The sequence below is a fragment of the Hydrogenophaga pseudoflava genome, assembly GCF_031020795.1.
GTDB classification, from domain to species: domain Bacteria; phylum Pseudomonadota; class Gammaproteobacteria; order Burkholderiales; family Burkholderiaceae_C; genus Hydrogenophaga; species Hydrogenophaga pseudoflava_A.
The window spans coordinates 55,146-108,748 of the sequence record NZ_JAVHJP010000002.1 but is presented as its reverse complement, the minus strand read 5'-3'; the positions used below and the strand labels follow the sequence as shown (position 1 = coordinate 108,748).

Below are 53,603 nucleotides of genomic sequence, written 5' to 3'. Positions count from 1 at the left end.
TCGATCAGGCGCTCGGTGCGGTCGATCAGTTCGGCGTCGGCCCCCTGCTGCACCAGCAGCTTCGCGATCTGGCGCAGGGTGTCGCTCATGTCGCTGATGCCGTAGAACGAACCCTCGAAGTACGGGATGCCGTAGCGCTGCTGCATCTTGGTCGCGATGTTGATCATCGACTTGCTGCAGACCATCATGTTGACCCTGGCGCGGTGCGCCGAGGCGATCTCGTTGTACTTGCCGTCGCCGCTGATGCACGAGAGGATGCGGATGCCCAGCGCATCCAGCAGCGGCTTGACCTGCCACAGCTCACCGACCAGGTTGTACTCGCCGATGATGTTGATGTCGTAGGGCGTGGTGAACTCGGGCTCGACGGTGCCGATGACGTGGTCGAGGATGGCCTCGGCACCCAGCTTGTTGCCCAGGTTCTTGGGGCCGGCAAAGCCCGGCGCGTTGACCGGAATCACCGGCTTGCCGAACTTCTCCGCCGCGCGCTTGCACACCGCCTCGATGTCGTCGCCGGTCAGCGCGGTCACGCAGGTCTGGTAGACGAAGACCGCCGGCGGGTCGTACTTCTCGATGATTTCGCGGATCGACTTGAACAGGCGCTTCTCGCCGCCGTAGATCACGTCGAGTTCGTTGATGTCGGTGGTGAAGCCGGTTCGGTAGATCTGCGAGTGCGAGGACGCGCTGTGGCGGTTGTCCCAGCTGTTGCCTTCGCAGGCAATGGGCCCGTGCACCAGGTGGGCCACGTCGGCCACCGGCTGCAGCGCGATCTTGGCGCCGTCAAACGCACACCCGCCGGCCGCCGCGCCGGGCGAGAGCTGCTTGGTGCAGCCCTTCTTGCGCTCCTTCTCGCTCTTGCCCTGGTTGATGTCGCACCCGGGCTCCTCGAACACTTCAGCGATCTTGGCCTTCAGCGATACCGACATGGCGAGCTCCTGTCAACGTGGGTTGGGAAGCTCTTTGCAGGTTTGATGCCAGGCAATTGGGTGGTGCTTTTGGCCGATTGGCGCTGGTTCTGTGAAGGGTTTGAAGCAATACCGACGGGTGGTTTGCGACAGAAGCTGTCAGACGTCCGTCGGCAACGGCTTGCCCTCGCGGTGCAGTTCGATCCAGCGCTGGAGTTCGGCCACGTGTCCGGCCTCTTCGTCAGCGAACTCTTTGGCCAGCGCACGCAGCTCGGGGTCGATGGTGTTCTCCATGATCCCGGTGTAGTAGTCCAGGCCGCCCTGCTCCGCCTCCAGCGCCACTTGCAGCGCCTGCTCGCGCCCGAGCATCGGGTCGGCCGCCCAGATCGCGGCCGCCTCGGGGCTCTCGATGTCCGGCCAGGTGCAATCCTCGGGCCGCAGCGGCGGCAGATCGCGGTAGCCGGCGCGCTCGCGCGCATCCGCCAGGTGCAGCTTCGAATAATCCGCCAGTTGCCGAAACAGGCGACCCACCTCGCGGTTGCCCTGTGTGAGCATCGCGTCGGCCAGCTGACCGAAACGCAGCGCCGCCTCCTGTTCGAGGCGGATGGCGTGGACAAGAAATTCTTCGACGGAGTCCATGGTGTGCTTTCTTCAGTAATCGATCCCGAACCAGGCCGGCTCGCGCTTGCGCAAATCGGCCACCAGTTCCAGCGTCGCCGGCACCAGCGCCCGCACGCCGTACCAGACCGCCTCGCGACGCGGCTGGCCATCCGTTTCCAGCAGGTGGTGCAACTGCCCCCAGCCCTGCCAGTCGATGCGGTGCAGCCGGGCATGCAGTTCCGGCGCCAGGTGCGCCAGGGTCTGCGACATCACCAGCAGCTGCGCTTCGACCGCGTGCAGTGTGGCCTCGCTGGAAAACAGCTCATCCTCCGTCTGCATCTCGGCCAGCAGCGAGCGGATCTTCTCTCCCGCCATCCGCACGATGTCGCACTGCATGCGGTGCAGCATGGGCGTTCCTTTTAGAGGTTGTCGGCCAGCACTTCCAGCGACAGCAGTTGCTGGTGCAACGCATGCCGTGCGCGCCAGCGGCCGGGCGCACACAACCAGGTGTCGGCGCCCTCGGTGGCCAGCACCGCCTCCTCGTCGCTCCAGTACACACGGCACTCTCCCGGCCGGGCCGTCAGCGCGGCCAACAACGCCGCGCGCTCATCCACAGGGTCCGGACTCAGCACGCCACGGCCCAGCAGGTGGTCGGCACGGTAGAGCGTGGTGTCCCAGCCGTACTGGTCACCCAGCGCGCAGACCGAGGGAAACGCGTCGCGGGCTGCGGCGTCCACCCGCTCATGGCCCAACGCCTCCAGCAGCGCGCGCGGCGTCACCTCGTCATGAATCTCCCAGGCCTCCAGCGGGTCGCGTGCCGCGACCTTGCGGGCCAGGTCGGCCAGGTGGTAGGCGAACCAGGCGATGGGTTCGCCCGAAGGCGGGCACTCGATCACATAAATCATGGCCGCGCGCTCATTCAACGCCCTCGGCCACGGCCTTGGCCCACATCGCCCGGCGCAGGCGCTGCGCAATCGCCACCGGGCTGGTGTCGATGGTGCGCTGCCCGGCCGTCATCGCGCCCTGCGCAATCGCGGCTTCCTCGTGCGTCAGCGGCAGGCGCCCGGCCATGTGCGTGGCCCCCGGCACCGCCGCCAGGATGGCCTGCCGGTTCGGATGCTCGGTCACCGGCACGAGCGTGTCGGCCTCCTTCAGCCCCGCCAGACAGACCCAGCCATCGATCACCTCGACCAGACGGCCGTCCTGCGTGTGTTTCACCAGAGTTGCACCCATCAAGACCTCCGAAAACTGGGACACCTCGAAAAAAGCGGGAGCCAGCTCCAGGGCAGCCGTGGAACTGGCTCTGCCAGGCCACTGGCTGCGTCCCCCCTCCGGGGGGAAGCCGCGCAGCGGCGCAGGGGGGAGTCCTCTACCGAATAATGTCGTACGAGTAGTCGGTCTTCCCGGGCACGATCGTGTTCGCGTCCAGGGTCTCGAAGAACTCGTCCAGCAGGTTCACCAGGACGCGCATGCCGCCCTCGTAGCCCCAGGTGGGGAAGCGGTGGTAGTGGTGGCGGTCGAAGATCGGGAACACCATGCGCACCAGCGGTGTGCCGGTGTCGCGCTCCAGGTACTTGCCGTAGGTGTTGCCGATCAGGAAGTCCACCGGCTCGGTGAACAGCAGGCTGCGCATGTGCCACAGGTCGCGCTTGGGATAGACCTTGCAGCCGGCGCCGTAGGGCGAGCTGTCGAACAGCTTCTGCACCTTCTCGGCCCAGACGTCGTTGCCATTGGTGGCCAGCACGTGGGCCGGTTCGGCGCCGAGTTCCAGCAGGAACTGGGCGTAGCCGATCATCTGGTCCGGGTCGCCGTACAGGGCGTAGCGCTTGCCGTGCAGGTGGGCCTGGCTGTCGGCCATGGCGTCGACCAGCAGGCCACGCTCCAGCTCCAGCTCGGCCGGGATCGGCTTGCCCGTCAGGCGGCTGATGGCCATCAGGAACTCGTCGGTGCCGGCCACGCCCACCGGGGCATTGAGCACGACCACTTCCTGGCCCTTCTCGGCGAGGTACTTGCTGGTCTTCTCGCAGCAGAACTCCTGGAACACGATGGTGGCCTTGGCGTGCAGGCCGGCGATCACCTCTTCCTTGGTGGTGCCGCCTTCGTACATGCGGAACTCGCCGTCGGTCGGGGTGCTCCACGAACCCGAGGGGTCGCACAGCACGTTCACCTTGACGCCGAACAGGCCGAAGATGCGGCGCATCTCCTTCATGTTGCCGACGACGAAACCGTCGAAACCGGCGATGAAGTTGATGCTGTCGTCGGGCACGCGCTCCCGCTTCTCGGTGGTACCGGCCTTGCCGTCCCAGAAGTGCTGCAGCACGCCCAGCAGTGCGTTGTCGTAGCCGGTGATGTGGCTTCCGACGAAGGCCGGGGTGTGGGCGAAGGGCACGTCGAACTCGGCCGGGACCGAGCCCTTTTCCTTGGACGTCTTGATGAAGGCGTTCAGGTCGTCACCGATCACCTCGGCCATGCAGGTGGTGGACACCGCGATCATGTCGGGCTTGTACAGGTTGTAGGCGTTGGCCAGGCCGTCGACCATGTTGTTCAGGCCACCGAACACGGCCGCGTCTTCCGTCATGGACGAGGACACGCAGGACGTCGGTTCCTTGAAGTGGCGGGAGAAGTGCGAGCGGTAGTAGGCCACGCAGCCCTGCGAACCGTGCACGAAGCTCAGGGTCTTGTGGAAGCCGTTGGCGACGTAGACGGCGCCCAGCGGCTGGCAGGCTTTGGCCGGGTTCACGGTCAGCGAATCGCGGGCAAAGTTCTTCTGCTTGTAGTCCTCGGTCTTGGTCCATTCGATGACCTGACCGATCTTCTCGTCGCTGTGGTTGTATTCGAACTGTTCCTTCTTGTTCTTGAACAGTTCCTGGTACTCGGGCTCACGGAACAGCAGTTCGTGGTCGAGGATCTTGTCGGCGGATTGGGGCATGACGCTCTCCTAAACAAATGGTGTTGCGTGGGATCAGGCGGCTTTTTTCCAGGGCGCCTTGGTCAGGCCCCAGATGGGCGAGCTGATCGCCATGTCCATGTCACGGGCGAAGATGGCGAAGCCGTCGTAGCCGTGGTAGGGGCCGGAGTAGTCCCAGCTGTGCATCTGGCGGAAGGGCACGCCCATCTTCTGGAACACGTACTTTTCCTTGATGCCGGAGCCGATCAGGTCGGGCTTGATCTTGTCGACGAAGTGCTCGAACTCGTAGCCGGTCACGTCGTCGTAGATCAGCGTGCTGTCCTTGATGTAGTGCGTGGTGCGCTGGTAGTCGTCGTTGTGGCCGAACTCGTAGCCGGTGCCGACCACTTCCATGCCCAGGTCCTCGTAGGCGCCGATCACGTGGCGCGGACGCAGACCGCCCACGTACAGCATGACCTTCTTGCCCTGCAGGCGCGGCTTGTACTTGTCGATGACGGCCTGCATCAGCGGCTTGTACTTGGCGATCACTTCTTCGGCCTTGGCCTTGATGGCGTCGTCGAAGTGGCTGGCGATCTCGCGCAGGCTCTTCTCGATCTGGGTCGGGCCGAAGAAGTTGTACTCGCACCATGGGATGCCGTACTTCTCTTCCATGTGCCGGCTGATGTAGTTCATCGAGCGGTAGCAGTGCAGCACGTTGAGCTTGGCCTTGGGGGTGTTTTCCAGCTCGGCGATGGTGCCGTCGCCGGACCACTGGGCGATCACGCGCAGGCCCATCTCTTCGAGCAGGATGCGGCTGGACCATGCGTCGCCACCGATGTTGTAGTCACCGATGATGGCCACGTCGTACGGGGTGGAGACAAAGTCGGGTCGCTTGTTCGGGTCGGTCTTGTCGAACACCCAGTCGCGGATGGCGTCGTTGGCCAGGTGGTGGCCCAGCGACTGGCTGACGCCGCGGAAACCTTCGCAGCGCACGGGCACGATGGTCTTGCCTTCGTACTCCTTGCTCTTCTTCTTGGACACGGCTTCGATGTCGTCGCCGATCAGGCCGATCGGGCACTCCGACTGGATCGAGATGCCCTTGTTCAGCGGGAAAAGTTCCTGGATCTCGTCGATGATCTTGTCGAGCTTCTTGTCGCCGCCGAAGACGATGTCCTTCTCCTGGAAGTCGGAGGTGAACTGCATCGTCACGAAGGTGTCCACACCGGTCATGCCGATGTAGTAATTGCGGCGCGCGGCCCAGCTGTACTGGCCGCATCCCACGGGGCCGTGGGAAATGTGGATCATGTCCTTGATGGGGCCCCACACCACGCCCTTGGAGCCCGCGTAGGCGCAGCCGCGGATCGTCATCACGCCGGGCAGCGACTTGATGTTGGACTTCACGCCGCAGTCGGGCTTGCCCTCTTCGAACGTGTTCAGGTGCTTGGCGCGGCGCTTGGCCATCTTTTCGGGATAGGCCTTGAGCACTTCATCGATCAGGGCCTTGTTGGCGGCCTTGCGCTCTTCAACGGTGGCGGTCATGGGGAACTCCAGTGGATGGTGGGGAGACTCGGGTGTCCCGCACCCCGGTGCGCGAGGGCGCACCGGAGGCGGTCCTCGGAACGGTCAGGCGGCCAGTTCGGCGGCGGTCTTGCCGACCTGCGACTCGTCGATGGTCTTCATGATCCCGTGCTCCATCAGCAGGTCTTCCAGCTGGTCCATGGTGATGGGGGTGGGGATGGTGCCGTTGCCGGCGTTGCCGTGGACCTTCTGGGCCAGGGTGCGGTACTCCTGGGCCTGCTTGGACTCGGGCGCGTACTCCAGCACGGTCATGCGGCGCAGCTCGGCGTGCTGCACGATGTTGTCGCGCGGAACGAAGTGGATGAGCTTGCTGCCCAGCATCTTGGCCAGAGACTCGGCCAGTTCGAGTTCCTTGTCGGTCTGTCGCTCGTTGCACACCAGGCCGCCCAGGCGCACGCCGCCGCTGTTGGCGTACTTCAGGATGCCCTTGGAGATGTTGTTGGCCGCGTACATGGCCATCATCTCGCCCGACATCACGATGTAGATCTCCTGCGCCTTGTTCTCGCGGATGGGCATGGCGAAGCCGCCGCACACCACGTCGCCCAGCACGTCGTAGGACACGTAGTCCACGCCGTCATACGCGCCGTTCTCTTCCAGGAAGTTGATCGAGGTGATCACGCCGCGGCCGGCGCAGCCGACGCCCGGCTCCGGACCGCCGGACTCGACGCAGCGGATGTCGCGGTAGCCGATCTTCATCACGTCTTCCAGCTCGAGGTCCTCCACCGAACCGGCTTCGGCGGCCAGCGAGAGGATGGTGTCCTGGGCCTTGGCGTGCAGGATCAGGCGGGTCGAGTCGGCCTTGGGGTCGCAGCCGACGATGAGGATCTTCTGGCCCATCTCGGCCAGGGCCGCGAGGGTGTTCTGGGAAGTGGTCGATTTGCCGATGCCACCTTTGCCGTAGAAGGCGATTTGACGAAGGGAAGCCATGTCAGTTCTCCAAGAAAGGAAGGGTTGAAACCAAGGTTGCGATACACCGCGACCAGGTCAGCCTGACGTGCCTATAGGTCTTCTTATCTGGATCACGCATCGGCCGGACTTGTGTCCGCGCAGCCACTCCTTTGCACCTTCCGTGCCATGCCGTTCCGGCCCCTGCCTCACCCAACGCAAGTGCTTGTTTTTCAGAGAGAAAACCCTCTTTTCGCAGGCACTTTCGCAGTGCCGTCCGGCTTTGTTCCGAATGCGACAAAGGCCGCCCGGCGCGTCGCAAAGGGCACGCCTGCGAAGGCCAGTGGCGAGGGGTTTGTGTCGGGTTTGAAGCGCCTTCGCGCGCGCGTCATGCGCGCGTGGGCATGCAGGGGGCTGGTACGTTCATTGCAGACAGGGCCGGTGAGCTTTCTTTCCCAACCCACCAGGAACCGCCATGACCACCCTCACCGCCCCCGTCGCGATCGAAGACACCGCCTTTGCCCGTCTCCAGACCGAAGGCCGCCTGCTCAACCCGGTGCTCAAGGCGCCCACCCATGTGGACGGCCGCTTCGGCTTCCGCGGTGAGCTGGCGCTGCGCTTCGCCGCCAAGATGGCCGACGAAGCCCGCCCGCCCGAACTCACCTGCGACCAGGTCATGGCCGTGGCCCGCGCCGGCGAGAAGCACCTGCCCTTCTTCTGCGGCTGGCTGCTGTCCTTCGAATCGCTCAAGGACGTGGCAGAGACGCTGGGCGACACGCTGACCGCCGGCGGCAAGTATTTCCTGTTCTGCGACAACTTGGACCTCTCCAAGAAGTACCAGGTGCCGTACAAGGGCGCGATGTTCTACGTGCTGCCCATCCTGGAGAACACGGTCTACAACGAGATGCTCGAACTGCTCTACCTGGAGAAGGGCGACCTCAAGAAGAAGGACACCGCCGGCAAGCTCGACGCCGTGGCCGACGCCGCGCTCCAGTACGACGTCACCTACGACACCATCACCTACGACGAAGGCCTGGCGCTCATGGGCCCGGTGCGCAACGTCAACGAGAACCGGCCGGTCTGAGCGCCTGACCGGCCGCGATGGACGATGAACCGGTCCAGCCCCACCGCTGGTACAGCACCAACCTCGTGGGCGTGCCTGCGCGGGTGCTGGCCAGCACCGCGTTCAACGCGCACCCGGTGCCCCTGTCCATCGCCGGCACGCGCGAGTGCCACCCCGGCCTGTTCGGCCTGCTCGCGCGCTGCCAGGGCCTGAACGACGCGGCGGAGGTGTTCGTGCACTACCTCGACATCGCCTTCGGCCTGCGCAGCCCCGCCGCCCACGAGGCGGCCGACCTGGGGCCGGCCGAACGCCGGCGCTGGCGCAGCAGCTGGCGCAAGCTGCTGCAGGCCTGGGGCATGGACAACGCCAGCCCCGCCGGAGCCGTGCTCAAGGGCTGGGTGGAAAGCCGCTTCGGCCTGGTGCCCACGCACCACCGCCAGCCGCTGCAGCGCTTTCCGTCGCCGGCCTGGGTCACCTACCTCGAAGAGAAGACATTCAGCCGCCTGCACAACAACAACATCCACCAGCAGCTGGACCTGTTGTTCGAGTTCTGCCAGTGGGCGTTGCAGCGCTTCGGCTTGCCTGGCCATGCGGCTGCGGGGGCGCCCCATGTGCGGCTGTGGCGCGGCAGCACGCGCTGCGACGAACAGCTGGTGGCCGGCTCGCTGCGCGGCCGCCACTGCACCGTGCGGCTGAACAACCTGGTCTCGTTCAGCCTCTCGGAAGAAGACGCCGGCTGCTTCGGCGACTGGGTGTTCGAGGTGCAGGTGCCCGCCAGCAAGCTGCTGGTGTTCCCGGGCCTGCTCACCGGCCAGGTGCTGCAGGGCGAACAGGAGGTGCTGGCCCTGGGCGGCGACTACGAAGTGGTGGCGCGTTATGGCTGATCTTCACCCCGCCCGTTTTCACGCCCGCTTCGACAAGGCCCTGGGCGCCTACCTGGGCCTGGCCATCGGCGACGCCCTGGGCGCCACCGTGGAGTTCATGCGCCCGCGCGAGATCCTGCTGCACTACGGCACCCACCGCGACATCGTCGGTGGTGGCTGGCTCAAGCTCGCGCGCGGCCAGGTCACCGACGACACCACCATGAGCCTGGCCCTGGGCGACGCGCTGCTGCAGGGCGGCACCGGCGGCATCACCGCCCTGCGCGACGGCCAGGACGACGCGCTGGTGCAGACCATCGGCCAGGCCTTTGTCGGCTGGTGGCGCGCCGGCCCGGTGGACTGCGGCAACACCTGCCGCCGCGGCATCCTGCGCTTCCTGCACGAAGGCAGCCTCAGCGGCCCGCCCAACGACGGCGACGGTGGCAACGGCGCCGCCATGCGCAACCTGCCCGTGGCCCTGGTCACGCTGGGCGACCGCGCCGCGTTCGAGCGCCTGTCCATCGCGCAGGCCCATGTCACCCACCACCACCCGCTGTCGGACGCCGCCACGCTGGGCCTGGGCCGGCTGCTGCGCGGGCTGATCGCGGGCGACGACCATGCGCGCCTGTGTCAGCGCATCGACCAGTGGGTGGCCGAAGAACCGGCCTTCCGCCACACGCCCTACCGCGGCCGCGCCACCGCTTACGTGGTGGACACGGTGCAGACCGTGCTGCATTTCGTCCGCACGCACGAGGACGTGGAGGACGCCATCATCGCCACCGTCAACCAGGGCGACGACGCCGACACCACCGGTGCCCTGGTGGGCATGCTGGCCGGCGCGCGCTGCGGCGCCAGCCGCCTGCCCTGGCGCTGGGTCAGCCGCCTGCAGCCGGCCACCGTGCGCGCCATCACCGACCAGACCAGTGGCCTGCTGGCCCTCGCCGACCAGCTGTCCGACACCACCGCCGTCCGCACCGGAGCACACGCATGAGCCACCTCGTCTTCTTCGAAAAACCCGGCTGCGGCGGCAACGCCCGCCAGCGCGCCGCACTGGAGGCCGCCGGCCACACGCTGGAGCGGTGCAACCTGCTGACCGCGCACTGGACGCGAGAAGCCCTGCTGGAATTCCTGGCGCCGCTGCCCGTGGCCGACTGGTTCAACCGCGCCGCCCCGCGCATCAAGACCGGCGAGGTCGTGCCCGAAGCGCTGGACGCCGACGCCGCCCTCGCCCTGCTGATCGCCGAACCCCTGCTGATTCGCCGCCCGCTCATGCAGAACACCGCCGACGGCAGCCGCCACGTCGGCTTCGACACCGACGCTGTCAGCGCCTGGGTCGGTCTGACCCCCTCGGCCCAGCGCCCGGCCTCGCTCGAAGGCTGCAGTTCCCCCACCCACGCCTGCCGCACCGGAGACCACCATGCCGCTGTTTGACTACCACTGCAAAGCCTGCAACGCCGACTTCGAGCTGCTGGTGCGCGCCAGCACCGTGCCCACCTGCCCCCACTGCGCCAGCACCGAGCTGGAGAAGTGCGTCTCGCGCATCGCCCCGGCCGGCAAGATCGAAGCCATCCGCATGTCCAACCGCCGCGCGGCCGACGCGGCCGGCCACTTCAACCACTACAGCCCGTCCGAACGCGCGCGGCTGCTCAAGGGCAAGAGCGTCTGACAGCAGGAACCGCATGAGCACCACCGACCACGGCGCCGAAGCCTTCTTCCGCGAACAGCGCGCCGCCTTCACGCACACCCTGGCCACCCAGGGCAGGCTGCTGCAGGCCTGGGACAGCTTCGACGGCAACGTCGCCATCCAGTGCGAAGGCCAGCCCCCGGTGGACTGCGCCAAGGGTTGCGCCAGCTGCTGCACGCTGCGCGTCACCGCCCTGGCGCCCGAAGTGTTTGTGCTGGCCGACTACCTGCGCGCCACCGCCCCCGCCCTGCAACGCCATGGCATCGACCTGATTGCAGCCGTGCGCGACGCCGACGCCGCCACCCGCGGCCTGAATGAGACCGCCCGCGTGGCCGCGCGCCGCCGCTGCGCCTTCGTCGTCCAGGGCGTGTGCCTCATCCACCGCGCGCGGCCCCTGGCCTGCCGGGGCCACGCCTCACACGACCGGCGCGCCTGCGCCGACGCCGCGGCTGGCCGCGTGGAGGAAGTGCCCTTCTCCGGCCCGCACCGCCTGGTGCGCCTGCTGCTGCAGGCCGCCCTGCAAGCCGCGCTGCGCGACCAGGGCAAAGCCTGGGGCGCCTACGAACTCAACCACGCCCTGGTGCTGGCGCTGGACCGGCCCGACGCACAGGCCGTGTGGAAACAAGGGGAAGACCCGCTGGCGGATGCGGCAGCCGATCTGGAGCTGCGCGAGGCCATGGCGGCAGGGTTTGATGAGATGCGGCATTGAGGCCCGGCGCTGCGGCGGGCTACCGTCGGTTCGGCGAGGCTGCCCACACTGCCCGTCGACGGCCGCAATGCAGCGGTTGCAGTCTGTTGAAACCGAAGTGCGAGTGCACGATGTACGACTCATTGCTGTCGTTCCGTTTGGCACCTGGTGAATAAAGACAGAAGCCGCAGTGCTGGGCACTGCGGCTTCTGAGCTGCAAGACGACTTTTGAAGGCTGTCAGGTCACTTGATGAATCGCACCTGCTGGTTGATCCGCTCCAGGATCGGCTTCTTCTTCTCGTTGAAGACCGCCTTGTTTTCCTCGATCAGGTTCTTGCCTTTGGTGTCGATGGAGATGATGAGCGGGCCGAACTCTTTCACGCGGTTGACCCACAGGGTCTCGGGCATGCCCAAGTCGGTCCACTCGGCGGCCTCGATCTTCTCCACCTGCGTGGCGGCCAGCACCGCGCAGCCACCGGGGAAGATGGCGTGCACGGCCTTGTTCTCCAGGCAACCCTGCTGCGTCTCGGGGCCCATGCCGCCCTTGCCCACGATCAGCTTCACGCCGGTCTGTTCGATGAAGGCCTTCTCGAACTTCTCCATGCGCATGCTGGTGGTCGGGCCGATGGAGACCATCTCGTAGTCGCCGTCGTCCTTCTTGCGCACGATGGGGCCAGCGTGGAAGATCGCGCCGCCCTTGAGCTGCACCGGCAGTTCGCGGCCCTGTTCGATGAGGCGGCGGTGAGCCACGTCGCGGCAGGTCACCAGCGTCCCGGTGAGGTAGACCACGTCGCCGATGTTCAGGGCTTCGAGGTCTTCGTCTTTGATGGGGGTCGTCAGAATTTTTTTCACGACTGGAATCCTTTGTGCGAGATGACTTCGTGCGTCAAGTCGGCGTTGATCTTGATGCGGCCACGGCGGTGCGCCCAGCAGCCGGTGGAGACAGCCACGCCGATGGTGGACGGGTGGCGTGCGGACGATTCGATGTTCACGCCCATCACGCTGTTGTTGCCGGTCAGGCCCTGCGGGCCCAGGCCCAGTTCGTTCAGGCCTTCGGTCAGCAGGTCTTCCATGAGGGCGGCCTTCTCGTTGGCATTGCGCGCGTTCACCGGCCGCAGGATGGCCTTTTTGGAAAGGCGGGCCGCTGTCTCCGCCGAGGTGGACACACCCACCCCCACCAGCAGCGGCGGGCAGGCGTTGACGCCGCGCGAGGTGATGACATCAAACACGAACTCGGCCACGCCTTCGTAGCCCTGGCCCGGCATCAGCACGGTGGCCTTGCCAGGCAGCGTGCAGCCGCCGCCGGCCATGTAGACGTCGATGGTCACGCTGTCGCAGTTGGGCACGATCTCCCAGTCCAGCCACGGGATCTTGCTGCCGGTGTTGGTGCCGGTGTTCTTCTCTTCAAAGGTCTCCACCGCGTTGTGGCGCAGCGGGCCCATGCGGGTGGCTCCGGCGGTGGCGCCCTGCAGAATTTCTTCCAGCTCGCCCAGCAGCGGGAAGTTGGCGCCGGCCTGCAGAAAGTACTGGATCACGCCAGTGTCCTGGCAGCTCGGGCGGTCCAGCTTGTCGGCCGCGTCCTGATTGGCGCGCATCGACTCGTAGACCTCTTTGGCCAGGAAGTTGACTTCCTTCTCGCGCAGTTCGCCGAGCTTCTGGCTCACGTCGGTGGGCAGGCGCTTGCCGATGTGCGAGGTGAATTTCGCCAGCAGATCGGTCAGATCGGCGACAGCGGTGGCTTTGTCCACGGTGGGCTCCTTGAGGGTTGCGGGGTTCACTCGATGACGACCTTGGCGGCTTTGACGAGGGTGGAGAACTTGGCGGTCTCCTGCTCGATCTGGCGCGCCATGTCTTCGGGCTTGTCGCCAATCGGCTGGGCGCCGATCTCGTCCATGCGTTTGACGAACTCGGGCGAGTGGATGATCTTGACCATCTCGGCGTTCAGGCGGGTCACCACGTCCTTGGGTGTGGCGGCAGGCGCCAGCACGCCGAACCAGGTGCCGATGTTGAAACCCTTGAGGCCCACTTCTTCCAGCGTGGGCACGTCGGGCAGCGCCGCCGAGCGTTTGCCCGTGGTCACGGCTAGGGCGCGCAGTTTGCCAGCCTTGATGTGCGGCAGCACTGGCGTGATGGTGTCAAAGCTCATGGTGATCTGGCCGCCCAGCAGGTCGGTCGCCATGGGACCGGAGCCTTTGTAAGGGATGTGGGTGAGGTTGATGGCGGTGAGGTTCTCGAACTGCGTTCCGATCAGGTGCTGCGCCGTGCCGTTGCCGTTGGAGCCGAACACGGCCTTGTCGGGCTTGGCCTTGAGGAAGCTCTGCAGCTCGGCCACGTTTTTTACCGGCGTGGCGGCGTTGACCACCAGCACGTTGGGCACCAGGGCGATGGTGGTGATGGGCGCCAGGTCCTTCTGGAAGTTGTAGGGCAGCTTGGGGTAGACGCTGGTGGCGATGGTGTGGTGCACCGCGCCGATCAGCAGGATGTGGCCATCGGCCTTGGCCTTGGTCACGTAGTCGGCACCGATGGTGGCGCCCGCGCCCGGCTTGTTTTCCACGATCACTGGCGTGCCCATCGCCGTGGACAGACGCTCGCCCAGCGCACGGGCCAACACGTCGGTGGTGCCGCCCGGCGGGAACGGTACCACCAGGCTGATCGGCTTGCTGGGGAAGGCTTGCGCGAAAGCGCTGCCGGACGCCACGGTAGTGGCAATGGCCAAACCGAGCAGTGCGCGACGGGGAAGCGAGGGGGTCATGTTTTGTCTCCGGTTGTGGGTGGATGTGTGCTGACGGGACGGACTGTAGATTTCAGACCACCCGAGCAATCACCCAGAAACTGAATCCATAATTAAGTTGAAATCAACAATCAGGAGGCACCATGAGCGAAGGCATACAGGCTGCCGACCTCGGTTTTTTCTCGGTACTGGCCAGCGCCGGCAGCCTGAGCGCCGCCGCGCGCGAGCTGGGCATCACCACGCCGGCGGTCAGCCGGCGCCTGGCACAGATGGAAGCGCGCCTGGGTGTCGGTCTGGTCAACCGAACGACGCGGCGCATGGGCCTAACACCCGAGGGCGAGCTGACCCTGGAGCACGCGCGCCGCATCCTGGGCGAGATCCAGGATCTGGGCGAGCTGCTGGGTGCGTCCAAGTCCAGCCCGCAGGGTCTGCTGCGCATCAACGCCACACTGGGTTTCGGCCGCACCCACATCGCCCCGCTGATCTCACGCTTCGTGCGGCAACACCCCGGCGTGGACGTGCAGTTGCAGCTTTCGGTCAACCCGCCGCCGCTGACCGACGACGCCTTCGATGTCTGTATCCGCTTCGGCGCGCCACCCGATGCGCGCGTGATCGCGCGCTACATCGCGCCCAACCGGCGCCTGCTCTGCGCGTCACCGGCCTACCTGAAGAAACACGGCACCCCGCGCACGCCACATGAGCTGACGCGGCACAACTGCATCGGCATCCGCCAGGGCGAAGAGGCCTACGGCACCTGGCGACTCACCCACGGTCGTGGCAAACAAGCGATCACCGAAGCGGTCAAGACCCGCGGCAGCCTGACCACCAACGACGGCGAGATCGCGGTCAACTGGGCGCTGGACGGCCACGGCATCCTGATGCGAGCTGAATGGGACATTGAGCGCTACCTGAAAAGCGGTCGACTGGTGCAGGTGCTCCCGCAGTGCTTCACGCCCGACGCCGACATCTACGCTGTGTATCCGCAGCGTCACCAGATGGCTGCGCGTGTGCGGGCGTTTGTGGATTCTGTGGCTTTGGCGTTCTCGCCACCAATCGGCCAGGGAACGGCGGACTGAGTGACCGGCTGAAGTATTCGCGAACATCAGAGTACTGAGATGTGCCTCCGGTCCAAGCCTCAAGTGGTCATGCCATAGCGTTGGAAGGCGGATTTGCGCAATAGCTGTCGGAGACGATATGCAAAGTCCGTTGAATTCACTGCACAAAAACTGAGATGCCGCATAGCCGCCCTTGGTGAACTTCGGCTGTCAGCCTAACGCGGTCTCAGTGTCGTTGTAGAAGCACGCGCTCATCAGGACTTTGCTGCCTCGCTGTGCAGCCAGGAGAGAAACGCCTCGACCGTCGGGCGCTTGGCGTGGCGATCGGGGTAGACCGCGAAGTGGGCTTTGACGCAGACAGCCTGATCCATGCCGAACGGCGCCTTGAGCTTCCCATCCTTCAGGTGACCACCCGCGTTCATGGCGCTTTCCAGCGCCACACCCAAACCCTGTGTCGCCGCGTCCAGTGACATCTGCGCCCTGTCAAAGCGCAGCGCGAAGCGGTCGGGCGCGCGCAGCTTCGTGAAGCGGCCGAACCAGTCGGACCACTGCACGATGCTCACGTTGCTCTGGATCAGCGGCACTTCCAGCAGCTGTTCGACCCGCTTGAGCTTGTGCGCCTTGACGAAGGCCGGACTGGCCAGCGGCAGGATGGCTTCTTCAAACAGCGGCTCCACCACCAGGTCGCCCCATTGCGGGATGCCGTAGCGGATATCGATGTCGGACTGGCCGAGCGCGAAGTCGCTGGGTGTGTGGGCGGCCGAGAGGTTGAGCGAAATGTCCGGGTAGGCCTGCGCGAAGCGGTGCAGCCTCGGCATGAGCCAGAGGCTGGCGATGCTGGGCGCGGAGTGCACGTACAGGCTGTTGCGGATGCCCTGCCTGAGGTCGTCGGTGGCGGCGGCGATGGCGTTGAGCGCCGCGCCCACGTGTAACCGGTAGTGCTCGCCCGCAGGGCTCAGGCGCACGCCGTGCGCGCTGCGCTCGAACAGGCGCACGCCCAGATGCGATTCGAGCCGCGAGACCTGGTGGCTGATGGCCGAGGCGGTGAGGTGCAGCTCGACCGCGGCCAGTGCGAAGCTGCGGCGCCGGGCCACCGCTTCGAAGGCCTGCAGGTTGGCAATGGGGGGCAAGGCGGCCATGGGGTGAACCCTGTGGTTAGATGACGTTATGTCATCTTACGCTGACCTTTTATCGCTTGTCATCAGCATGACCGGCTTTGAGAATCCGTTCCCAGCACTGATCAACTCATGGAGACAAGACACATGCTGCTCAAGGACAACGTGGCCATCATCACCGGCGGTGCCGGCGTCAATGGCCTGGGCTTCGCCACCGCCCGCCTCATGGCCGCACAGGGCGCCAAGGTCGCCATCCTCGATCTGGAGCGCGCCGACCCGGCCGGCGCCGCCGCGCAGATCGGCCACGGCGCCATCGGCCTGGTCGCTGATGTGACCGACAAGGCTTCGTGCGACGCTGCCGCGGCCGCCGTGCTCCAGGCCTTCGGCCGAATCGACACGCTGGTCAACAACGCCGGCATCACCCAGCCTGTGAAAACACTGGAGATCACCGGCGCCGACTACGACCGCATCCTCGACGTGAGCCTGCGCGGCACGCTCTACATGTCGCAGGCCGTGCTGCCCGCCATGCGCCAGCAGCAAAGCGGCTCCATCGTCTGCATCTCGTCGGTATCGGCGCAGCGCGGCGGCGGCATCCTGGGTGGGCCGCACTACTCGGCCGCCAAGGCCGGCGTGCTCGGTCTGGCCCGCGCCATGGCGCGCGAGTTCGGCCCGGAGAGCATCCGCGTCAACTGCATCACACCCGGCCTGATCGGTACCGACATCATTAAAGGCAAACTCACCGAAGAGAAGAAGGCCGAGATCGCCGAGACCATCCCGCTGGCCCGCCTGGGCCGTGCCGACGACATCGCCGGCGCCTGCGTGTTCCTGGCCAGCCCTCTGTCCACCTACTGCACCGGCATCACGCTCGACGTGAACGGCGGCATGTTGATTCATTGATTGCTTCCGCTCCCTCACACATACCCACAACCACTGGAGACAACACCATGCAACGCAACACCTTCACCCGCACCCTGCTCGCCGCCTGCGCCCTGGCCGCAGCCCTGCCCCTGGCCGCGCAGGCCCAGGCTACCAAACTCACGCTGGGCCACGGCGCCGCGCCGGGCAACCCGCGCCACGAAGCGGCCGTCAAATTCGCAGAGGTGGTGAAGGCCAAGTCGGCCGGTCGCATCGAGGTGCAGGTGGCGCCCTCGGCCCAGCTGGGCGACGACGCCGCCATGGTCACGGCTGTGCGCACCGGCGCGCTGGACATGACCGCCAACTCGCAGGGCGCCGTGTCGGTGGCCGTGCCCGAGTACGCGGCCTACGGCATGCCCTTCATGTTCTCCACGCCGGCGCAGGCCTTCAAGCTGCTCGACGGCCCGCTGGGCCAGGAGCTGGCGCAGAAATCGGCCGACAAGGGCATGGTGGTGCTGGGCTACTGGGACAACGGCATCCGCCACATGACCAACAGCAAGCGCCCCATCGGCAAAGTCGAGGACATGAAGGGCCTGAAGATGCGCACCCCGCCCGACGCGGTGCTGGTGGACATCATGCAGGCGCTGGGTGCCGAGGCGCAGCAGATCAAGTTCGCCGAGCTGTACGTCGCGTTGCAGCAGGGCGTGGTGGACGGTCAGGAGAACCCGCTGGTCAATATCCACGCCAGCAAGATCTACGAGGTGCAGAAGCACCTGGCGCTGACCAGCCACATGTTCCAGATGACACCCTTCCTGATGAGCAAGCGCACCTGGGACCGCCTGTCCGACGCCGACAGGAAGGCCGTGCAGGACGCCGCCGCCGAGGCCACCGCGCTGCAGCGCAAGCTCTCGGCCGACGCCGACGCCAAGCTGCTGGACGACCTCAAGGCCAAGGGCGTGCAGGTGACGACGGTGGACAAGGCCGCCTTCGCCAAGGCCACCGCTGCGGTGGACGACAAGTGGCTGGCCACGCCCATTGGCCCGTACCTCAAGAAGGTGATCGCCGCCGCGCGCTGAGCACCCCACCGATCGCCCAAAGGAGCTTTCCCATGAACCTGATCGAGCGCGCCGTGGTCGGCCTGTGCCGGCTGATGCTGTGGATCAGCACGGCCGTCATCTTCGTGATCCTGGTGGGCAACACCGTGCTGCGCTATGGCACCGGCAGCAGCCTGCAGTGGGCCAACGAGGTGCCCGAGCTGCTGTTCCCCTGGCTGGTCATGTCGGGCGTGGTGCTGGCCGCGGCGCACGGCGCCCACATCACCACCAGCTTCCTGATGGACGCGGTGCCAGCGGCGCTGCGCCGCTGGACCGCCATCGGCACCTGGCTGGTGGTCGCGGCGCTCTACGCCACGCTGTCCTGGTCCACCTTCCAGATGCTGGAGATCGTGCACGACGAGAAATCGCCCATCCTGCAAGTGCCCGGTTCGTTCACCTACGGCTGCGTCATGGCCGGGCTGCTGATGCTGGGCCTGCTGGCCATCAAGTCGGCCTGGAACGCCTGGACCACACCACCGGTGGAGCACGACCCGGACGCCGAGCCGGCCGTGCCGGAAGCGCACTGGTAAGCCCCACAGCCCACGCCAAGGAACCCGCCATGAGCGCCCTCATCCTGTTCGTCTTTCTCGGGGCGGCCGTGCTGGCCGTGCCCATCGCACACGCACTGCTGGTGGCCGCCATGGCCGCCGCAGCGACCTCCGACCGCGTGCCGCTCGATCTGCTGGTGCAGCAGATGGTGGCGCAGGTGCAGAGCTTCCCGCTGATCGCCATTCCCTTCTTCATGCTCACCGGCTCGCTGATGATGGGCGGGCGCCTGGGCGCAGCGCTGGTCGGCGTGCTGAGCACGCTGATCGGCCGCTTCCACGGCGGCCCGGCGCAGGTGGGCGTGCTCTCGTCCACGCTGTTCGGCGGTGTCTCGGGCTCGGCGGTTGCCGACGCCTCGGCCATCGGCTCGCTGCTGATCCCCTGGCACAAGCGCCTGGGCTACCCGCCGGCCTTCTCGGCCGCCACGCTGGCCGCCGCAGCGACCATCGACATCCTGATCCCGCCCTCGATCCCGATGATCCTGTTCGCACTGACGGCCAACGCCTCCATCGCGGCGCTGTTCGTCGCCGGCATCCTGCCGGGCATCCTGATGTGCGGCGGCTTCATGTTCATGTGCTGGTTCGTGGGCAAGCGCCGCAACTTCCCGCGCGACACCACGCCCATCGACTGGAATGCCTTCCGCACCCACCTGATGTACGCCTCACCCGCGCTGCTGCTGCCGGTGCTGATCGTGCTGTTCCTGCGCTTTGGCATCGCCACGCCGACCGAGGTGGCCGTGCTGTCAACGCTCTACGCCGGGGTCGTGTCGGTGGTGGTTTACCGCGACCTGTCGTTCAAGCGCCTGAACGACGCCGTGGTCTCTGCCGGCCTGGCCACGGGTGTGGTGCTGCTGGTGATCATGGCGTCCGCCGCCATCGGCTGGCTGCTCACCTACGACCAGATGCCCAGCGGCGTGGCCAACTGGATCACCCAGAACGTGAGCCAGGACTGGATCGTGATCCTGATCATGAACCTGCTCATGCTGTTCATCGGCATGTTCATCGACCTGCCCGCCGCCGTGCTGCTGCTGACCCCGGTGTTCCTGCCGCTGGCACAGAGCATCGGCATGGACCCGGTGCAGCTGGGCATCATGATGGTGGTGAACCTGGCCGTCGGCCTCTACACCCCGCCGGTGGGCACCACGCTGTTCATCACCAGCGCACTGGCCAAGGTCAAGGTCGGCCAGACGGTGCGCGAACTCGGCCCGTTCTACCTCGTGGCCTTCCTGGTCCTGGCACTGGTGTCCTACGTGCCGGCGTCCATCCTCCGCTGACCGCTTCTTCTTCCCCCCGCTTCCACACAGGAGATTTCCATGACTTCCGCCGCAGACAAACTGCCGGCGCTGGCCCGGTGCGCCCATCGCATCCGCCGCTACGCCGTCCGCATGGGTGAGGTTCAGGGCCAGGGCTACATCGGCCAGGCCCTGGGCTGGGCCGACGTGCTGGCCGTGGCCTACGGCCACGCGCTCAACCTGCAACCGCAGAACCCCGAATGGGAAGGCCGCGACCGCTTCCTGCTCTCGCACGGCCACTACGCCATCGCCCACTATGCGGCGCTGATCGAGGCCGGCGTGATTCCGCAGGAAGAGCTGGAAACCTACGGCAGCGACGACAGCCGCCTGCCCATGAGCGGCATGGCCACCTACACGCCGGGCATGGAAATCTCCGGCGGTTCGCTGGGCCAGGGCCTTGTCATCGGCGTGGGCATGGCGCTGGGCCTCAAGCAGAAGAAGAACCCGGCCTTCGTCTACAACTCCATGAGCGACGGTGAACTCGACGAGGGCTCGACCTGGGAAGCCGCCATGTCGGCCGCGCACCACCAGCTCGACAACCTGATCTGCCTGGTGGACATCAACAACCAGCAGGCCGACGGCCCCAGCTCCAAGGTGCTGGGCTTCGAGCCGCTGGCCGACAAATGGGCCGCGTTCGGCTGGCACGTGCAGCGCATCGACGGCAACGACCTGGCCGCCGTGCTCGCCGCTTTCGACACCGCGCGCCACCTCAAAGAAGCCAAGCCGCGCGTGATCCTGTTCAACACGCTGATGGGCAAGGGCGTGCCCTTCCTCGAAACGCGCGATAAGAACCACTTCATCCGCGTCGACCCGCCCGAGTGGCAGCAGGCCCTCGCCATCCTCGACCAGAACGCCCCCTAAGGAGCCGCCGCATGAACACCGTCGCTGAAAAGAAACCGCGCCTGACCACCTCCGCCATGATCGCGTCCATCGCGGGCAAGGGGCAGCGCGTCAAGGCCGCTCCCTTCGGCAAGGCCCTGGTGGAACTGGCCGCGAACCGCCCCGAGATCGTGGGCATGACCGCGGACCTGGCCAAATACACCGACCTGCACCTGTTCGCGCAGGCCTACCCCGAGCGCTTCTACCAGATGGGCATGGCCGAGCAGCTGCTCATGGGCGCGGCCGGCGGCATGGCCAAGGAAGGCCTGATCCCGTTCGCCACTACCTACGCCGTGTTCGGCACGCGCCGCGCCTACGACTTCATCCACCAGGTGATCGCCGAGGAAAACCTGAACGTGAAGATGTGCCTGGCCCTGCCCGGCCTGACCACCGGTTACGGCCCCAGCCACCAGGCCACCGAAGACATCGCCATGATGCGCGGCATCCCCGGCCTGACCATCATCGACCCCTGCGACGCGCTCGACATCGAACAGGCCGTGCCGCAGATGGCCGCGCACAACGGCCCGGTCTACATGCGCCTGCTGCGCGGCAACGTGCCGCTGGTGCTGGACGAATACGACTACTCGTTCGAGCTGGGCAAGGCCAAGCGCCTGGTGGACGGCGACGAGGTGCTCATCGTCTCCAGCGGCTTCATGACCATGCGCGCGCTGGAAGTGGCCAAGGCGCTGCAGGCCGACAACATCGGCGTGGCGGTGCTGCACTGCCCGACCATCAAGCCGCTGGACGAAGCCACGATCCTGGCCGAGGTGCAGCGCAAACCACGCCTGGTGGTGGTGGCCGAGAACCACTCGGTGGTCGGCGGCCTCGGCGAAGCCGTGGCCAGCAGCCTGCTGCAGAACGGCGTGGCGCCTGCGCGCTTCCGGCTGGCGGGCCTGCCCGACGCTTACCTGGACGCTGGCGCGCTGCCCACGCTGCACGACCGATACGGCATCAGCACCGAGGTGCTGAGCCAGCGCGTCAAGACCTGGCTGGGTTGAACGCCGTAGAGCGGTTTGCAGGGCTTCCGTCGAATGTCCGCTCACGACGGAAGCTGTCCGCCAGGTCAGCGCATTGAATGGCTTGTGGCAGCCTGAAGCCGTTATCGCCTGTGGGCGCTGCCAGGCGTGCCCACGCTGACTGCGACGAAGCGGCTGTTGGGCACCGCGACCGGTGCTGGCCCGAATGCAAAAGAACCTTGTGCCACGGGCGTCAGGCCCGTTGAGGCTTCACACGGCGGAATGAACGTGCGAATGCGCACAGACCCGCTGGTCCCGCGTCTTTACGGTCTGTATGGCGCAGAGCACAAGGCGACGGAGTTCCCGGCGCTCGACTGGCTCTTCGCCAACAGGAGCTCCGATGGCCATCACCGCAACAGTGACAGCTGAGGACAGGCGGCGGCAACAGAAGCCCTCGCCTGAAGCGGCACATGATCCGCTGCACCGGTACCGGTCCAAGCGCAACTTTGCGCTCACGCCGGAGCCCGAAACCGGCGGTCAGTCCACAGCCGATCGGTTGCGTTTCGTCGTTCAGAAGCATTGGGCCAGCAGCCTGCACTACGACTTCCGGCTGGAACTCGACGGCACGATGAAAAGCTGGGCGGTGCCCAAGGGGCCCAGTTTCGATCCGACCGTCAAACGCATGGCGGTGCAGGTGGAGGATCACCCGCTGTCCTACGCGGACTTCGAAGGCACCATCCCGGCCAGACAGTACGGCGCTGGCAAGGTCATCGTGTGGGACGCCGGAACATGGCTTCCTTTGCAGGACCCGCGACAAGGGCTTCAAGACGGCAACCTGAAGTTCGAGCTGCAGGGCCACAAGCTGCACGGCCGCTGGGTGCTGGTGCGCATGAAGGGCAGAGGCGACAAGCAGCCCGCCTGGCTGCTGATCAAGGAGAAGGACGCGCACGCCCGAAGCGCCGCCGACTACAGCGTGGTCGACGAGCTGCCGGCGAGCGTGAAGTCGCTGGGAGCTGCATCGCGCGAAGCAACCGCCGCTCACCCACACCTGCCCGCCGGGGCCGTGCCATCGGCGTTGCCGCCCACTCTCTCTCCCCAGCTGGCCACCCTGGTGGCAGGGCCGCCGAAAGATGCGGCCGAATGGCTCTTTGAGATCAAGTTCGATGGCTACCGCGTGCTGGTGCGCAACGACGCTGCGGGCGCGCGCCTGTTCACCCGCAATGGCCACGACTGGACAGACAGGCTGCGGCCGCTGCAAAGCGCCTTCGAGGGCCTGCAGCTGCCGCCGGGCTGGTACGACGGCGAAATCGTGGTGCCCGACGATGCGGGCATCCCCGACTTCGGCGCGCTGCAGCAGGCGTTTGACACGCAGCGGGTGAACGATGTGGTCCTGTACCTGTTCGATGTGCCTTACGCCGCCGGGCACGACCTGCGCAACGCTCCACTGCAGGCGAGGCGTCTGTTCCTGAAAGGGCTGCTTGCGGCTTCAGGCTCGGACAGCGTCCGCTTCAGCGAGGCGTTTGATGCGGACCCGACGAGTGTGGTCGCCTCCGCGTGCAAGCTGGGCCTGGAGGGCGTGATCGCCAAACGCCTCGGCAGCACCTACCGGTCTTCGCGGTCGGCCGACTGGGTCAAGCTCAAGTGCAGCCAGCGGCAGGAATTCGTGATCGGCGGCTACACCGCCCCGCAGGGCGCGCGCACTGGCTTCGGCGCGCTGCTGCTGGGCGTGAACGATGCGCAGGGGGCGCTGCAGTACGCCGGCGATGTCGGCACGGGCTTCAGCGAAAAGGTCCTGAAAGACCTCAAGAAGAAGCTCGATGCGCGGGCGCGCCGCACCAGCCCGTTCGCAGCCGGCTCGAAGATCGACGGCAGGCCGCAGTGGGTCGCTCCGACCCTGGTCGCCGAGGTGAGCTTCGGGGAATGGACACGCGCCGGCCACATCCGGCACGCCGTTTTTCGGGGCCTGCGGACCGACAAGGAGGCCAGCATGGTCGTGCGAGAGAAAGCCAAGCGCCTGGCGCCCGCCAAGGCGTCGAACACCGTCCCTGCGCGCAAGGCGCCGGCCCTGTCCAATCGTCTGCATGTGACCAATCCGCAGCGGGTGATCGACGCCCGCTCGGGCACCACCAAACTCGATCTGGTTCGTTACCACCGCCTCGTCGGCGCGCTGATGATGAAACACCTGAAGGGCCGGCCGGTGTCGCTGCTGCGCGCGCCGGATGGCGTGAACGGCCAGTTGTTCTTCCAGAAGCACGCGGAGACCGAGAAGCTGCCCGGCATGCGACAGCTGGATCCCGGCCTCGACCCCGACCATCCGCCGATGATCGAGGTGGCCACCCGGCAAGGCCTGCTGTCCGCGGCGCAATGGAACGTGATCGAGTTCCACACGATGAACGCCGGCGCAGCGTCTTTCGAGCACCCGGACCGCATGGTGTTCGACCTCGATCCCGGGGAAGGTGTGGCCTGGCCCCAGGTGCAGGAGGCGGCGCTACTGGTGCATGCGTTCCTGGACCAGCTCGGCCTGGCGTCATTCCTGAAGACCAGCGGCGGCAAGGGACTGCACGTCGTGGTGCCCGTCAAGCGCCTGCACGACTGGGCCACCGTCAAGGGGTTCTCCCAGGCCGTCGTGGCGCACATGGCCGAGACGATTCCGAAACGTTTCGTCGCCCGCAGCGGCCCGAAGAACCGGGTCGGCAAGATCTTCATCGACTACCTGCGCAACGGGCTCGGGGCCACCACGGTGTGCGCCTGGTCGGCGCGGGCGCGGCCGGGGCTGGGCATCTCCGTCCCGGTGGCCTGGGGTGAACTGCCCACGTTGCGCGGGGGCGACCACTGGTCCGTGAAGACGGTGCACGAGCGACTGGACACGGGCAATGAACCCTGGAGCGGATACGCCCGGGCGGCACGCGGCCTCGGCCCTGCGATGTCGGCCCTGGGCTACACACCGCCTGTTGCGTGAGTCGCCCATGAGCCGCCCCTTTCGCCCCCCTACTTTCGGCCCGTTGCCGAACAAGGAGTTCCCATGCCCCGTGTGATCTGGAAAGGCGCCATCACCTTCGGCCTCGTGCATGTGCCCGTGGCCCTCTACCCGGCCTCGCAAGATGTCGGCATCGACTTCGACTGGCTCGACAAGCGGTCGATGGACCCGGTGGGCTACAAGCGCGTGAACAAGCGCACCGGCAAGGACATCCAGGCCGAAAACATCGTCAAGGGCATCAAGCAGGACGACGGCGAATACGTGATCCTGAGCGAAGAGCAGATCAAGGCGGCGTATCCGAAGTCGACGCAGACCATCGAAATCGAGTCCTTCGTCAAAGCGAGCGAGATTCCCTTCACGCTGCTGGAAACGCCCTACTACCTGGAGCCCGTGGGCAAGGGCGAGAAGGTCTACGCCCTGCTGCGAGAAGCGATGTTCGAGGCCGGTGTGATCGGCATCGCGCGGGTGGTGATGCACACCAAGGAGCGCCTGGCGGCGTTGATTCCATCCGGGGCGGCCCTGGTGCTCAACACCATCCGCTGGGCCGGCGAGATCCGCCCCCTGGAGGACCTGAAGCTGCCGGCCGAAGGCAAGACCGCCGCCGGCCTGAAGCCGGCCGAACTGAAGATGGCCGCGCAGCTCATCGCCGACATGACCGGCCCCTGGAAGGCTGACGACTACTCCGACAAGTTCAGCGATGCCATCCTGGCGCTCGTGAGAAAGAAGATCGAAGCCGGCGAAACCACCACGGTGACGACGCTCGAAGAGGCTCCTTCGGAGGCGGGAACGAGCAACGTCGTCGATCTCACCGCCTTGCTCACGAAGAGTCTGGCCAAACGCAAGCCAGGGAGCAGCGATGGGGACGACACCCGCAGCAAGCCGGCCAGCGCGAAGAAGCCCGCAGCCAAGACCTCGACCCGACGGCGGGCATGACGGCGGTCATGGTGCGCCTGGATGGGTCGACAGCCCCCGGCTCCAGGAACATGATAGGCAGCGTCGCTCGCGCACTACAGGAGGTTCATCACATGCCCACGGAAGTCTTTGATGCCATCGTCGTCGGCGCTGGCCAGGCCGGCCCCGCCTTGGCCGCTCGCTGTGCCCGCGAAGGGCTGCGCACCGCCGTGATCGAGCGCCACCTTTTCGGCGGTACATGTGTGAATGTGGGCTGCGTGCCCACCAAGACCCTGGTGGCCAGCGCGCGTGCGGTGCGCCAGGCGCAGCGCGGCGCCGAGTACGGCTTTGACGCGGGTGACATCCGGGTGAACATGGCGCGGGTGAAGGCGCGCAAGGAAGGCGTCGTGCTGCACTCGCGAAAAGCGGTGGAAGCGTGGATGCGAGGTCTGGCCCACACCGAGGTGATCACCGGTGAGGCGCGTTTTGTGGCGCCGGCCACCCTGGAGGTGAACGGCCGCCAACTGAGCGCCCCACGCATCTTCCTCAACGTGGGTGGACGCTCGGTCCGCCCAGACCTGCAAGGCATTGACGATGTGACCACGCTGGACAACGTGTCGGTGATGGAGCTGGGGGCCGTGCCCGAGCACCTGGTCATTGTGGGTGGCAGCTACATCGGCCTGGAGTTCGCGCAGATGATGCGTCGCTTCGGCGCCCAGGTGACGGTGGTGGAGCGCTCCGCGCGTCTGCTGCCGCGCGAAGATGTCGACGTGTCGGACGGCATCCGCGAGATTCTTCAGGCAGAGGGTGTGCACTTCGAGTTGGAGGCCGAGTGCCTGTCGCTGGCACCGACCGCCGGTGGCATCACCGTGGGCGCGCAATGCGCCAGAGAAAGTACGCCGATTGTCGCCAGCCATGTACTGCTGGCCGTGGGCCGCCGACCCAACACCGACGGGCTCGGCCTGGAACACGCCGGTATCCACATGGACGCCAAGGGCTACATCGAGGTGGACGACCAGTGCCGCACAAGCGCAACGGGGGTGTGGGCGGTGGGTGACTGCAACGGCAAAGGTGCCTTCACCCACACAGCCTGGAACGACCACGAAATCGTGGTGGCCAACCTGTTCGACAACGACCCGCGCCGCATCTCGGACCGTATTCCCTGCTACGCGCTCTTCATCGACCCGGCGCTGGGCCGCATGGGTATGTCCGAGACCGAAGCCCGCGCGAGCGGCCGGCGGGTGCTGATGGGCAAGATGCCGATGCAGAAGGTGGGGCGCGCGCGCGAAGCCGGTGAGACCCAGGGTTTCATGAAGGTGCTGGTGGATGCAGACACGCGGCTGCTGCTGGGCGCGGCCATCCTCGGCCTCAATGGTGACGAGGTGGTGCACAGCCTTCTGGACCAGATGGCCGCCGGCCAGCCCTGCGACGTGATGGCCCGCACCGTGCACATCCACCCCACGATATCGGAGCTGCTACCAACGCTGCTTCAGCAGTTGAAGCCACTGGACGAGCACTGAGGGCGCTTCGCAACCTCTGTGCAGACGTCAGAGGGCGGGCAGCACGGTGGCGCTGCAGTCACCGAAGCCGATGGAGCGGAAGCCGTCGCGCGCGCAGCGGCCACGCAGCTGGATGCGATCCCCGTCTTGCAGGAAGCTGCGGGTTTCACCGTTGGCCAGCGTGATCGCCCGCTTCCCGCCTTCGGTCATTTCCAGCAGCGAACCGGCCTGCTCGCGCAGCGGACCGGACAGGGTGCCCGAACCGAACAGGTCACCCGCCGACAGCGCGCAGCCGTTGACCGTGTGGTGCGCCACCAGCTGGGCCGGCGTCCAGAAGGCCGCCTCTGCAGCGTTCGAGCGGCTGATGACTTCGGGCGGAACGCCGGCGTCGCGCATGGCCCGGGTCTGTAGCAGTACGTCCAGATCGATGTCCATGGCGCCGGAACGGCGGTTGGCTTCGGTGTCGAGATAAGGAAGCGGATCGGGATGCCCGGCGGGCCGCCGCAGCGCGGTGCGGAACGGCGCCAGCGCGTCCAGCGTCACCATCCACGCCGAAAGCGTGCTGGCGAAGTTCTTGGACAGGAACGGCCCCAGCGGCTGGTACTCCCAGGCCTGCAGGTCGCGCGCGCTCCAGTCGTTGAACAGGGTCACGCCGAACAGGTGGTCTTCGGCCTCGGCCAGCGGGATGGCGTGGCCCATCGCATTCGGGCGGCCGATCACGAAGCCCAACTCCAGTTCCAGGTCCAGCCGCTGCGACGGGCCCAGCACCGGCGCCGCCGCATCGGCCGCCTTGACCTGCCCCTTGGGCCGGTGAAAGTCGCGCCCGCTGACCTGCAGCGTGGAGGCTCGGCCGTGGTAACCGATGGGCACCCATTCGTAGTTGGGCAGCAGCGGGTTGTCGGGTCGAAACAGCTTGCCCACCGCCGTGGCGTGGTGGATGCCGATGTAGAAGTCGGTGTAGTCGCGGATCTCGCAGGGCAGGCCCGGCTCCACGGCGCTCTGTGCGTGCAGGTGGCGTTCCCAGCGACCGGCCTGCGCGCTGCCGGTGGCCAGCCCGGCGCTGATCTGCGCCCGCAGCTCGCGCCGGGTCTCGGGCTTGAGCCGGATCAGCCGGTTCATGTCGCTGTGGTTGATCAGGCCGGCGCCGCGCAGGTCCAGCACCTGGTCGCCGATGGCGACGCCAATGCGCCACTCCGGGTCGTCTTCCACCCGGAAGCGGCCGAAGGGCAGGTTCTGCACGGGGAAGTCGGTGTCCGGCGCGTTGGCGGACTCGACCCAGCTGGTCAGCGCCGGGTCGTGGGTGTGGTCGATGGAGCTCAAGGCAGGTCCTTCAGTCCAGGGCCTTGAAGGTCTTGTCGTGCATCCAGGCCGCGTGTTTGGGCGCGCGTTTGGTCTTTGCCCATTCGTCGAGCATGGCCCACTTCACTTCGTCCAGGTCCCGGTGCATCTTCGGCGTGCCCACGTCGGCGCACAGCTCCAGCCGGTGACCGTTGGGATCGAAGAAATAGATGCTCTTGAAGATGGTGTGATCGGTCGGGCCCAGCACCTCGATGCCGGCGGCCTGCAGCCGCTCCTTCGTCGCTTCGAGCATGCCCAGGCTGCCGATCTTGAAGGCGATGTGCTGCACCCATTCCGGCGTGTTGCCGTCGCGGCCCATCTCGGGCGAGTTGGGCAACTCGAAGAAGGCCAGCACATTGCCCTGCCCCGCGTCCAGGAACACGTGCATGTACGGGTCGGGCGCCTTGGTGGAGGGCACCTGGTCTTCGGCGATCGCCAGCACGAAGTCCATGTTCAGGTGCTTGACGTACCACTCCACGGTTTCCTTGGCGTCCTTGCAGCGGTAGGCCACATGGTGGATGCGGTCAATTTTCAGTTCGCTCATGTCATGCCTCGGTGCTGTCAACTTGAATGGCGCCGCGTCGGATCTGGTCACGCTCCAGTGACTCGAACAGCGCCTTGAAGTTGCCTTCGCCAAAGCCTTCGTCGGCCTTGCGTTGAATGAACTCGAAGAACACAGGCCCCAGCAGTGTCTCGCTGAAAATCTGCAGCAGCAGGCGCTTCTCGCCGCCTGCGGTGGAGCCGTCCAGCAAGATGCCACGCGCCTGCAGTTCGGGCACCGGCTCGCCGTGTCCCGGCAGGCGCTCGGCCAGCATCTCGTAGTAGATGTGATTGGGTGCGGTGATGAGCGGGATGCCCGCCAGCTGCAGCGCGTCCACGCTGGCCAGCAGGTCGTCGGTCTGCAGCGCGATGTGCTGGATGCCCTCGCCGTTGAACTGCATCAGGAACTCTTCGATCTGGCCGCCGGTCTTGCCCGATTCTTCGTTCAGCGGGATGCGGATCAGGCCGTCGGGTGCGGTCATGGCACGGCTGGTCAGGCCGGTGTACTCGCCCTTGATGTCGAAGTAGCGGATCTCGCGGAAGCCGAAGATCCTTTCGTAGAAGCCGCCCCAGAAGGCCATGCGGCCCTTGTAGACGTTGTGGGTGAGGTGGTCGATCAGCTTGAAACCGTGGCCCACCGGGTGGCGGTCCACGCCCCCGATGAAATCGAAGTCGATGTCGTAGATGCTCTTGCCGTCCTCAAACCGGTCGATCAGGTACAGCGGCGCGCCGCCGATGCCCTTGATCGCCGGCAGGCGCAGCTCCATCGGGCCGGTCGGGATCTCGATGGGCTGCGCTCCCAGCTCCAGCGCGCGGGCATAGGCCTGGTGCGCGTCCCTCACGCGGAAGGCCAGGCCGCAGGCGCTGGGGCCGTGCTCGGCCGCGAAGTAGCCGGCCAGGCTGCGCGGCTCGCGGTTGACGATGAAGTTGATGCCGCCCTGGCGGTAGAGCACCACGTCTTTCGAGCGGTGTTTGGCCACCAGGGTGAAGCCCATCTTCTCGAACAAGGGTTCGAGCACGTGGGCCTGCGGCGCGGCGAATTCGACGAACTCGAAGCCGCACAGGCCCATGGGGTTGTCAAAGAGGTCGGGCATGGTCAATCCAGCTTGATGTTGGCCTTGGCCACCAGACGCGCATAGCGGTCCTGTTCAGACCTCAGGAACCTGGCCGCTGCCTCCGGTGTCGTCGGGTTGATGACGTTGTCCTGCTTGGCCATGGCGACTTTGACCTCGGGGTCGTTGAACGCGGCGACCACGGCCTTGTGCAGGCGCTCCACCTGCGCAGCGGGAAGGCCCTTGGGGCCCACCATGGCGAACCAGCCGGCCACGTCCACGTCCGGGAAGCCTTGTTCGGCGATGGTGGGCACGTCGGGCAGCGATGGCACGCGCTGCTTGCCCATGACACCAATGGCCTTCATGCGACCCGAAGCCAGGTGCCCCTGGGCCGCGGCCACGGCGGCCACGCCGAACTCGACCTGGCCGGCAATGATGTCGGTCATCATCGGACCCATGCCCTTGTAGGGGACGTGCTGCACCTGCACCTCCGCCGCGTCGACGAACATCTCGCCGGCCAGGTGGATGATGGTGCCGTTGCCCGACGAGGCCAGGTTGTAGGCGCCCGGCTTGCTCTTCAGGAAGGCCTGCAGCTCCTTGGCGTTCTTCGCCGGCACCTTGTTGGGGTTGACCACCAGCACGAAGGGCGATCCGCCCACCACGCTGATGGGCGTGATGTCGGCCAGGCTGTCGTAGGGCATGTTCTTGAACATGATCGGGTTGACCGCGTGGTTGTTCGAGATGAAGCCCACGGTGTTGCCATCGGGCGCAGCCTTGACGATGGCCGAGGTGCCGGTGATGCCGCCCGCGCCGGGCAGGTTCTCGATCACCACGGCCTGGCCACCCAGGGCCTTGGACAAGGCGTTCTGCGCGGCGCGCACGATGGTGTCCACCCCGGAGCCGGCGCCCAGCGGCAGGATCACGCGCAGCGGTGCGGTGGATTGCGCCCATGCAGGGGCAGCAGCCAACAGGCACGAGGCCGCCAGGGTGATGAGGGAACGGCGCTTGAAGGAAGGGGTCATGGTGGTCTCCTGGTTTTGATAGAAAAGCGAGGTCAAACGGAAGCGGGGGTGAGGCGGCCCAGCACCTCCTCGGTGTGTTCACCAATGGCCGGTAGCGGGCTGCGCACACCGGGACGACGGCCACCCATCAGCAGCGGCAGCAGCACGGTCTGGGTCTCGCCACCGTCTTCGGTGCCCATGGGCACCAGGCCGCCGCTGGCGATCAGGTGTTCGTCGTGCACCAGCTGGTCCGGGCGAACCACCTTGGCGTAGGGCAGCCCGGCCGCCTGCAACTGGGTGCACAGGGTTTCCAGGTCCAGATGCCGCAGCGTCTCGCCCAGCTTTTTCAGCAGATCGGGACGCACCGCCACGCGCTGCGCATTGGTCGCGAGCGCCGGGTCGCGGGCCAGGTCGGGGCGGCCAATCACCTCGCACAACGAGAGGAATTGCTTGTCACTGACCGCCCCGATGAACAGCTGCTCGCCAGCCGCCACGGTGAAGGTGTCGTACACGCTCCAGGCGGAGATGCGCGAGGGGAACGGCGGTGGCACCTCGCCGGTCATGAGGTACTGCTGCATGTGCTGCGAGGCCAGCAGGGCGCAGTTCTCGAACAGTGCGCTCTGGATTTCCTGGCCTTGTCCGGTTCGCTCGCGCTCGCGCAGCGCAGCCAGCACGCCGATGGCGCCAAACATGCCCCCCATGATGTCGTTCACCGACGTTCCAGCGCGCAGCGGGCGACCCACCGGGCCAGTCATGTAGGTCAGGCCCGCCATGTTCTGCACCACCTCGTCCAGTGCCAGCCGGTTCTCGTAGGGGCCGGGCAGGAAGCCCTTGTGCGAGATATAGATCAGGCGCGGGAACAGCGCGCGCAGCGCCTCGCTGCCCAGACCCAGCTTGTCCATCAGACCCGGGCGGAAGTTCTCCAGCAGCACGTCGCACTGGCCGATGAGTTCCCTGGCCGTGGCCAGGCCCTCTTCGGTGTGGATGTCGAGCACCACGCTCTTCTTGTTGCGGTTGAAGCTGCGGAAGAAACCGATGCCCAGGCCCGGCAGGGTGCGCGTCTTGTCGCCGCCGGGCGGCTCGATCTTGATGACCTCGGCGCCGAGATCGGCCAGGATCATGCCGCAGGTCGGGCCCATGACCATGTGGGTGAATTCGATGACGCGCACACCTTCAAGGGGAAGGCCGGTGGATTCGGTGGACATGGTGGGTATCCGGTTCTTTGGAGGGGAAACAGGTTCAGTGGGCGGCTGACAAAGTCACAGTGGTCTTCGGCAGGCCGGCGCGCCAGAGCGTTCCGTGGGTGGGTTCACCCGGCAGCCAGCCCACCACCTTGGCGCGCAGCGCCAGCAGCCGATCGATATCGATGCCTGTGCTCACGCCGCAGGCCTGCAGCATGAACGCCAGGTCTTCGCTGGCGGCGTTGCCGCTGGCGCCGGGCGCGTGCGGGCAGCCGCCGATGCCGGCGAGCGAAGCGTCGAAGCGGGTCACGCCCACCTCGAGCGCGGCGTAGGCGTTGGCCAGCGCCAGGCCTCGCGTGTCGTGGAAATGGCCGCAGCAGAAGCGGTCGCCGGCGATCTTGAGCGCCTGCTCGAACAGGCGGCTCACCGAGGCCGGGTCGGCATAACCCACCGTGTCGGCCAGGCTCACGCGGTCGGCGCCGGCGTCCAGCAGGGCCTGCATCAGGCGCAGCACCTCGCTGTGTTTCACCTCGCCCTGGATGGTGCAACCGAAGGCCGTGCCTACGCCACCTTCGATCAGCGTCTGGCTGCCCGCCGCGTCGCGTGCGGCACGGATGCGCTTCATCTCGTCCACCACCTCGTCAGGCGTCTTGCGCAGGTTGGCCAGACTGTGCGCGCGGCTGGCCGACAGCGGCAGGATCATCAGGTGCGCGCCACCGTCGATGGCGCGCTCGGCGCCCTTGAGGTTGGGCACCAGCACGCTGGCCTTGAGGCCCGGCAGGGTCCTGGCAAAGGCCAGCACCTCGCCGGTGTCGGCCAGCTGTGGCAGCAGCTTTGGCGGCACGAAGGAGCCGACCTCGATCTCGCGCTGGCCGGCGGCAAAGGCGTCGGCGATCCACTCGCATTTGTGTGCGGTGGACACCAGGGTGGGGATGCTTTGCAGGCCATCACGGAGGCCGACTTCGCGGATCACGGCGTGGCTGGGCAGGTGGACCATGGGCGGGGTTTCCAGTGGGTGAACAGCTTGACGGGTTGGAGTCTATGATTTCCATTTCAAACATCAAGTGAACTTTTGGAAGCCGATAAATTCCATTTAAGAACTTAAGTACAGGGTTTTCCCCATGCGCGACCTCGATCTCAAATCCCTGCGGCTGCTGGTGGCCGTGTGCGACCACGGCAACATGAAAGACGCCGCGGCGCAGGAACACATCGAACCCTCGGCCATCAGCAAGCGCATCGCCCAGCTGGAAGACGCGATCGGCACCCAGGTGCTGGTGCGCGGGCGGCGCGGCGCCGAGCCCACACCGGCCGGCCGCGCCCTGCTGGAACACGCGCGCACCGTGCTCTTCACCATGGACCGCATCGAGGCCGACATGGCCGCCTTCAAGGGCGGCATCAAGGGTCAGGTACGCGTGGTGGCCAGCGCATCGGCCATCGCCGAATCGCTGCTCGACGACCTCACCGCCTTCATGCGCGCGCCCGAACACCAGCACATCAAGGTCGACATCGAGGAGCGCTTCTCAAAGGACATCGTGGGTATGGTGCGGGAGGGGGTGGTCTCGCTCGGGGTGTGCTGGGGCAACATCGACTTCGGCGGCCTGGAGCACCGGCCCTACCGGCGCGACGAACTGACCCTGGCGGTGCCACTGGACCACCCGCTTGCAAAGCACGAAGCCCTGCATTTCGAGGACACGCTGGGCTACGAACACGTGGGACTGCAGCCCTCCACCGCCGTCAACACCATGCTGGGGCGCGCTGCCGCCAAGGCAGGGCGCCACATGAGCTACCGGGTGGTGGTGTCAAACTTCGACGCTGCGTTCCGCGTCGTGGCCGCGGGCCTGGGCATCAGCGTGGTACCGCGACAGGTCAGCGAGATCTACGTCTCGGCAGGGCAGGTTCGCATCATCCGGCTGCTCAATGAATGGGCCCAGCGCGAGTTCGCCATCTGCTACCGAGGCCATGGCGATCTCACACCCGCCGCAGGGCGTCTGCTGGAGTTCCTGGTGGGCAAAGCCAAGACCGATGTGCGAGACACCGCCTGAGCGTGACGTTTATTTCCCAGGGTGATGTTCACAACTCACCGAACATCTGGCCTTGTCCCCTTTCACTCCCCCGCCCCCTCCATCACCCCCACCAATCGCCGCAGCACCACCGTCTCCCGCTGCCCGTGCGCCTGCAGCGCTTCGCGGCAGGCGTGGCGCACGGCCAGGCGCTGGCCGGGTTTCTGCATCAGGGCGTACACGGACTGGGCGGTGGGGTTGGCGCGTTCGCCCAGCGCGGGGTCCAGCCGCACGTCCATGTCCAGTTCGGGCGCCACAGCGCGGGCGATGGCGCGGAAGGACCATGAACCGGCCATGACCGGGTGGTGGCAGTGCTCGCGGGCGATCTGGAACAGGTCGACGATGCGGGCCTGCAGCGCGTCCAGCGCAGGGGCGAGGTCGTCGAACCACTGGGCCAGTTCGCGGATGCGGTTGCGTTCGAAGCCGGCGTTGTAGGCCAGCACGGCGCCTTCGGTGCCCAGCGCGCGCAGCAGGGTTTCGGCGAAGGCCCGGCGCGGGTCGCTGCCCTGGCCATCCGCCAGAAAGTGCTGCTCGGTCCACTGGCCGTCGGCCGCCTCGGTCGCGCAGCTCCACTGGAACGGCAGGGTCTGGTACGGCCGCGTGCCGGACCAGACGGGTACCGCCATGCCGATGGTGTCGATGCGCAGGCAGTGGCGCGGGTGGGGCCAAGCGCGTGCGACGGTCGCCGCCGCAGGCACGAACTGCAGTGGCCCGCCGGCCCCTCCTGCCCGCCGGGCGCGGCGCGGCGGTGCGCAGGCATTGCAGCTGGCAGCGAATTCGCAGCCTTCGCCCTGGTGGCAGTGCGGGCCGGGTGTGGCCGCGGGTTCGGCGCCGCGTTCGCAGTGGCGCATGCTGCCCAGCCACTGCGCCACCGGGCGGGTGCCCAGCACCGGGCGCAGGTCCACTTCGCGAAACAGGCCGGCGTAGCAGCCGTGGCCGGGGTAGACGAAGTCGGTGTCCACCAGCAGCAGGCCGGCACCCTGCACCGCAAAGCCGCAGCGTGCGGCCACGTGGGTCCAGAGGGCGACGGTGTCGATGTCGCTGTCGTCGCCCACGGTGGCGTGGCGCACCTTGTACAGGCGCAGTCCGCCGCCGGGCGCGGCGCCCAGCACGTCGATGCGCACCTGCACCCGGTCTTCGCTGGTGAGGCAGGCCCCGAGGATGGCCCAGCCTTCGGGCAGGTGCTCGTCGCTGTCCAGGCAGTCGAGTGTGTGGCCCATGGCCTGCACCCACTGCGACGGCGTCTGCGGTGGCGCCACGGTGTCGGCGTGCGGGAAGGACGCACGCAGCGCCACATCCGGATCGGGCGGCGGCTGAAGCGCGGTCATGGGCTCGCCGCGCTGCAGGCGGTGGCGCGCGAGCCAGAAGCGGCGTTCGCAACTGCGCCAGCGGCGCAGGTCATCGGGACTGAACAGGGGAGCCAGCAACATTTGGGGACAACACGACAAAGCCGACACAGAACGGGGCCGGCAGAGCGGTGTAGCAACTGGCGTGCACGGTGGACGTCGTCCTCTGCCACTTCGACGACTGCAGCCACGCGCTGCTGTACCCGCGCTGGGAACAGGGCATGTTGTGGCCGCTGACCCGTCACCAGATCTTCCAGGGGGCCTTGGTGCTGGCCCAGAGGCTTTCCAGATAGTTCTTGTCGCGCAGCGTATCCATGTTCTGCCAGAAGCTGTCGTGGCGATGCGCCGCCAGCTTGCCTTCGTGGGCCAGTTGTGTGAGCGGCTCCTGCTCCAGCACACATTCGTCGCCCGGGAAATAGTCGAACACCTCGGGCTCCATGACGAAGAAGCCGCCATTGATCCACGCCCCGTCCCCCTTGGTCTTCTCGCTGAAGTTGTGGATCTTGCTGTCGTCCTCTTTCAGCGCAAAAGCCCCGAAGCGTCCGGGCGGTTGCACCGCGGTCAACGTGGCCACCGCTTTCTGCTCGTGGTGAAAAGCCAGCAGCTTGTTCATGTCCATGTCGCAGACGCCGTCGCCATACGTCAGGCAGAAGGTCTCCCCCTCCACATAGTCCTTGATTCGCTTGATGCGCCCGCCGGTCATGGTCGTTTCGCCGGTATCGACCAGGGTCACCCGCCACGGCTCGGCCTGGGTGTGGTGCACCTCCATCTTGTTGTTCTTGATGTCGAAAGTGAAATCGGCTGTGTGGAGGAAATAGTTGGCGAAATATTCTTTGATCACATAGCCCTTGTAACCGCAGCAGATGATGAAGTCGTTGATTCCGGCCTTGGAATAGATCTTCATGATGTGCCAAAGCATGGGCTTGCCACCGATTTCAATCATCGGTTTGGGCCGGGTGGCGCTTTCTTCGCTGATCCGGGTTCCGTAGCCGCCTGCCAGAATGACTGCTTTCATTTCCTTGCGCCCTTGCCTGGGTTATTCAATTGGTCTGTAAGAACAAAATCTGAGGATTCGTTCAGCCGATTTCAGCGAACGCCCATCTTCCAGAAATCATGAGGGGACAAATCCTTCATCTTCCTGCCTGAAACAAGCACCTTCAGCACCACCCACACCGGCACCACAATGTCGTGAACCATCCTGGCCAACAGGATGGGCACGCAAGCCAGCATGAACAGATACGAATCTGCCCCACGCCGGATATAGGCCAGCGACCGGAAGAACAGGTGTATTTTCCGAATCACATGCCCCAGATAAGTCAATCCGGGGTGGCGAGCGTGCTGCGGCACGTCATGCGCCGGTTTGCTGGTCATGGTCTTGCGCCACAAGGGCTTGTCCAGTGACGCCAGAACGAAATTGCCCTTGGCCGCCAGAAAATACAAGGAAGGAAACGCGACGTTGTAAACCGTGGTGATTTTCGGAAACAGCCACAGCTTGTATGCAATGTCCTTGGCGCGCTGACGCCGGATGAGCGCGTGGTTGCTGCGGTCCAGCAATTGTTTGGTGAGCTTGTAGATTCTCACCAGCGCATATCGGTGCCCGTAATCTTCAATGACCGGTTCGCCTTCGTATTCCTGCGTCTCTTTGTTGAAGAGGCGGTAGGGACAGAATGCCAAGATCGCGTCGGGTTCCGCAAGCAGTTTGTTGACCAGAACCTCGACGAATTCGGGCTCCCAGTGGTCGTCTGCCGCCGCCCACATGAAAAACTCGCCTGTGGCCTGCTCGGCCACATAGGTCCAGTTGCCGGGCAGCCCCAGGTTCTTCTCCTGCCGCACGTACCGGATGCGAGGGTCCCGGGCGCCATATTCCTGGCAGATTCGCGCTGTGGCATCGGTCGACGCGTTGTCGGACAACACCAATTCGATGTTCCGGTAGGTTTGTCCCAGCAGGCAATCCAGCGTGCGCGCCAGGGATTTTTCACCGTTGTATACCGGCACACCAATGCTGACCAATGGGGCATTGTTCATTTTTTGACCAGGCGCAGCCATTCTGGCGAAACGGTTTCAATTGCTGAAATAGGCGTTTTGCTCGGCGCGGAGTTGGTCACTCAATCGGCCTTCGGGCACCGTGACGTCGTCCATGCACAGCACCTGGTCCTTGGGAACGTCGCGTTTGAGGCGGCACCCCTCGGCCAAACCCATCGGAAGCAGACGGCCCTGGTTCACCACCTGCGAGTTTTCGGCCAAACCGTAGGTCATGTAGCCGCCAATGCCATCAATCAATTGGCCGGCTTTCAGGTCGATTTTGGCGGTGGCCACCACATCCACGCAGGGCCCGGCAATGGGCGCAATGGCCGCATCTGCGAACAACACCGCGCGCGCCACCGTATTGGGCACCTCAAAATGGCACAGGTGGTAGGGTGTGTAGAAACAATACAGCGGCCCTTCGCCCAGCTTGTACAGATTGAGATAGTGTTTTTGCTGGGGATGGTCGTGGGTGCCCAATACAAACACACCAGGATTGGGGGCCGCGCCCACCACGTAATCCACGATCCCCGGGCCTTGCAGCAGTTCTTCCAGCGGATACCAGTTGACGGCCTCGGTGATCGGGGTGCCGGCCGCCACCGTGGGCCCGAACATGCCGCGTTGGGCCACCCGCATGCCGGTGGCGTTGGCCACGATGGCCTGCTCGTAGGAAATCTTGGTGCCATCGGCAAACGAGGTCACCATGGCAGGGTTCTGCCCCCACTTTTTTGCAAATCCTTCCTGCGTGGTCGGATTGCGATAGGGATCGTGCAGGCCTTTGATGTTGCCGCAGAGGACGGGCTTCACCCCAATCCCTTTGACGAACCGGTACAGGTTCATGATGACGCCGGGCTGGTCGCCATCGACATTGGTGAGCACCACGCCGGCCTTGTCGGCATATACCTTGAGAATCGGGCCCACCGTGCCGTCCAGCTCGGCATTCATCATCACCACGTGCTTGCCGTGCTGGATGGCCCTGAACACCACCTGGGCGCTGAACTCCACAGCGCCGGTCACCTCGATGATCGCGTCGATGCCCTGCGCCTCGCACAGCAGAAACGCGTCGTCGGTGATCGCGCAGCGGTCATTCGCGATGGCATCTTCGAGCTGCGCCACGGTTTCAACCACCGCCACGTCCTGGACATTGGCTTCGTTGTAGGCGCGCCGGGCTTGTTCCAGGTTCCGGTTGGACACCGCCACGAGTTTCATGCCCGGGGTCGATTGGATGATTTGCAGCGCAACACCGCGCCCCATGAAACCTGCGCCCACCATGGCCACCCGCACCGGGTTGTTGTCGGCCTGGCGCTTCTTCAGCGCGCTGTCAATGATGATCATGATCTTGGAGTTTCAATTCGTAATGCGGCACCCACGCTGGGTGGATCGATATGGCGACAATTCCGCTCAGATCTTCATGTCGGGCCAGCTGGCGTCCTTGTCGGAAATGACCTGGACCTCCTGCGGCCAGATGATTCCCAATGCCGGATCGTTGTATCGGAGGCCACGCTCCGAACCCGGGTGGTACACCTGCGAAACTTGGTAGGTGACTTCACAATCGTCCACCAGGGTGATGAATCCATGCGCGAAATGCTGGGGCACGAACAGCATTCGGTGATTGCTGCTGCTCAACTCCACACCGATCCACTGCCGGTAGGTCGGAGATTCGGGGCGAAGATCGACAATCACGTCGTAGATGGCCCCCTGCGTGCATCTCACCAGCTTGGTTTCGGCATAGGGCGATTCCTGGTAATGCATGCCGCGCAATGTGCCCTGGTGTTTGCTCAGGGACACATTGGTCTGCACCACCTTGCTGATGAGCCCATGACGCTCGAATTCGTCTTGGCAGAAAGACCGGGCAAAGAACCCGCGGGAATCTCCGCGCTTTTCCAGATCAATGATGTAGGCACCCGCCAGTTTGGTTTCGGTGAAGATCATCAAACGCTCCAGAAGAACTTGTCGTCGATCTGGCGGGTGCGGATGAGGTATTCAATCTGCTTGAGGCGGGTGAAGGCGCGGAAGTTGAAGATGTCGGGCGCCATGTCGATGCGTTTGAACACTTCGTAGAGCTGCTCTGCACCAATGCGCGCGTTGCGCTTGCATTGGAAGCCCAGCTGGGTGCTGATCTTGTCGAACGACACCCGGTAGCTGCGGTTGTCCGCGTCGTGCTGGCCGAAGCTGAGCGCGCACCCGGTGAAGGTCTCGGCCACGATTTCGGCGATTTCCTTGACCCGGTAGTTGTCGGAAGTGGCGCCCACGTTGAAGACCTGGTTGTGGACCTTCTCGCGGGGCGCCTCCAGCACGCAGCCGATGGCATCGCAAATGTCCAGCACATGCACCAGCGGGCGCCAGGGCTGCCCGTCGCTGGTCATCTTGATTTCCCTGGTGGTCCACGCCAGTCCGGACAGGTTGTTCAGCACGATGTCGAAGCGCATGCGCGGCGACGGCCCATAGGCGGTGGCGTTGCGCAGGAAGGTCGGGCTGAAATGCTCGGAGGCCAGCGGCGACACATCGCGCTCGACCCTCACCTTGCACTTGGCGTAGGCGGTTTGCGGATCGGTGGCCGATTCTTCGGTCTTGAAATCGTCCCCCCCAATGCCATACACGCTGCAGGACGACGTGTAAACGAAACGGCTCACGCCGACGTTCTTGCATTTCCGGGCCAATTCCACCGAACCCAGGTGATTGATCTCATAGGTGATGTCCTGGTTGAGCTTTCCCAGCGGATCGTTGGACAATTCGGCCAGATGCACCACCGCCTCGAATCCTTCAAGGTCTTTTTCGGTGATATTGCGAATGTCCTTGCTGATCCATTGGGGCGATTGTTTGACGGCATTGAACAGCCAGCCGTCCCGGTAGAAACCGGTATCGATGCCCACCACCTCGTGACCGCGCTCCAGCAGCACCGAACCCAGCAAGCTTCCAATGTAGCCATCAATCCCGGTAACCAGTATTTTCACAATTGCTCAGCCTTTGCAGATGTTCAAGATTTTCGAGATGCAATACAGGCGATTGACGCGATGCACATGATTTCGCCCAACGACCTCAGACCCGGGAGGGGTATTGTTTTAGGGGCGCGCGCAGCACGGCGAAATATTCACCTCGGCCGCGAGGATAGCCGGGCAGGCGTGAACGGCTCAATGCCGGATCGCACGAAGCTTGACCTAGCTCAATTCCGAATTGCAAGGCACGCCCGGTTCAGCGGCATGGTGTGGCGCAATCCACTGCATTTAAGTGGAAATTAAGCCTTATTTAAACCGCACTTAAGTCGACCAGCCCTAGCCGATCAGCGCCACCGCCTTGATCTGCGCCCACAACGCCAGATCCGGCCGCAGGTTCAGCGCGCCGGCGGAGCGCCGCGTCAGGCGCGCCAGCAGCGACGACGAACCGCTGCCCACCCGCAGGCGGCACAGCGCCAGCGCCGGGTGGCTCTCGTCGGCCAGCTCGTCCACCACCACCGGCAGGCTGTTGAGCAGACTGGTGTCGGCCGGTGGGGACAGCGCCAGGCTCACGTCGCGCGCCAGGATGCGGATGCGCACCGGGGTGCCTTTGTCCTGCCCGCCGTCGCGCACCCACAGGCAGCCGCCCGGGAAGGCCACGCGCGCCAGGTGCCACTGCACATCGCGTTCGACCACCACGCCTTCGAGCACCACGCCCGCGTCCTCCCCCAGGCGGATGGGGAGCTGAACGCGCGAGAGCACCTCGGCCAGCGGGCCGGCGGTCACCACGCGGCCAGCATCGAGCGCCACGATGTGGTGGGCCAGCCGCGCCACCTCGTCGGGCGCGTGGCTCACGTAGACCACCGGAATGTCCAGCTCGCGCGTGAGCCGTTCCAGGTAGGGCATCAGCTCGCTCTTGCGCGCCAGGTCCAGCGCGGCCATGGGCTCGTCCATCAGCAGCAGCTGCGGGCCGGTGAGCAGCGCGCGCGCAATGGCGATGCGCTGGCGCTCGCCGCCCGACAGGCCGTCGGTTCGCCGCTGCAGCAGGTGGCCGATGCCCAGCAGTTCGATGGCCCGCTCGCGCGCCACGCGCTGCCCGGCGTCGCCCGCACGGCGGCGGCCATAGTCCAGATTGGCCTGCACGCTCAGGTGCGCAAACAGCGCCGGTTCCTGGAACACATAGCCCAGCGGGCGACGGTGCGTGGGCAGGCTCTGTGCGCCGTCCTGCCAGACGGCGCCATTGACCACGCAGCGCCCGCCCGGCGTGGGGTTGAGGCCGGCGATGCAGCGCAGCAGCGTGGACTTGCCGCAGCCCGAGGGGCCGAACAGCGCGCTCACGCCCTGACCCGGCAGGCTCAGGTCGACATCGAGCGTGAAACCAGGGAAGTCCTGCCGGAAGCGGAGGTCCAGGCTCATGACGAACGGCTCCAGCCCCGGCCGTTGAGCAACAGCAGCACCGCGAACGAAAACACCAGCATGCCACCGGCCAGCCCGTGCGCGTGGGTGTACTCCATGGCTTCCACGTGGTTGTAGATCGCCATCGACAGCACCTGGGTCTGGCCCGGGATGTTGCCGCCGATCATCAGCACCACGCCGAACTCGCCCACGGTGTGCGCAAAGCCCAGCACGGCGGCCGTGACGAAGCCCGGCCGCGCCAGCGGCAGCGCCACGGTGAAGAACGCGTCCCACGGCGAGGCGCGCAAGGTGGCGGCCGCTTCCATGGGCGCGCGGCCGATGGCGGCGAAGGCCTGCTGCAGCGGCTGCACCACGAAGGGCATGGAGTACAGGCACGAGGCCACCACCAGCCCGGCAAAGGTGAAGGGCAGCAGCCCCAGGCCCAGCGCCTGCGTGAGCCGTCCCACCGGCCCGTTCGGCCCCATCAGCACCAGCAGGTAGAAGCCCAGCACCGCGGGCGGCAGCACCAGCGGCAGCGTCACCACCGAGCCGACCAGCCCCTTGAGGCGCGAGTCCGTGCGCGCCAGCCACCAGGCCAGCGGCGTGCCCAGCACCAGCAGCAGCACGGTGGTCAGCCCAGCCAATTGGACCGTGAGCCAGACGGCGGCGAGGTCGGCGGCGCTGGGCATGGCGCGCTCACTTCGCGGTGTCGTAGCCGTAGGACCGGATCAGCGCCTGCGCCTTGGTGCCCTGCAGGTACTTCAGCAGCGCCGCCGGTCCGGCCTTGCCCTGGCCGGGGTTGAGCAGCACCGCGTCCTGGCGGATGGGGGTGTGCAGTTCGGCCGGCACGATCCAGGCCGAGCCGTCGATCCTGCCGTCCTTGAGCACCTGCGACAGCGCCACGAAGCCCAGTGGCGCGTTGCCACTGGCGACGAACTGGTGGGCCTGCGCGAGGGTCTCGCCGGTCACGAGCCTGGGCGTCAACGCGTCGTACACACCCAGCTTCTTCATCACCTCGACCCCGGCCGCGCCGTAGGGCGCGAGCCTGGGATCGGCGATGGCGAGGCGCTCGAAGGCGCCGCCCTTGAGCACCGCGCCCCTGTCGTCCACCAGACCCGGTTTGGCCGACCACAGCACCAGCTTGCCGATGCCGTAGCTGAACGCGCTGCCGGCCACGGCCACGCCCTCCTTCACCAGCTTCGCGGGCGTCTCGTCGTCGGCCGCCAGCAGCACCTCGAACGGCGCGCCGTTCCTGATCTGGGCGTAGAACTTGCCGGTCGATCCGAACGAAGCGACCAGCCTGTGGCCGGTGTCCTTCTCGAACTCGGCCGCGATCTTGTTGAACGGTGCCGTGAAGTTGGCCGCGACAGCCACCGGGATGTCGTCGGCGCGCGCAGCGGTGCTCGCCAGCAGCAGGCCGGCGAACAGCCGCGCAACAAAGGATGGGATGGTCATGGGAACACTCCTGGGATGAAAGGACAACTCAATGGCGCGAAAACAGGTCGCGCAGCCTGCACAGCGCGGTGGTCACGTCAAAGCGCGTGTCGGGCAGCGCCTCACCGGCCAGCACCTTCTGCAGCGCGGCGCGCGGGTCGCTCTCGCCGGTCAGCAGCACCTGCGCGCCCCAGCCCGCCATGTGGCGCAGGAAGCCGTCGCCCGCGCTGCCCGCGATCAGCACCTGCACGCCGTGCAGCGGGTGCGGGCCGTCGTCCTTGAAGTGGTGGGGCAGTTGCTCCTTGGTCAGCGCGATGCGCTGCGGCTCGGGCAGCGGCGCATCGGGACGGCAATCAAACAGCAGCCACTCGCGGGCCTGCCCCGCGTGGCCGCTGACCAGGCTCCAGTCCTGGTGGGTGGCGATGGCGACTTTCATGAGGGATCTCCTTTGGAACTCAGTCGTTGACCATGAGGAACACGCTGGAGGCCTTGAACACGGCCGTCACCGGCTGACCGAGCGCCAGGCGCAGGCGGTCGACGCTGGCGCTCGTGATGACGGCGGTGAGCGTGTGCTGGCCACCGGGCAGGGCCAGCGTCACCTCGGCGTTGACCCGTCCGAGGTGCAGGGCCCGGACCGTGCCACGAAAGCGGTTGCGGGCGGACACGCGGGTACCTTCGTCACCCACCATGAGCACGATGGACGAAGCCTTGACGAAGGCCATCGCCTCCCGGCCCTCGGCCAGGCCCATGGACTGCACGGACTCGTTGGTGACCAGCGCGGTGAGCAACAAGCCGGGGCCGAGCGCCAGGCTCACCTCGCTCTCGACCTCGCCGGGGCTGAGGGCGCCGACCGGCCCGGCGAACTGGTTGCGTGCACTGCTTTTCATGTGGAGCCTTTTGAGAATGGCGCGGTAGGCCGCGATGTCGGGATCACCCGCGCGGTCGAGCTGCAGGCTCAGGCGCGCCATGGCGGCCTGCGACTCCTGCTCCAGTGCGCGGTAGAAGGCGATCAGGCGGCGGCCGAAGTCGGTGAGTTCGCTGCCGCCGCCGTGGCGCCCGCCGGTGGCGCGCAGCACCAGCGGCTCGGGCGCGACGTTGTTCATGTCGTCCACCGCGTCCCACGCGGCCTTGTAGGCCATGGGCACCGCCTTGGCCGCCTGCAGGATGGAGCCATGCAACGCGATCGCTTCGAGCAGTCGGATGCGCTTCTCGCCCAGGAAGCCTCCAGCGGCGGTGTCGATCAGCAGCTTGCCCATGAGGGGCGGTACGACGGCATTCACGGTTGGCCCTTGTATGCATGGCGACACAACGGTCCTCCGGTGTGGGTTTCGTTGTGTGCTTCGCTACACAACGCCGGTGGACGAGGGTGTCTTGATCTGTCTTTGCAAAACGCAGGCCAGCCTGCGCGGACCCGCCGCGTTCAGTCTGGCGACATCACGAACAGCTGGGGCTGGCTCTGCCGGTACACGCGCAGCCACAGCAGCGTGGCGGGCACCACGGAGTGGATGGCGAACCAGATCGCGTCGTCGAGGTCCTCGCCCGCCCCGGCCTGCAGGCGCAGAGAGAGCAGGCGCCAGCCCTCCCAGTCCAGCTCGGGCATGTCTTGCCGCGCGGAGGGCGGCACAGCGATCGCACTGCCCGCCAGCACGCGCAGGTGCCGCAGCAGTTCGGCGCGGGTCAGGCGCGAGCGGCGCAGATCGGCTTCGTCCAGGCCTTCGGCCAGGGTGGCCACGTCCAGCCCAGCCTGCTCGATCAGGTTCAGCAAGGCGCTGGTGGCGATCCGGTGCCCCGCATCCATCACGCCGCCTCCAGCGCCGCGGGCGCGACCACCAGGCGTGCGTTGAGTTCCAGCGCGAACTCGCGCCAGGCGGCCGCCAGGTCGCGGGTGATCGCACGCAACAGCTCCGCGTCGGGCCGGTGGTCCTGCGGAAAGTTCGACAGCGCACACGACGTGCCGTTGTGCGCCAGGGCCTCGTCCAGCAGCGCCTTGTTCCAGCCTTCGAAGGCCTTGAGCAGCACGGGCGTGAGCGCGTGGCGGCCCTGGTCGGTGTGTGCGCTGCCGCACCACGGCGCGAAGGCGTCGAGCCGGGCCAGCGCCTCGCTGTAGGTCTGGTCGGCCACCGCGAGCAGCGCGCGCTGCGTCAGCTGTTGATGCTGCTGGGCCGAGAGCAGGCGCACCAGCTGTTGCCGGTAGCGCTCACCCGCGAGGGCGCGCAGGCGCTGCACCACGGCCGTGAAGCCGGCGATGGCGCTGGCCTGGTCACCGGCGGCATCGGTGGTGGCGTCGATGGTGGTGGGCGCCAGCAGCGCGTGGGCGATGCGTTCGGCCGCGGCCAGCGCGCCTTCCATGTGGCCGGCGCCGTGCGTGGCGGTTTCGGTGCCGCCGAACCACAGGCGCCCGCCCCAGTGGCCGCGCCGCAGCAGCGCATCGGCCTGCGGCCAGGCGGGCGGCTCGGCGCGGTCGGCCTCGCTGCAGGTCCAGCGCTCCAGCGCCCAGTCCTGCAGCACCAGCGTGCCCGATTGCGCGTCAATCCCGTAAAGCTGTGCCAGCTGGCTCTCGATCAGCAGCGGCAGCCCAACCCGGAAGTGTTCGCGCTGCGCCGCGCTCAGTGCCACGAAACCGCCCAAAGCACCCGCGGGCTCACGGCTCTGGTCGAACACCTCGCCCAGCACCGCCTGCGGGTGGCGCACGAAGGCGTTGCCTGAATGGCCGGCGTCGCGCCAGAACGGCGTGGCAAACGCCACCACCGCCTTGGCCTGCGCCGCCATCCAGGTGGGGGTGTCTTTCAGGGCCTCGTCCAGCGCGGCCGGCAAGGGCGGGTCGAAGGCGATGCGCTCCTGCACCAGCCGCGGCGGCAGCGCCAGCACCACGCGGCGCGCGCGCAGCGCCGGGCCGCCGGTGCGCAGCAGCTCGACACTGTCGCCCAGGTCGCGCAGCCCCAACAAGGCCGAGCCGGTGATCACGCAGCCGTCGGGCAAGGCCGCCCGCAGCGCATCGGTCAGGCGCGCACTGCCGCCCCGGATGCGCCGCGCCCCCGCGTGCACACCGCCGGCCTCCTGCCGCCGTTCGGGCGCGCGGTTCGGGTCGGTGAGCCAGAGCGCGTCGCCGGGATCGTGCTGTCCGGAGCTCTCCAGCCCCAGCGCCGCGAGCAGCGCCACCATGTGCGGCTCGGTGTCCGGCCAGAACCAGGATGGGCCAAGGTCCAGCGGCTGGCCGGTGGCGGCGTCGGTCTGCGTCAGCACGCGCCCGCCCACACGCTCGCGCGCTTCGAGCAGGCACACGCGCTGGCCGCGCACCACCAGCCGATGCGCCAGCGCCAGACCACACAGGCCGGCGCCGACGATCACCACGTCCCGCATCAGCGGCACAACCTCGGCCATGGTGTGGTCAAACAAACGTCAAGAGTTCCACCGTGACCGGCTCGTCGCCCAGCACCGCCTGGCAGGCCAGCCGCGACTTGGAGCCCACGCCCACCAGGGTGTCAAGCTTGTCGTTTTCCGGCTTCTGGATGCGCGAGATGGTCTTGCGGCCTTCGGTCACGAAGATGTGGCAGGAACCGCAGCTGGCGTTGCCGCCGCATTTCTGGGCAATGGCCTCGCCCGCGGCGAGCAGGGCTTTCATGATGGTGGTGCCGGCGGCCACGTCGTAGGTCTTGCCGGAGGGGAGCACGGTGAGTGTGGTCATGGTCTTCTCTGTGGTTTCGTGGGACGACAAAAATGGAATGCGCTCAGGCCGGCTCGGCCTGCAGCGCGTCGGTGAGCCGGGCGGCGACCTCGGCCAGCGGCAGAGGAATGCGCGTGATGCCCTGCTCTTCGAGGAAGCGCGCCTCCATGCGCGTGGGTTCGTCGGGCAGCACGGCCCAGTGCGTGTCGCTGGAGCGCTTCATGATCTGGCGCGCGAAGCTGCGGGTGAGCTGGTCGTCGAAGCGGCAGCCCAGGAACAGGAAGCCCCTGCCCTTGCGGCGCTCCTGCACCACGGCGGGGATGGGGGTCTGGATGTCGATCTCCGTCAGCACCTCGACGTAGTCGCTGTCGGAAACGAGGTAGTTGCTGGCCGGGCTGCGGCCGCCGATGGGGCGGTAGAGCAGCGGCGTGGCGCCGGTGGCCGGCGTGTCGGCGATGTGGCCTTCGGCGCCGTAGTCGGCGGTCCACTGGCCGAAGTGTTCGGACTGCGACAGGCCCTGGATCTGGCGCCAGCCGCCCTGCGGCCGTGCGGCCTTCATGGCGGCCAGCATGGTGTCGTCGTACCAGGTGTCGACCCAGAGCGTGGCGCCGCTGGCGGCCAGCGCGCGGTGCAGCGGCGACGGCGCGGGCACGGGCGCATAGGCCTCGTCCATGATCATCACCACCGACTTGCGGTGCTTGAAGTTCTCGATGAACTGCGCCGCCTGCGTGAGCTTCTGGCGGATCTTGTGCGGCACGCTGACCCTGGCGGTCATCAGCGCCACCAGCGCGGCCGGCGTGGCGGGCACGGCCACGTCGTCGCACAGCGACAGCATGCCGGAACCCAGGTAGGGGATGACCCGCCCGGCGTCGAGCTGGCGGGCGATGTCGGCGATCAGGCCATCGATGGCGTCGGACATGGGTGTTCCTTCAGAGGTAAATGGCTGCGCCCGCACCGACATTGGTCGCGGTGTCCTTGAGCGTCTTGACGATGTACTTGACCTGTTCCGCGTCCAGGCCGGTGTGCAGCGGCAGGGCCAGCGCGCGGTCGCCGATGCGGTCGGTGTCGGGCAGCACGCCGCGCTGTCGGCCCGTGGCGCCGGCGGCGTTCATGTAGAAGAACTGCTGGTGCAGCGGGTGGCTGTAGGCCGCGGTCTCGACGCCGCAGGCCTTCATGTCCTCGATCATCTGGGTGCGTGCGCTCGCGCCGAAACGCTTGCCCAGGTGCACGACGTACAGCATCCAGTGCACCTCGTCCACGTCCTCGGCCAGGTACGGCGGCTTCACGCCCTCGAAGCTCTGCATTTCGGCGTGGTACCAGGCCTCGACCCGCTTGCGCTGCAGCAGGCGTTCGTCCAGGTCGGACAGCTGCGCCAGGCCCAGTGCGGCGGTCAGCTCACTCATGCCCGCCTGCAGCGGCACGCGCGAACCGATGGAGACCGAGGCCCGGTCCGACAGGCGCCGCTGGCGCAGGTAGCGCAGCTCGATGGCCAGCGCCTCGTCGTCGGTCAGCAGCATGCCGCCTTCGCCCGTGCACAGGGCCGAGGGCATGGAGAAGTCGAACACCGACACGTCGCCGAAGCTGCCGACGCTCTGGCCCAGGTAGCGCGAACCCAGTGCCTCGGTGCTGTCCTCGATGAGCTTGAGGCCATGGGCGTCGGCCAGTGCGCGCAGCGCCTTCCAGGCGGCCGGGTGGCCGTTGGTGTTGCCGGCCAGGATGGCACGGGTGGCGGGCGTGATCTTGAGCGCGGCCTTTTCGGCGCTGAGGCAGCCGCTCCAGTAGTTGATGTCGGCGAACACCGGGGTGGCGCCTGCCAGCGTGATGGCCTGAGCCACCTGGTGCCAGGTGTGCGAGGCACAGACCACCTCGTCGCCGGGGCCGATGCCCATCGCGCGCAGGGTGATCCAGGTGCCCAGCGTGCCGCTGCCCACGGCCACCGCGTACCGCCGGCCAACCCAGCGCGCGAAGCCCTGCTCGAAGGATTCGAGCATGGGGCCGTCGCCCCAGCGCCCGGATTCGAGCACCGCCTCGACCAGCGACAGGCCCTGGTCGCTGATGGAGGACTCACACAGCGCGATGGTTTCGACGTCCATGGTGGCCTCCGTTCAGTGCTGGGTGAGGATGAACACCGAGGCCTCGTCGGCGCTCTGCGTGACGTGCCAGCAGTGGCCGTTGCTGGCCGCCAGGTAGACGTTGCGGTGGCCCAGGCGCAGGGCCGGGGTCTCGTCGCGCATGTCCATCTCGTCGACCACGATGGCGCGCACGCCGGGGTAGCGGCCGCGCAGGATGGTGGCGGCGTCGCGCAGCGTGGGGGCATAACCCACCACCTCGCGGGCGGTCTGCAGTTGTTCGCCGGAGAGTCCCATGGTGTTTCTCCTTGGATGAATCACTCTTCTGCGGATGCCAGCTTTCGCGCCTCGACCGTGATCGGCAGCGGCGTGTCGGCCGCCATGGCCGGCAGGTCCAGCTGCCAGCCGTTGGCCAGGGTCACCAGGCCGCCCCACATGTCCGGGTTGGCCATCGAGACGATGGGTTCCTCCAGGTCCTTCTTGGGCACGTAGGCGCTGAGCACGCCCTTGCTGTCTTTGCGGATCATCACTTTCATCGTCGGCTCCAGGAATGGGGGAACAGGTGGTCAGGCGGCCGCAGGCTGCACCGTGGGCAGCAGGGACCGGAGGGTGGGCAGCGCCGCGATCAGCGCGTCCACGTCGGCATCGGTGGTGGTGCGGCCCAGCGAGAGGCGGATGGCGCCCAGGGCTTCGCCGTGGGGCACGCCCATGGCGCGCAACACGTGCGAGGGCTCGCTGCCCGAGGACGAGCAGGCCGCGCCGGACGAGGCCGCGAAGCCCAGGCGTTCGAGCCGGCCGAGCACCACGTCGGCCTCAAGGCCGCCCACGCGCAGGAAGCTCACGCCCGGCAGGCGCGGCACCGCCCGCGACCAGATGTGCACGCCGGGTAGTTCGGCCAGCACCGCGGCTTCCAGCCGGTCGCGCAGCATGGCCTGCCGCGCTGCTTCGGCGTCCAGGTCGCCCAGCGCCTCCAGCGCAGTCGCCAGGCCCACGATGGCCGGCAGGTTCTCGGTGCCGCCACGCCGGCCGCGCTCCTGCGAACCCGGCACGGGCGGGCGGACCGCCACGCCCTGGCGCAGCAGCAGCGCGCCCACGCCCTTGGGGCCGTTGAACTTGTGGGCCGAGAAGCTCACCGCGTCGGCGCCCCAGTCGGCAAAGCGGAACGGCCGCTTGCCGATCCATTGCGTCGCGTCCACGTGCAGGCGCGCGCCGGCCGCCGCAGCCAGCGCCGCGACACCGGCCACCGGCATCAGCACGCCGGTCTCGTTGTTCGCCGCCATCAGCGAGACCACGGCCACGTCGTCGCGGATCAGGCGCGTGGCGGCGTCGAGGTCCAGCGTGCCGTCTGGCTGCACGGGCAGGAAGTCCACCGGCACACCGGCCTCGGCCAGATCGCGCGCCAGCTTCAGGTGGCCCGCGTGCTCCACCGCGCTGAACAGCACGCGCCGCCGGCCGGCGGGCGCGGCCGCCAGCAGGCCGCGCACCGCCAGGTGGTTGGCCTCGGTGGCGCCGCTGGTGAACACCACCTCGGCCGGTTTGCAGCCCAGCGCCTGCGCCACCACCGAACGCGCCCCCGCCAGCACCCGGCTGGCGGCTTGGCCCGGCCCGTGTTTTGACGAGGCGTTGGCCCAGGTGCCCGCCATCACCGCTGCCATGGCGTCGATCACCGCCTGCAAGGGCGGTGTGGTCGCGTGGTGGTCGAGGTAGATCATGGCCAGAACCTCCGTTCGGCGTCGACACAGAGCATGTCCAGCGCCTCGCCCAGCGACAGGCCCTCGGCGCGGGTTTCCCACACGCCCGCCCCGTGGTCGCGCGCCTGCAAGCGCCAGCGCCCGTCGGGGGACGGCGTCAGCAGCGCGATGTCGATCACCCCGCCTTCGCGGTCCACATTGCGCGAACAGCACGGCGCCTCGATGCGAAATCCCGCGCCCTCGGGCAGCACATGCGGCTGCACATAGCGGTAACGCACCCGGTCCTTCAGCGCCCGCTCGATGAAGGGGCGCATGAAGCCGACGACTTGGGCGGCCGTCGGATCGGGTGGGGCCGTGCGGGCTGCGGCGTTCATCCGGCGGCCTCCACAGGCATCCAACCCATGGGAACGGGCGCGAGTTCGACCTCCAGACAGCCCACCACGCAGCCCCCGAAATCCACCAGGTAGACCGGCTCGTTGATCTCGCTGGCGTGGCCGATGTTGACGATCTCGCCCACGTCACCGCGCGCGGCCAGCAGCGCGTCGGGTTCGCGCTCCGGGTGGCTGCCGTCGTTGACCAGGTCGTCCAGCGCCACCACGCGCTGGCCCCAGGCGTAGACGGGGGTGCGCGGTTCCACAAAGGCGGCCGGGTCCATCGGGTTGGCGGTGTTCATGGGGTTGCTCCTGAATCCAGGGGTTTGCCGGAACCAAGGTCGGCCAGCGCCGTGGCCCTCTCGCCCAGCTGCGCCAGCACTTCCTCGGGCAGGTGGTCCAGCGTGCACAGCTCCTTGGCGCGCATGCCCACGCGGTGGCCGGTCTCCACGAAGTCCACCGCGTAGATGTAGAACTGCTGCAGGAAGGTGTTGATGCTCACGACGTAGCCGATGTCGCCCTTGTTCACCAGCACCTCGCCGATGTCCTTGCCGCGGTAGGTGCCGTCGTTGCGCACCACCGAGCGTGCGATCACCCGCTCGCCGAAGGCAAAGCGCGGCGGGTCGGCCACCTCGATCACGTCGTCGTCGCGCACGATGTCAGCCATGGGGCGCCTCCCTCGGCACCGCCAGCCGGTCGCGCACCATCTGCCGCACCTCGCTGTCGGTGTCGTCGCGCAGGGCCGCCAGCATCGCGCGCGGCGCGCGCCGCGCCACCTCCCAGCGCACGCGCCAGTCGGCGTCGTCCGCCATGCGGCCCAGCAGCGCCTCGGGCAGGCTCTCGGCCACTGCGCGCCGCACCTCGGGTTCGGGGTCGCCGGCGAGGATGAACAGCGCCGGCATCGGCAGGCGGCGCGCCACGATCTCGCGCACCGAGCGCTCGGGGTCGTAGGCCAGGGTCGCCAGCAGCGCCAGTGGCAGGCGCTGGGCCACGATTTCGCGCACGCCGTAGTCGCTGTCGTGCCGCATCCCGGCCAGCCGCACCGGGTCGATGCGCTGCGCCACCCGCAGGCGCACCTCGCGGTGCGGGTCGTGCATCAGCCGCTCCAGCTGGGCGGGCGAGAGCCGCGCCGCCACCTGCAGACGCACGGTCTCGTCGGGGTCGTTCATCAGACCGTTCAAACGGAACACGCTGGCGTGGCGCGCCGCGATGGCCCGCACCTCGAAGTACGGGTGTTCCAGCTGCTGGTCGGCCAGCTCGGGGTGCCAGCGGAAGAAGCGGTCGATGCGGCGCGCGTAGGCGTCCTGCATGCAGGCGTGGCCCGGCTCGCAGCCGCGGCCGCCGTCGCGCGCGCGCAGGTCGATGTAGGCGCAGGCCTCGCAGTTCACCGGCCCGCCCCGCCAGTCCATGGGCGGGATGTCGCCTTCGGGCGCGCGCGCCACCAGGCGCTGCGGCCGGGCGAGAAAGCTGGCGGCGGCGCCCATCTCAGACCGCCTTCCGGATGTCGGCCCAGCCGCGCGCCGGGTAACCGCCCGGCCCTTCGGCCGGCAGGGTCGCCTCACCCGCATCGTGGCGCGCCAGCACATGCGAGAGCAGCCCACCGCCCAGGTGGTCCTTCGGGTCGAGCCGGCGCAGCTCGCCCAGCATCAGCCGTGCCTCGTCCAGGTCGCCCAGGCGCAGGTTCAGGTAGGCCAGGCCCTTGAGCGTGAACAGGTAGAAGCGCACCGCCGCGTCGCCGCGCACCGCCTCGTCCTCCGGCGGCACGTCACCGAAGTCCGGGCCGAGCGCCGTGCGCGCGATCGCCAGCGCGTCCTCGCCCGCCGCGCGGGCCTGCACCAGGGCGTGGCCGTAGAAGTGGAAGCGGTAGACCGCGATCACCGGCGCGGGGTGCTGCGGTGCCAGCGCGCGCGCACGCTCCAGCAGGGGCAGCGCCTCGCCGGGCCGGTCGCGCAGCGCACCCGCCTGCGCGATCAGCGCCTCCACCCCGGGCGGCAGCGCGCCGCCGATCACCGAAGCCGCGAAGGCCGCGGCAGCGGCTTCGAAGTCCCGGTCGGCGGCGTTCACGGCAGCCTCTCTTGCGCCCGTCTCAGGACACCAGGGCCGGGCGACCGCCGCGGCCGATGGACCCGATCTCGATCTTCGCCACGCCCGGGGGCGCCGCGTTCTCGGCGCTGCTGCAGCCGCAGGCGGCCTGCTTCGGGTTGATGATGCTCAGGCCCGACGAGGTCGGCGTTTCGGTGAAGTCGATGGTCACGCCGTCCAGCAGCATGCGGCTCTCGGCCGGCAGGAAGAACTTCAGGTCCGAGACCACGAACACCTGCTCACCGTCCTTCGGAGCGGCCTCGGCGCTGAACTCCGAGCTGTAGCCCGAACAGCCGCCGGGCGAGACCAGCAGACGGAAGCCCGCGGACGGAATGCCCGAGAAGCGCACCACGCGACCGATGAACTTCTCGGCGGCCGGGGTCAGTGT

Annotated in this window: 60 protein-coding genes (2 of these 60 cut by a window edge); 17 read left to right on the top strand and 43 right to left on the bottom strand. The window is 67.0% G+C overall.

Annotation, left to right across the window (positions count from 1 at the left end; translation table 11 throughout):
* From nifE to nifH, 8 genes are all read right to left on the bottom strand, one after another.
* A protein-coding gene (gene nifE, locus RCO38_RS06230) for a nitrogenase iron-molybdenum cofactor biosynthesis protein NifE (protein WP_308327451.1) crosses the window boundary here: on the bottom strand, positions 1-923 show its 5' portion. It extends 571 nt beyond the left edge of the window; only the first 923 of its 1,494 coding nucleotides appear in the window; the start codon lies at positions 921-923; its stop codon lies off the left edge, out of view.
* Positions 924-1,061: 138 nt separating this feature from the next.
* The gene (locus RCO38_RS06225) at positions 1,062-1,541 is read right to left on the bottom strand and encodes a ferritin-like domain-containing protein (protein WP_308327450.1); all 480 of its coding nucleotides are present in this window, start codon (positions 1,539-1,541) and stop codon (positions 1,062-1,064) included.
* Between the two features lie 12 nt (positions 1,542-1,553).
* Positions 1,554-1,910, bottom strand: coding sequence for a hypothetical protein (locus RCO38_RS06220; protein WP_308327449.1), 357 nt, complete (start codon positions 1,908-1,910; stop codon positions 1,554-1,556).
* Between the two features lie 11 nt (positions 1,911-1,921).
* The gene (locus tag RCO38_RS06215) at positions 1,922-2,407 is read right to left on the bottom strand and encodes a hypothetical protein (RefSeq protein ID WP_308327448.1); all 486 of its coding nucleotides are present in this window, start codon (positions 2,405-2,407) and stop codon (positions 1,922-1,924) included.
* Positions 2,408-2,417: 10 nt separating this feature from the next.
* Positions 2,418-2,735 carry a hypothetical protein gene (locus tag RCO38_RS06210; protein WP_308327447.1) on the bottom strand — a complete coding sequence of 106 codons (318 nt, stop codon included), beginning with the start codon at positions 2,733-2,735 and terminating at the stop codon, positions 2,418-2,420.
* A 136-nt stretch (positions 2,736-2,871) separates the two neighbouring features.
* On the bottom strand, positions 2,872-4,431 hold the full coding sequence (gene nifK / locus RCO38_RS06205) for a nitrogenase molybdenum-iron protein subunit beta (protein WP_308327446.1): 1,560 nt from the start codon (positions 4,429-4,431) through the stop codon (positions 2,872-2,874).
* A gap of 33 nt (positions 4,432-4,464) precedes the next feature.
* Positions 4,465-5,928: a nitrogenase molybdenum-iron protein alpha chain gene (gene nifD / locus RCO38_RS06200; RefSeq protein WP_308327445.1), complete on the bottom strand. Its 1,464-nt coding sequence runs from the start codon at positions 5,926-5,928 to the stop codon at positions 4,465-4,467.
* A gap of 84 nt (positions 5,929-6,012) precedes the next feature.
* Positions 6,013-6,894 carry a nitrogenase iron protein gene (gene nifH, locus RCO38_RS06195; protein WP_308327444.1) on the bottom strand — a complete coding sequence of 294 codons (882 nt, stop codon included), beginning with the start codon at positions 6,892-6,894 and terminating at the stop codon, positions 6,013-6,015.
* Positions 6,895-7,327: 433 nt separating this feature from the next.
* Between nifH and RCO38_RS06190 the strand changes: the two genes are divergently transcribed.
* Genes RCO38_RS06190 through RCO38_RS06165 form a run of 6 tightly spaced genes read left to right on the top strand, consistent with a single transcriptional unit; the run spans position 7,328 to position 11,168 of the window.
* Positions 7,328-7,936: a hypothetical protein gene (locus RCO38_RS06190; protein WP_308327443.1), complete on the top strand. Its 609-nt coding sequence runs from the start codon at positions 7,328-7,330 to the stop codon at positions 7,934-7,936.
* A 17-nt stretch (positions 7,937-7,953) separates the two neighbouring features.
* Positions 7,954-8,799, top strand: a complete 846-nt coding sequence (locus RCO38_RS06185; RefSeq protein WP_308327442.1) for an NAD(+)--dinitrogen-reductase ADP-D-ribosyltransferase — start codon at positions 7,954-7,956, stop codon at positions 8,797-8,799.
* Entirely contained in the window at positions 8,792-9,766 is a 975-nt protein-coding gene (gene draG, locus RCO38_RS06180; protein WP_308327441.1) for an ADP-ribosyl-[dinitrogen reductase] hydrolase, read from the top strand. The genes RCO38_RS06185 and draG overlap by 8 nt, the downstream gene beginning before the upstream one ends.
* Positions 9,763-10,206 carry an ArsC/Spx/MgsR family protein gene (locus RCO38_RS06175; RefSeq protein ID WP_308327440.1) on the top strand — a complete coding sequence of 148 codons (444 nt, stop codon included), beginning with the start codon at positions 9,763-9,765 and terminating at the stop codon, positions 10,204-10,206. Before draG ends, RCO38_RS06175 begins: the two co-directional genes overlap by 4 nt.
* Positions 10,193-10,441 carry an FmdB family zinc ribbon protein gene (locus RCO38_RS06170; RefSeq protein ID WP_308327439.1) on the top strand — a complete coding sequence of 83 codons (249 nt, stop codon included), beginning with the start codon at positions 10,193-10,195 and terminating at the stop codon, positions 10,439-10,441. The genes RCO38_RS06175 and RCO38_RS06170 overlap by 14 nt, the downstream gene beginning before the upstream one ends.
* A gap of 13 nt (positions 10,442-10,454) precedes the next feature.
* Entirely contained in the window at positions 10,455-11,168 is a 714-nt protein-coding gene (locus RCO38_RS06165) for a YkgJ family cysteine cluster protein (protein WP_308327438.1), read from the top strand.
* A gap of 222 nt (positions 11,169-11,390) precedes the next feature.
* Here RCO38_RS06165 and ttdB read toward each other — a convergent pair whose 3' ends face one another.
* The 3 genes from ttdB to RCO38_RS06150 are packed head-to-tail and all read right to left on the bottom strand — an operon-like array spanning position 11,391 to position 13,899.
* Positions 11,391-11,999, bottom strand: coding sequence for a L(+)-tartrate dehydratase subunit beta (ttdB, locus tag RCO38_RS06160; RefSeq protein WP_308327437.1), 609 nt, complete (start codon positions 11,997-11,999; stop codon positions 11,391-11,393).
* Positions 11,996-12,895, bottom strand: a complete 900-nt coding sequence (gene ttdA / locus RCO38_RS06155) for a L(+)-tartrate dehydratase subunit alpha (protein WP_308327436.1) — start codon at positions 12,893-12,895, stop codon at positions 11,996-11,998. The genes ttdB and ttdA overlap by 4 nt, the downstream gene beginning before the upstream one ends.
* Before the next feature lie 26 nt (positions 12,896-12,921).
* The gene (locus tag RCO38_RS06150) at positions 12,922-13,899 is read right to left on the bottom strand and encodes a Bug family tripartite tricarboxylate transporter substrate binding protein (protein WP_308327435.1); all 978 of its coding nucleotides are present in this window, start codon (positions 13,897-13,899) and stop codon (positions 12,922-12,924) included.
* A 122-nt stretch (positions 13,900-14,021) separates the two neighbouring features.
* Between RCO38_RS06150 and RCO38_RS06145 the strand changes: the two genes are divergently transcribed.
* Entirely contained in the window at positions 14,022-14,954 is a 933-nt protein-coding gene (locus RCO38_RS06145) for a LysR substrate-binding domain-containing protein (RefSeq protein WP_308327434.1), read from the top strand.
* Between the two features lie 233 nt (positions 14,955-15,187).
* Here the strand turns inward: RCO38_RS06145 and RCO38_RS06140 are convergent, their stop codons facing one another.
* The gene (locus RCO38_RS06140) at positions 15,188-16,072 is read right to left on the bottom strand and encodes a LysR substrate-binding domain-containing protein (RefSeq protein WP_308327433.1); all 885 of its coding nucleotides are present in this window, start codon (positions 16,070-16,072) and stop codon (positions 15,188-15,190) included.
* Positions 16,073-16,195: 123 nt separating this feature from the next.
* On the opposite strand from RCO38_RS06140, the gene RCO38_RS06135 reads away from it, so the two are divergent.
* From RCO38_RS06135 to RCO38_RS06095, 9 genes are all read left to right on the top strand, one after another.
* Entirely contained in the window at positions 16,196-16,945 is a 750-nt protein-coding gene (locus RCO38_RS06135; RefSeq protein ID WP_308327432.1) for an SDR family NAD(P)-dependent oxidoreductase, read from the top strand.
* Positions 16,946-16,992: 47 nt separating this feature from the next.
* The gene (locus RCO38_RS06130; protein ID WP_308327431.1) at positions 16,993-17,979 is read left to right on the top strand and encodes a TRAP transporter substrate-binding protein; all 987 of its coding nucleotides are present in this window, start codon (positions 16,993-16,995) and stop codon (positions 17,977-17,979) included.
* A 32-nt stretch (positions 17,980-18,011) separates the two neighbouring features.
* Entirely contained in the window at positions 18,012-18,527 is a 516-nt protein-coding gene (locus RCO38_RS06125) for a TRAP transporter small permease (protein WP_308327430.1), read from the top strand.
* A gap of 29 nt (positions 18,528-18,556) precedes the next feature.
* Entirely contained in the window at positions 18,557-19,816 is a 1,260-nt protein-coding gene (locus RCO38_RS06120) for a TRAP transporter large permease (protein WP_308327429.1), read from the top strand.
* Between the two features lie 39 nt (positions 19,817-19,855).
* Positions 19,856-20,695, top strand: coding sequence for a transketolase (locus RCO38_RS06115; RefSeq protein ID WP_308327428.1), 840 nt, complete (start codon positions 19,856-19,858; stop codon positions 20,693-20,695).
* 11 nt (positions 20,696-20,706) lie between these two features.
* Positions 20,707-21,711 (top strand): transketolase family protein, encoded by a 1,005-nt coding sequence (locus RCO38_RS06110; RefSeq protein ID WP_308327427.1) that lies wholly within the window; start codon positions 20,707-20,709, stop codon positions 21,709-21,711.
* A gap of 358 nt (positions 21,712-22,069) precedes the next feature.
* A complete protein-coding gene (gene ligD, locus RCO38_RS06105; RefSeq protein ID WP_308327426.1) occupies positions 22,070-24,628 on the top strand; it encodes a DNA ligase D in 2,559 nt (852 codons plus the stop codon).
* Between the two features lie 63 nt (positions 24,629-24,691).
* Positions 24,692-25,579: a non-homologous end joining protein Ku gene (gene ku / locus RCO38_RS06100; RefSeq protein WP_308327425.1), complete on the top strand. Its 888-nt coding sequence runs from the start codon at positions 24,692-24,694 to the stop codon at positions 25,577-25,579.
* A 92-nt stretch (positions 25,580-25,671) separates the two neighbouring features.
* On the top strand, positions 25,672-27,057 hold the full coding sequence (locus RCO38_RS06095; RefSeq protein WP_308327424.1) for an FAD-containing oxidoreductase: 1,386 nt from the start codon (positions 25,672-25,674) through the stop codon (positions 27,055-27,057).
* A gap of 27 nt (positions 27,058-27,084) precedes the next feature.
* Here RCO38_RS06095 and fahA read toward each other — a convergent pair whose 3' ends face one another.
* Genes fahA through RCO38_RS06065 form a run of 6 tightly spaced genes read right to left on the bottom strand, consistent with a single transcriptional unit; the run spans position 27,085 to position 33,145 of the window.
* Entirely contained in the window at positions 27,085-28,356 is a 1,272-nt protein-coding gene (fahA, locus tag RCO38_RS06090) for a fumarylacetoacetase (protein WP_308327423.1), read from the bottom strand.
* A 10-nt stretch (positions 28,357-28,366) separates the two neighbouring features.
* Positions 28,367-28,909: a VOC family protein gene (locus RCO38_RS06085; protein WP_308328059.1), complete on the bottom strand. Its 543-nt coding sequence runs from the start codon at positions 28,907-28,909 to the stop codon at positions 28,367-28,369.
* Positions 28,910-28,919: 10 nt separating this feature from the next.
* On the bottom strand, positions 28,920-30,008 hold the full coding sequence (gene hppD, locus RCO38_RS06080; RefSeq protein WP_308327422.1) for a 4-hydroxyphenylpyruvate dioxygenase: 1,089 nt from the start codon (positions 30,006-30,008) through the stop codon (positions 28,920-28,922).
* A gap of 2 nt (positions 30,009-30,010) precedes the next feature.
* Entirely contained in the window at positions 30,011-30,988 is a 978-nt protein-coding gene (locus RCO38_RS06075) for a Bug family tripartite tricarboxylate transporter substrate binding protein (protein ID WP_308327421.1), read from the bottom strand.
* A gap of 32 nt (positions 30,989-31,020) precedes the next feature.
* Positions 31,021-32,172 carry a CaiB/BaiF CoA transferase family protein gene (locus tag RCO38_RS06070; protein WP_308327420.1) on the bottom strand — a complete coding sequence of 384 codons (1,152 nt, stop codon included), beginning with the start codon at positions 32,170-32,172 and terminating at the stop codon, positions 31,021-31,023.
* Between the two features lie 34 nt (positions 32,173-32,206).
* Positions 32,207-33,145 (bottom strand): hydroxymethylglutaryl-CoA lyase, encoded by a 939-nt coding sequence (locus RCO38_RS06065; RefSeq protein WP_308327419.1) that lies wholly within the window; start codon positions 33,143-33,145, stop codon positions 32,207-32,209.
* A gap of 124 nt (positions 33,146-33,269) precedes the next feature.
* Here RCO38_RS06065 and RCO38_RS06060 point away from each other — a divergent pair, with 124 nt between their 5' ends.
* Positions 33,270-34,190, top strand: a complete 921-nt coding sequence (locus RCO38_RS06060) for a LysR family transcriptional regulator (protein WP_308327418.1) — start codon at positions 33,270-33,272, stop codon at positions 34,188-34,190.
* A 62-nt stretch (positions 34,191-34,252) separates the two neighbouring features.
* Here RCO38_RS06060 and RCO38_RS06055 read toward each other — a convergent pair whose 3' ends face one another.
* From RCO38_RS06055 to RCO38_RS05935, 25 genes are all read right to left on the bottom strand, one after another.
* Positions 34,253-35,638 (bottom strand): DUF2779 domain-containing protein, encoded by a 1,386-nt coding sequence (locus tag RCO38_RS06055; protein ID WP_308327417.1) that lies wholly within the window; start codon positions 35,636-35,638, stop codon positions 34,253-34,255.
* Between the two features lie 157 nt (positions 35,639-35,795).
* Positions 35,796-36,569 carry a glucose-1-phosphate cytidylyltransferase gene (rfbF, locus tag RCO38_RS06050; protein WP_308327416.1) on the bottom strand — a complete coding sequence of 258 codons (774 nt, stop codon included), beginning with the start codon at positions 36,567-36,569 and terminating at the stop codon, positions 35,796-35,798.
* A 71-nt stretch (positions 36,570-36,640) separates the two neighbouring features.
* Positions 36,641-37,579, bottom strand: coding sequence for a glycosyltransferase family 2 protein (locus RCO38_RS06045; RefSeq protein WP_308327415.1), 939 nt, complete (start codon positions 37,577-37,579; stop codon positions 36,641-36,643).
* A 36-nt stretch (positions 37,580-37,615) separates the two neighbouring features.
* Complete coding sequence (locus tag RCO38_RS06040) at positions 37,616-38,911, bottom strand: NAD(P)H-dependent oxidoreductase (protein WP_308327414.1); 1,296 nt, start codon at positions 38,909-38,911, stop codon at positions 37,616-37,618.
* Between the two features lie 66 nt (positions 38,912-38,977).
* Complete coding sequence (rfbC, locus tag RCO38_RS06035) at positions 38,978-39,508, bottom strand: dTDP-4-dehydrorhamnose 3,5-epimerase (RefSeq protein WP_308327413.1); 531 nt, start codon at positions 39,506-39,508, stop codon at positions 38,978-38,980.
* Positions 39,508-40,530, bottom strand: a complete 1,023-nt coding sequence (locus RCO38_RS06030; protein WP_308327412.1) for an NAD-dependent epimerase/dehydratase family protein — start codon at positions 40,528-40,530, stop codon at positions 39,508-39,510. Before RCO38_RS06030 ends, rfbC begins: the two co-directional genes overlap by 1 nt.
* Positions 40,531-40,848: 318 nt before the next feature.
* Positions 40,849-41,925: a molybdenum ABC transporter ATP-binding protein gene (gene modC, locus RCO38_RS06025; protein ID WP_308327411.1), complete on the bottom strand. Its 1,077-nt coding sequence runs from the start codon at positions 41,923-41,925 to the stop codon at positions 40,849-40,851.
* The gene (modB, locus tag RCO38_RS06020) at positions 41,922-42,593 is read right to left on the bottom strand and encodes a molybdate ABC transporter permease subunit (protein WP_308327410.1); all 672 of its coding nucleotides are present in this window, start codon (positions 42,591-42,593) and stop codon (positions 41,922-41,924) included. The genes modC and modB overlap by 4 nt, the downstream gene beginning before the upstream one ends.
* A gap of 7 nt (positions 42,594-42,600) precedes the next feature.
* Positions 42,601-43,359: a molybdate ABC transporter substrate-binding protein gene (gene modA, locus RCO38_RS06015; protein WP_308327409.1), complete on the bottom strand. Its 759-nt coding sequence runs from the start codon at positions 43,357-43,359 to the stop codon at positions 42,601-42,603.
* A 28-nt stretch (positions 43,360-43,387) separates the two neighbouring features.
* Entirely contained in the window at positions 43,388-43,774 is a 387-nt protein-coding gene (locus tag RCO38_RS06010) for a NifB/NifX family molybdenum-iron cluster-binding protein (protein ID WP_308327408.1), read from the bottom strand.
* 19 nt (positions 43,775-43,793) lie between these two features.
* Positions 43,794-44,618, bottom strand: a complete 825-nt coding sequence (locus RCO38_RS06005) for a TOBE domain-containing protein (protein ID WP_308327407.1) — start codon at positions 44,616-44,618, stop codon at positions 43,794-43,796.
* A 140-nt stretch (positions 44,619-44,758) separates the two neighbouring features.
* Positions 44,759-45,136 carry a hypothetical protein gene (locus RCO38_RS06000; RefSeq protein ID WP_308327406.1) on the bottom strand — a complete coding sequence of 126 codons (378 nt, stop codon included), beginning with the start codon at positions 45,134-45,136 and terminating at the stop codon, positions 44,759-44,761.
* Positions 45,136-46,719: a flavin monoamine oxidase family protein gene (locus tag RCO38_RS05995; protein WP_308327405.1), complete on the bottom strand. Its 1,584-nt coding sequence runs from the start codon at positions 46,717-46,719 to the stop codon at positions 45,136-45,138. Before RCO38_RS05995 ends, RCO38_RS06000 begins: the two co-directional genes overlap by 1 nt.
* Before the next feature lie 7 nt (positions 46,720-46,726).
* Positions 46,727-47,023: a 2Fe-2S iron-sulfur cluster-binding protein gene (locus RCO38_RS05990; protein ID WP_308327404.1), complete on the bottom strand. Its 297-nt coding sequence runs from the start codon at positions 47,021-47,023 to the stop codon at positions 46,727-46,729.
* A gap of 43 nt (positions 47,024-47,066) precedes the next feature.
* Positions 47,067-47,921 (bottom strand): SIR2 family NAD-dependent protein deacylase, encoded by an 855-nt coding sequence (locus tag RCO38_RS05985; RefSeq protein WP_308327403.1) that lies wholly within the window; start codon positions 47,919-47,921, stop codon positions 47,067-47,069.
* 10 nt (positions 47,922-47,931) lie between these two features.
* Positions 47,932-49,095, bottom strand: coding sequence for a DegT/DnrJ/EryC1/StrS family aminotransferase (locus tag RCO38_RS05980; protein ID WP_308327402.1), 1,164 nt, complete (start codon positions 49,093-49,095; stop codon positions 47,932-47,934).
* A gap of 12 nt (positions 49,096-49,107) precedes the next feature.
* Positions 49,108-49,368 (bottom strand): hypothetical protein, encoded by a 261-nt coding sequence (locus RCO38_RS05975; RefSeq protein ID WP_308327401.1) that lies wholly within the window; start codon positions 49,366-49,368, stop codon positions 49,108-49,110.
* 20 nt (positions 49,369-49,388) lie between these two features.
* Positions 49,389-49,607, bottom strand: a complete 219-nt coding sequence (gene nifT / locus RCO38_RS05970; RefSeq protein ID WP_308327400.1) for a putative nitrogen fixation protein NifT — start codon at positions 49,605-49,607, stop codon at positions 49,389-49,391.
* 30 nt (positions 49,608-49,637) lie between these two features.
* Positions 49,638-50,783, bottom strand: coding sequence for a cysteine desulfurase family protein (locus RCO38_RS05965; protein WP_308327399.1), 1,146 nt, complete (start codon positions 50,781-50,783; stop codon positions 49,638-49,640).
* On the bottom strand, positions 50,780-51,136 hold the full coding sequence (locus tag RCO38_RS05960) for a DUF3024 domain-containing protein (protein ID WP_308327398.1): 357 nt from the start codon (positions 51,134-51,136) through the stop codon (positions 50,780-50,782). Before RCO38_RS05960 ends, RCO38_RS05965 begins: the two co-directional genes overlap by 4 nt.
* Positions 51,133-51,435 (bottom strand): nitrogen fixation protein NifZ, encoded by a 303-nt coding sequence (locus RCO38_RS05955; RefSeq protein ID WP_308327397.1) that lies wholly within the window; start codon positions 51,433-51,435, stop codon positions 51,133-51,135. Before RCO38_RS05955 ends, RCO38_RS05960 begins: the two co-directional genes overlap by 4 nt.
* Entirely contained in the window at positions 51,432-51,800 is a 369-nt protein-coding gene (locus tag RCO38_RS05950) for a nitrogen fixation protein NifZ (RefSeq protein WP_308327396.1), read from the bottom strand. Before RCO38_RS05950 ends, RCO38_RS05955 begins: the two co-directional genes overlap by 4 nt.
* Positions 51,793-52,617 carry a 4Fe4S-binding leucine-rich repeat protein gene (locus RCO38_RS05945; protein WP_308327395.1) on the bottom strand — a complete coding sequence of 275 codons (825 nt, stop codon included), beginning with the start codon at positions 52,615-52,617 and terminating at the stop codon, positions 51,793-51,795. Before RCO38_RS05945 ends, RCO38_RS05950 begins: the two co-directional genes overlap by 8 nt.
* Position 52,618: 1 nt before the next feature.
* Positions 52,619-53,197, bottom strand: a complete 579-nt coding sequence (locus RCO38_RS05940) for a hypothetical protein (RefSeq protein WP_308327394.1) — start codon at positions 53,195-53,197, stop codon at positions 52,619-52,621.
* Positions 53,198-53,219: 22 nt separating this feature from the next.
* On the bottom strand, positions 53,220-53,603 hold the 3' portion of the coding sequence (locus tag RCO38_RS05935; RefSeq protein WP_308327393.1) for a HesB/IscA family protein. Its footprint extends 15 nt past the window's final position; the window shows 384 of its 399 coding nt (coding positions 16-399); its start codon lies beyond the right edge, outside the window; the stop codon is at positions 53,220-53,222.

What these genes read in the sequence shown, in the direction of transcription:
- RCO38_RS06225 (WP_308327450.1), bottom strand. Translation starts at nt 1,541, where the DNA reads ATGGACTCCGTCGAAGAATTTCTTGTCCACGCCATCCGCCTCGAACAG.
- RCO38_RS06220 (WP_308327449.1), bottom strand. Translation starts at nt 1,910, where the DNA reads ATGCTGCACCGCATGCAGTGCGACATCGTGCGGATGGCGGGAGAGAAG.
- RCO38_RS06215 (WP_308327448.1), bottom strand. Translation starts at nt 2,407, where the DNA reads ATGATTTATGTGATCGAGTGCCCGCCTTCGGGCGAACCCATCGCCTGG.
- RCO38_RS06210 (WP_308327447.1), bottom strand. Translation starts at nt 2,735, where the DNA reads ATGGGTGCAACTCTGGTGAAACACACGCAGGACGGCCGTCTGGTCGAG.
- nifK (WP_308327446.1), bottom strand. Translation starts at nt 4,431, where the DNA reads ATGCCCCAATCCGCCGACAAGATCCTCGACCACGAACTGCTGTTCCGT.
- nifD (WP_308327445.1), bottom strand. Translation starts at nt 5,928, where the DNA reads ATGACCGCCACCGTTGAAGAGCGCAAGGCCGCCAACAAGGCCCTGATC.
- nifH (WP_308327444.1), bottom strand. Translation starts at nt 6,894, where the DNA reads ATGGCTTCCCTTCGTCAAATCGCCTTCTACGGCAAAGGTGGCATCGGC.
- RCO38_RS06190 (WP_308327443.1), top strand. Translation starts at nt 7,328, where the DNA reads ATGACCACCCTCACCGCCCCCGTCGCGATCGAAGACACCGCCTTTGCC.
- RCO38_RS06185 (WP_308327442.1), top strand. Translation starts at nt 7,954, where the DNA reads ATGGACGATGAACCGGTCCAGCCCCACCGCTGGTACAGCACCAACCTC.
- draG (WP_308327441.1), top strand. Translation starts at nt 8,792, where the DNA reads ATGGCTGATCTTCACCCCGCCCGTTTTCACGCCCGCTTCGACAAGGCC.
- RCO38_RS06175 (WP_308327440.1), top strand. Translation starts at nt 9,763, where the DNA reads ATGAGCCACCTCGTCTTCTTCGAAAAACCCGGCTGCGGCGGCAACGCC.
- RCO38_RS06170 (WP_308327439.1), top strand. Translation starts at nt 10,193, where the DNA reads ATGCCGCTGTTTGACTACCACTGCAAAGCCTGCAACGCCGACTTCGAG.
- RCO38_RS06165 (WP_308327438.1), top strand. Translation starts at nt 10,455, where the DNA reads ATGAGCACCACCGACCACGGCGCCGAAGCCTTCTTCCGCGAACAGCGC.
- RCO38_RS06150 (WP_308327435.1), bottom strand. Translation starts at nt 13,899, where the DNA reads ATGACCCCCTCGCTTCCCCGTCGCGCACTGCTCGGTTTGGCCATTGCC.
- RCO38_RS06145 (WP_308327434.1), top strand. Translation starts at nt 14,022, where the DNA reads ATGAGCGAAGGCATACAGGCTGCCGACCTCGGTTTTTTCTCGGTACTG.
- RCO38_RS06140 (WP_308327433.1), bottom strand. Translation starts at nt 16,072, where the DNA reads ATGGCCGCCTTGCCCCCCATTGCCAACCTGCAGGCCTTCGAAGCGGTG.
- RCO38_RS06135 (WP_308327432.1), top strand. Translation starts at nt 16,196, where the DNA reads ATGCTGCTCAAGGACAACGTGGCCATCATCACCGGCGGTGCCGGCGTC.
- RCO38_RS06130 (WP_308327431.1), top strand. Translation starts at nt 16,993, where the DNA reads ATGCAACGCAACACCTTCACCCGCACCCTGCTCGCCGCCTGCGCCCTG.
- RCO38_RS06125 (WP_308327430.1), top strand. Translation starts at nt 18,012, where the DNA reads ATGAACCTGATCGAGCGCGCCGTGGTCGGCCTGTGCCGGCTGATGCTG.
- RCO38_RS06120 (WP_308327429.1), top strand. Translation starts at nt 18,557, where the DNA reads ATGAGCGCCCTCATCCTGTTCGTCTTTCTCGGGGCGGCCGTGCTGGCC.
- RCO38_RS06115 (WP_308327428.1), top strand. Translation starts at nt 19,856, where the DNA reads ATGACTTCCGCCGCAGACAAACTGCCGGCGCTGGCCCGGTGCGCCCAT.
- RCO38_RS06110 (WP_308327427.1), top strand. Translation starts at nt 20,707, where the DNA reads ATGAACACCGTCGCTGAAAAGAAACCGCGCCTGACCACCTCCGCCATG.
- ligD (WP_308327426.1), top strand. Translation starts at nt 22,070, where the DNA reads ATGGCCATCACCGCAACAGTGACAGCTGAGGACAGGCGGCGGCAACAG.
- ku (WP_308327425.1), top strand. Translation starts at nt 24,692, where the DNA reads ATGCCCCGTGTGATCTGGAAAGGCGCCATCACCTTCGGCCTCGTGCAT.
- RCO38_RS06095 (WP_308327424.1), top strand. Translation starts at nt 25,672, where the DNA reads ATGCCCACGGAAGTCTTTGATGCCATCGTCGTCGGCGCTGGCCAGGCC.
- hppD (WP_308327422.1), bottom strand. Translation starts at nt 30,008, where the DNA reads ATGCCCGACCTCTTTGACAACCCCATGGGCCTGTGCGGCTTCGAGTTC.
- RCO38_RS06075 (WP_308327421.1), bottom strand. Translation starts at nt 30,988, where the DNA reads ATGACCCCTTCCTTCAAGCGCCGTTCCCTCATCACCCTGGCGGCCTCG.
- RCO38_RS06070 (WP_308327420.1), bottom strand. Translation starts at nt 32,172, where the DNA reads ATGTCCACCGAATCCACCGGCCTTCCCCTTGAAGGTGTGCGCGTCATC.
- RCO38_RS06065 (WP_308327419.1), bottom strand. Translation starts at nt 33,145, where the DNA reads ATGGTCCACCTGCCCAGCCACGCCGTGATCCGCGAAGTCGGCCTCCGT.
- RCO38_RS06060 (WP_308327418.1), top strand. Translation starts at nt 33,270, where the DNA reads ATGCGCGACCTCGATCTCAAATCCCTGCGGCTGCTGGTGGCCGTGTGC.
- RCO38_RS06055 (WP_308327417.1), bottom strand. Translation starts at nt 35,638, where the DNA reads ATGTTGCTGGCTCCCCTGTTCAGTCCCGATGACCTGCGCCGCTGGCGC.
- rfbF (WP_308327416.1), bottom strand. Translation starts at nt 36,569, where the DNA reads ATGAAAGCAGTCATTCTGGCAGGCGGCTACGGAACCCGGATCAGCGAA.
- RCO38_RS06045 (WP_308327415.1), bottom strand. Translation starts at nt 37,579, where the DNA reads ATGAACAATGCCCCATTGGTCAGCATTGGTGTGCCGGTATACAACGGT.
- RCO38_RS06040 (WP_308327414.1), bottom strand. Translation starts at nt 38,911, where the DNA reads ATGATCATCATTGACAGCGCGCTGAAGAAGCGCCAGGCCGACAACAAC.
- rfbC (WP_308327413.1), bottom strand. Translation starts at nt 39,508, where the DNA reads ATGATCTTCACCGAAACCAAACTGGCGGGTGCCTACATCATTGATCTG.
- modC (WP_308327411.1), bottom strand. Translation starts at nt 41,925, where the DNA reads ATGAGCCTGGACCTCCGCTTCCGGCAGGACTTCCCTGGTTTCACGCTC.
- modB (WP_308327410.1), bottom strand. Translation starts at nt 42,593, where the DNA reads ATGCCCAGCGCCGCCGACCTCGCCGCCGTCTGGCTCACGGTCCAATTG.
- modA (WP_308327409.1), bottom strand. Translation starts at nt 43,359, where the DNA reads ATGACCATCCCATCCTTTGTTGCGCGGCTGTTCGCCGGCCTGCTGCTG.
- RCO38_RS06010 (WP_308327408.1), bottom strand. Translation starts at nt 43,774, where the DNA reads ATGAAAGTCGCCATCGCCACCCACCAGGACTGGAGCCTGGTCAGCGGC.
- RCO38_RS06000 (WP_308327406.1), bottom strand. Translation starts at nt 45,136, where the DNA reads ATGGATGCGGGGCACCGGATCGCCACCAGCGCCTTGCTGAACCTGATC.
- RCO38_RS05995 (WP_308327405.1), bottom strand. Translation starts at nt 46,719, where the DNA reads ATGGCCGAGGTTGTGCCGCTGATGCGGGACGTGGTGATCGTCGGCGCC.
- RCO38_RS05990 (WP_308327404.1), bottom strand. Translation starts at nt 47,023, where the DNA reads ATGACCACACTCACCGTGCTCCCCTCCGGCAAGACCTACGACGTGGCC.
- RCO38_RS05985 (WP_308327403.1), bottom strand. Translation starts at nt 47,921, where the DNA reads ATGTCCGACGCCATCGATGGCCTGATCGCCGACATCGCCCGCCAGCTC.
- RCO38_RS05980 (WP_308327402.1), bottom strand. Translation starts at nt 49,095, where the DNA reads ATGGACGTCGAAACCATCGCGCTGTGTGAGTCCTCCATCAGCGACCAG.
- RCO38_RS05975 (WP_308327401.1), bottom strand. Translation starts at nt 49,368, where the DNA reads ATGGGACTCTCCGGCGAACAACTGCAGACCGCCCGCGAGGTGGTGGGT.
- nifT (WP_308327400.1), bottom strand. Translation starts at nt 49,607, where the DNA reads ATGAAAGTGATGATCCGCAAAGACAGCAAGGGCGTGCTCAGCGCCTAC.
- RCO38_RS05965 (WP_308327399.1), bottom strand. Translation starts at nt 50,783, where the DNA reads ATGATCTACCTCGACCACCACGCGACCACACCGCCCTTGCAGGCGGTG.
- RCO38_RS05960 (WP_308327398.1), bottom strand. Translation starts at nt 51,136, where the DNA reads ATGAACGCCGCAGCCCGCACGGCCCCACCCGATCCGACGGCCGCCCAA.
- RCO38_RS05955 (WP_308327397.1), bottom strand. Translation starts at nt 51,435, where the DNA reads ATGAACACCGCCAACCCGATGGACCCGGCCGCCTTTGTGGAACCGCGC.
- RCO38_RS05950 (WP_308327396.1), bottom strand. Translation starts at nt 51,800, where the DNA reads ATGGCTGACATCGTGCGCGACGACGACGTGATCGAGGTGGCCGACCCG.
- RCO38_RS05945 (WP_308327395.1), bottom strand. Translation starts at nt 52,617, where the DNA reads ATGGGCGCCGCCGCCAGCTTTCTCGCCCGGCCGCAGCGCCTGGTGGCG.